The 41,971-nt window shown below is 74.5% G+C and carries 15 protein-coding genes; 1 reads left to right on the plus strand and 14 read right to left on the minus strand.

Annotation, left to right across the window (positions count from 1 at the left end; all coding sequences use genetic code 11):
- Positions 1-395: 395 nt before the first annotated feature.
- Together AC08OJ_RS02460 and AC08OJ_RS02465 are read right to left on the minus strand one after the other, a co-directional pair.
- Positions 396-1,397 carry an iron-siderophore ABC transporter substrate-binding protein gene (locus AC08OJ_RS02460; protein ID WP_476592930.1) on the minus strand — a complete coding sequence of 334 codons (1,002 nt, stop codon included), beginning with the start codon at positions 1,395-1,397 and terminating at the stop codon, positions 396-398.
- A 164-nt stretch (positions 1,398-1,561) separates the two neighbouring features.
- Entirely contained in the window at positions 1,562-3,244 is a 1,683-nt protein-coding gene (locus tag AC08OJ_RS02465; protein WP_476592931.1) for an amino acid adenylation domain-containing protein, read from the minus strand.
- 526 nt (positions 3,245-3,770) lie between these two features.
- Between AC08OJ_RS02465 and AC08OJ_RS02470 the strand changes: the two genes are divergently transcribed.
- Positions 3,771-4,424 (plus strand): MOSC domain-containing protein, encoded by a 654-nt coding sequence (locus AC08OJ_RS02470; RefSeq protein WP_476594958.1) that lies wholly within the window; start codon positions 3,771-3,773, stop codon positions 4,422-4,424.
- Between the two features lie 26 nt (positions 4,425-4,450).
- Here the strand turns inward: AC08OJ_RS02470 and AC08OJ_RS02475 are convergent, their stop codons facing one another.
- The 12 genes from AC08OJ_RS02475 to AC08OJ_RS02530 form a co-directional block, all read right to left on the minus strand.
- Positions 4,451-7,738, minus strand: coding sequence for an amino acid adenylation domain-containing protein (locus AC08OJ_RS02475; protein WP_476594959.1), 3,288 nt, complete (start codon positions 7,736-7,738; stop codon positions 4,451-4,453).
- Positions 7,739-7,753: 15 nt separating this feature from the next.
- Complete coding sequence (locus AC08OJ_RS02480) at positions 7,754-8,005, minus strand: hypothetical protein (RefSeq protein ID WP_476594960.1); 252 nt, start codon at positions 8,003-8,005, stop codon at positions 7,754-7,756.
- Positions 7,915-8,913, minus strand: coding sequence for a YqcI/YcgG family protein (locus AC08OJ_RS02485; protein ID WP_476594961.1), 999 nt, complete (start codon positions 8,911-8,913; stop codon positions 7,915-7,917). The genes AC08OJ_RS02480 and AC08OJ_RS02485 overlap by 91 nt, the downstream gene beginning before the upstream one ends.
- Positions 8,914-9,005: 92 nt before the next feature.
- Complete coding sequence (locus AC08OJ_RS02490; protein ID WP_476594962.1) at positions 9,006-28,436, minus strand: amino acid adenylation domain-containing protein; 19,431 nt, start codon at positions 28,434-28,436, stop codon at positions 9,006-9,008.
- A 107-nt stretch (positions 28,437-28,543) separates the two neighbouring features.
- On the minus strand, positions 28,544-30,220 hold the full coding sequence (locus AC08OJ_RS02495; RefSeq protein ID WP_476594963.1) for a (2,3-dihydroxybenzoyl)adenylate synthase: 1,677 nt from the start codon (positions 30,218-30,220) through the stop codon (positions 28,544-28,546).
- Complete coding sequence (locus AC08OJ_RS02500; protein WP_476594964.1) at positions 30,217-35,313, minus strand: salicylate synthase; 5,097 nt, start codon at positions 35,311-35,313, stop codon at positions 30,217-30,219. Before AC08OJ_RS02500 ends, AC08OJ_RS02495 begins: the two co-directional genes overlap by 4 nt.
- Entirely contained in the window at positions 35,310-35,606 is a 297-nt protein-coding gene (locus AC08OJ_RS02505) for an MbtH family protein (protein ID WP_476591889.1), read from the minus strand. Before AC08OJ_RS02505 ends, AC08OJ_RS02500 begins: the two co-directional genes overlap by 4 nt.
- Before the next feature lie 137 nt (positions 35,607-35,743).
- Positions 35,744-37,456 carry an ABC transporter ATP-binding protein gene (locus AC08OJ_RS02510; protein WP_476594965.1) on the minus strand — a complete coding sequence of 571 codons (1,713 nt, stop codon included), beginning with the start codon at positions 37,454-37,456 and terminating at the stop codon, positions 35,744-35,746.
- Entirely contained in the window at positions 37,449-39,233 is a 1,785-nt protein-coding gene (locus AC08OJ_RS02515; protein WP_476594966.1) for an ABC transporter ATP-binding protein, read from the minus strand. Before AC08OJ_RS02515 ends, AC08OJ_RS02510 begins: the two co-directional genes overlap by 8 nt.
- A gap of 164 nt (positions 39,234-39,397) precedes the next feature.
- Positions 39,398-40,315 (minus strand): ABC transporter ATP-binding protein, encoded by a 918-nt coding sequence (locus tag AC08OJ_RS02520; RefSeq protein ID WP_476594967.1) that lies wholly within the window; start codon positions 40,313-40,315, stop codon positions 39,398-39,400.
- A gap of 64 nt (positions 40,316-40,379) precedes the next feature.
- Entirely contained in the window at positions 40,380-41,474 is a 1,095-nt protein-coding gene (locus AC08OJ_RS02525; RefSeq protein WP_476594968.1) for a FecCD family ABC transporter permease, read from the minus strand.
- The coding region (locus AC08OJ_RS02530; RefSeq protein ID WP_476594969.1) for a FecCD family ABC transporter permease at positions 41,471-41,971 on the minus strand (501 nt) is incomplete at its 5' end. The genes AC08OJ_RS02525 and AC08OJ_RS02530, both read right to left, overlap by 4 nt.

Raw genomic sequence — 41,971 nt, forward strand, 5'->3', positions numbered from 1 at the left:
TGTGCGACAGAGCCAGAACAACGGTGTAACTCCACTGTGATGCTCTGTGCATACGCGCAGGTAGAAGAGGCACCAGATGACCAGCATGACGACAGATCCGGCAGCGGAGACGATCGCGGGCGAACCGGCAGCCGCCGGCGCCCAGGCCGCAGCCCCGGTGCTCGACGAGGACGGACGCGAGTCACCATCTGATCATGCCTGGCCGCCAGCGCAGGGTCGTGCCAGCCGGACGCAACAGAGCCGTCCGGGTTGAGTCCGGGCCTGGTCCGGGTCTGGTGTCGGGTTCGATCCGGGGCCGTCCTATCCGGATTCAGTCCGGGTTCGGTCCGGATGTAGGTCAGTGCGGGGGCTCGCGCGGCGATGGCCGCGCCGCGCGAGCCCCGACTCACCGACGGTCAGCTACTGTCCGCGACCTTGGCCAGGGTCGGCTTGAGCTGCTCGAGCTGCCACGGGATATTGAGGATCGTCGGGTTGTTAACCGCGCCGGCCGTGAAGGCGTCGACCTGCAGGACCCGTCCCGCCTTGACCGCCGGGATGTCGGTGAACAGCTTGTTGCCGTTCATCTCGGTTTTCAGGGCTGGGGTGGCGAAACCGATCAGCACGAAGTCCGCGTCCAATGCGTCGAGCTTCTCCATGCTCAGCGACCGGTCCACTACATTGGCCGTCACACCCGGCGCGAGCTTCATTCCGAGTTCGGTGTAGAGCTGGACGGACACCGTCTTCGGGTCGTCGATGACCGCGAGCCCGCCCGGCTCGTAGTAGAAGGAGTAGCTGAACGTCTTGCCGGCCAGGCCGGGAAGGCTCGACCTGGTGTCCTGGATGATTTTCTCGATGGCGGCGATCGCCTTCCGGGTGTCGGCGTCGCGGCCGACGGCCTTGCCGATGATGGTGCTGTTCTCCTGCCAGGTCGCGATGCCGGCGTCATCCGTGTAGCCGACGGTCGGCGCGATCTTCGAGAGCCGGTCGTAGTAGTCGGCCAGGCCGTAGAAGTTGGTGGCCAGGATCAGGATCAGGTCGGGATGCAGCGCGGCAATCTGCTCGAGGTTCAGGTCCCCGCTGGTGCCCAGAGCGACGCTCTTCGAGAGGTCGATCTTTCCCTGGAGCCAAGGGAAGACGCCGTCGGGCTTGTATTCGTTCTTCGCGTACGCGATCGGCGTGATGCCGAGCGTCGCCAGGATGTCCTCCTCATAGCTGAGCGCGATGATCCGCTTCGGCTGGGACTTGATGACCGTGGTATCGAACTTGTTCTTCAGCGTGACCGGGAAACTGCCCGTCGCCGCGCTCGCCGACGCGGCCGTCTCACCACTGCCGTCGCCGCTACTGCCGCAGCCGGCCGTGACGGCCAACGCGGTAGCGGCCAGGATCGCCGCCAGGAGGAGTTTCAGTCTGTTTCGCACTGCTTTCTCGTTTCCGTGGTCAGGCCGCGCGCCGGGACGGCTCGCGGGTCGCGGGTCGCTTCCCATCCGGCGATGAGGCTGGGTCCGCCGGCATGAGATGCCGTCTCTCCTTGTGGTCACGCGCCGCTGACTAGGCAGACGCAATTTAGGTAAGCCTTACTTAATTAGATGGCGGCGTCCTCGTCTACCCCATCCGCCGACAAATCCGGGCATGGGTCGGTGAGCGCCCGGCGGTCCACCTTCCCGCCGGCGGTGACGGGGAGCGTGTCGACCACGGTCACGACGCTCGGCACCATGTACTGGGGAAGCAGGTCGGCACACCAGGCCAGCACCTCGTCGGCGAGCGTCCCGCCGGCCGGGCCGGCATCGACTCCGGCCCGATCGGCATCGGGGACGACGAAGGCGAGCAGCCGGGGCGCGGCGGCGTCCCGGGACAGGACGACCGCCGCCCGCCGCACCCGGGGGTGCCCGGCCAGCGCAGCCTCGACCTCCTCCAACTCCAGCCGCATCCCGCGGATCTTCACCTGGTTGTCGGCCCGGCCCACGAATTCCAGCCAGCCGGCGCTGTTCCACCGGGCGAGATCCCCGGTGCGGTACATCCGCGCGCCATCACCGGCGAACGGGTTGGCGACAAAGCGCGACGCGGTCAGCGCCCCGTTGTTCACATAACCGCGGCCGAGCAGGAAACCGGCCACGTACAGCTCGCCGACCGCGCCGGAGGGCACCGGGGCCAGCAAGTCGTCGAGGACGTGGAGCTGGGTATGCGGATTCGGTCGGCCGATGGATGCGGCGAGCCGTTCGGCGCTATCCCGGTAGATCACATGAGAGACGCCGATCGTCGTTTCGGCCGGGCCGTATCCGTGGTAGAGCGCAGTGTCGACCTGGGCGCGGAAACGGGCGAAAAGCGCGGGTGTCAGGACCTCGCCTCCGCACCAGACCTGCCGCAGCGAGCTGAGCGCCGACGTCCCTTCCGCCGCCTCCAACAAAACGTCCAGCATCGACGACACCAGATAGACGAAGGTGACCCGCTCCCCCTCGATGAGCTCAAGCAGGTATCCCGGGTCAAGCTCACCGTCCGGCTCCGCCACGACCACCCGGCCGCCACAGACGAGCGGTAGCAGAATCTCGTTGATCGAAATGTCGAACGACAACGGCGCCTTGAACAGGGACGCATCGTGCGCGCCGAAGGCGAACAGATCCGTCACCTGCCACCGCAACCGTTCGGCTATCGCGTCATGCCGGATCATCGCCCCCTTGGGAGTTCCGGTCGACCCGGAGGTAAAGATCACGTAGGCCAGCCCCGCCGGGGGGACCGGCAGGTCGAGCGGCTCGGCCGACTCGCTGCCCCAGGACCAGGCGCCCAGGTCGACCGGCACGGCGGGCACACCGTCCACCAGCCCGCCGGACTCCACCGGCGCAGCCGGACCGGTCACGATCAGCCGGGCTCGCGCGTCGGCCAGCACCCGCCGGCGCCGCTGGTCGGGCCAGGCCGGCTCGACCGGGACAAACGCCCCGCCCGCGACCATGACCGCGAGGACCGCGACGATCATCTCGGCTGATCGGACCAGCCGGATGCCGACGATGTCTTCCGGCCCGAGGCCCTGTGCCCGTAGCGCCCGGGCGAGCTGGAAGACCCGGGCGCCGAGCTCCCGGTAGGTCAACCGCACTCCGGGTGCCACGACGGCGGTCGCGCCCGGTGAGCGCCGCGCCTGGGCGGTGAACAGATGGGCGACGGTCGAGGCCCGCGCGGGCAGGCTGGCGTCATTGCAGCACTCGAGCGTCGTCGGCGGGCCGGCCGGCTCGACCGGCGGTGGCCCGGGTTCCTCAAAGCGCAAGCTCACAACCATTCCATCCGTCGACAGTGAAGCGGGAACCGTCAATGCCAGGCGTCAGCCACCACGCCCCGGAAACCCGACGGGGAAGCGGCCGGCGCGGAGTTCGGTCGGTACAGCGTCAGGCCGCCCACCTTGATGTGATCAACTTTTGACAGTTTAGCAAGTAAGCCTTACCTACTCAAGGTAAAGCTTACTTAATCAAGATCGTGGCCGCCGGACCGGGTCCGGAGACCGCCACCGCCGGGCTCGCCGGCGGCGGACAAGCCTCCGGGACCGGAGCCAGCCGGCGCGGCGCCGGACGCCGGTAGGCCGGCCAACCGGTCCAACGGTCCGGATCACCGCCGTGCTGGTTTCCGGCGCCGAACCGGCGGTTTCCCGCTCGGTACGGAAATCCCGACGGGTGCGATACACTCGTGGGCGTGACGCGCACCGGCGATAGCGATCCAGGCGATAGCGACCCAGAAAATAGCGATTCAGGCGCCCGGGCCGCTAAAAGAGTCCCCGGAATACCTGCCCGGCCACAGGAAAGTGACCCCTGATGGGAAGTGTTCTTGCCGTCAACATCGCCGTCGTCCGAACTGATGCGTGGACCGGAAGGCAGGGTCGGAGCGGGATTGACAAGCGTCCCGCCGAGGGGCCGGTGCACGTCGGCCGGTACGGCCTGCGCGGAGACACCATCTGCGACCTGACGTTTCATGGCGGTGTTGATCGGGCCGTGTACGTGTTCGCTCACGAAGATTTCTCCTGGTGGTCGCGCTCCTTTGATCGTGATATCCCTCCGGGTAGTTTCGGGGAGAACCTGACGTCGTTGGTAATGGATGTCACCGGCGCTCGGATCGGCGAGGTCTGGGCCGTCGGGTCCGCGGTGGTCCAGGTGACCTCGCCCCGCACCCCCTGCCGTGTTTTCGCCGGATTCTGGGACGTCCCGGATCTCATTAAGCGCTTTTCGCGGCGCGGTACGCCCGGCGCGTACCTGCGGGTTCTGGCCGAAGGAGAGGCCGCCGCCGGGGATTCGATCACAGTCCTGCACCGGCCCGGGCACGGGCTAACCGTCGGGCAGGTCTTCCGAGCGCTCACGACCGAGCCCGACGGGCTGCCCGCCCTCGGCGGCATCACGGATCTCCTTCCGGAAGACCTACGGAACAAGGTTCAGCGACGGCTGGCCCGATCAGCTCCCGCCAGCGGCGGGTAACGTCTCGGTCGCCGGGCCGGGCGCGGTCAGAACTTCAGGTACATGTCGTCCGGAATGATCGGCTGGTGGTAGGTGCACGATCCCGAGAGCACCGTCGATCCGTGCAGCCGCGACTTGGGAATGAGAATCTTGTCGCCGTCACTCAACGCGATCTTGTGAGTGACGTTGTTCCAGAAGTGCATGTCACCCGACTCGATCATGACCAGCCGGTGCTCGTCGTGGACGTGCGTCGTCGATGTCTCGTCACACGACTCGACGAACGTGTCGAGGTCGACCGCTATCCCCTCGGTGGTGAGGTAGGCGTCGATGGCCTCGGCCTTCGCCTTGTACTCCTCGATCGAGTCGGCCCAGGCCAGCTGCTCGGCGAGGTCACGGTCCCAGCGGCGGGCGAGCTGGGCGGCGTCCGTGAAACCGGCGTGAAAGGCGGTCAGAGCCGCATCCCCGGACAGCGCGAGCAGCGGGGTGAGCAGCGTGTCGACCAGGTCGTCCAGCGCGGCGGGGGTCAGCGCCGGCGGTGACGAGGCGAAGAATGCCGGCCGCTCGCCGAGGCCGTCCTCGACCGCATCCGCCCAGGCGGCGGCGGCGACCGCGTCGTCGATGCGCTGGTGCACGAACGCGCCGAGCAGCTCGGCATGCCGGTGCGGCGCGCGGGACAGCTGGTGGAGACGGTTGCCCCGGGCCAACGAGGTGTTCAGGTAGAGCTGCCAGTAGGCCCCGGCCGTCGGGGTGAGCCCGGCCACGGCGAGCAGGGCCGTCCAGGCGTCCGAGCCCGCCACCCAGCGCCGGTAGTCGTCGAGAAGCAGTCGCCGAGCGACCGGCTGGGCGAGGTCGTACTCGCCGAGCGACGCGCGGGCGGTCGCCGTGCGTACCGCGGGCAGGAATGCTGAGAGCTGCAACAACGCGAAGGTCGTCGCCTCGCGCCGGTCCCGGGTGCCGCGCAGCACCGTGAACGCGTCCCCCGGGTGGTCCCGGCGTTCCTCCCAGTAACCGCGCAGCTCGCTCAGCAACCCGCCGGCGGACGGGCCGACCGGCGGGGACGGGCGTTGGTGCGCCAGGAACGAGAACAGGTGGCGTTCGAGGACCGGCTGGGCGAGCGCGCCACGCAGCCGGTTCCCCGCGCCGTAGAAGTCCGAGGCGTCACGATCGGCCGCCGCGTTGCGGTTCGGCGGCAGGTACAGCAGGTCCGCGTCGTAGATGTTGCGCAGCATCCGGTGCCCGAGCAGGCCCGAGAGCTTGAGGGTGTCCTCGGGTCCCAGCGCGGTGCCGTAGTCGAGCCAGGCCAGGTCGGCGGGCCGGACCGGGCGCCGGTACGGGTCGTCCTCGGTGGTCAGCTCCTCCCACTCGGCCGGGCGGAAGGCGGGGTTCGACACGAACGAGCGCACGAGGGCGTGCGCGCCCGGTCCGTGCTGGGCGGCCTCCACCCGGCGGGCCAGATCGTCGGGCCCGGCCGGCTCGACGGGTTCCGAGCGGCCGGGTTGCTCCACCGGCGCGCTCGCCGCCGGCACTGGGTCGAGGGAGCGCTCCGGGGTGGTGGGCCCGGCCAGCGTCGTGGTCTGGTCCGAAGTCATCGAGTTCCTCCTCTGGTGGGGATGGTCGTTGGCGGCGGGCGGGCCAGGCGGGCCGGGCGCGGCGAGCGCGCGCCGGTCGATCTTGCCGGCCGCGGTCAGCGGCAGCTCGGCGACGTCGACGAAGGTGTCCGGGACCATGTGCTCGGGCAGCCGTTCGGCCAGGCAGGCGCGCAGGTTCGGTGGGCCGCTCGCCCCCGCGCGCACGCAGTATGCCCGCAGCTCGCCGTCGTCCCCTGCCTGGCCGGGGACAAGGACGACGGCGGCCTGGCGGATCCCAGGCTGGCCGCACAGCACGTTCTCGATCTCCTCCAGCTCCACCCGGAAGCCGCGGATCTTCACCTGGTTGTCGGCCCGGCCGAGAAACTCGATCTCCCCGTCGGCGCGGAACCGGCCCAGGTCTCCGGTGGCGTACATCCGGCTGCCGGGCACTGGGCTGAACGGGTCGGGCACGAACTGGTCCGCGGTGTGGCGCGGGTCGTTGAGGTAGCCCCGGGCCAGCGGCAGCCCGCTGATGAAGAGCTCGCCGACCGCGCCGAGCGGCACCGGGTTGTACTCGGCGTCCAGGACCCGGAGCTGAGTGTTCGGGTTCGGCCGCCGGATCGACACGCGGGCGGTGGCCTGGTCCGGGTCGAACACCCGGCAGGAGACGCCGATCGTCGCCTCGGCGGGCCCGTATCCGTGGTAAAGCCGGGCCCGCCACCGCTCCCGGAAGCGCCGGTAGGCCTCGTCGCGCAGGACCTCGCCCCCGCACCAGACGTGCCGCAACGAACGCCCCGCCTCCACCGCGTCCGGACACTCGAGCATCGCCCCGAGCGTGGACGGCGCGACATAGCAGAACGTCACCGAATGGGCGCGGATGATCTCGAGCAACGCGCCCGGATCCGCCTCGGCCCCAGGCGGCGCGATCACCATGAGCGCCCCGGCGACCAGCGGCAGGAGGATTTCGTTGATCGAGATGTCGATGCTCAACGGCGCTTTGTGCAGGACGACGTCATCACCGGTGAGGCCCAGCAGGTCGACCTGCCAGCGCAGCCGGTTGCAAATCGCCTGATGACGGATCATCACGCCCTTGGGTGTCCCGGTCGACCCGGAGGTGTAGATGACGTAGACGAGGTTCTCCAGGTCCACGGCGGGGTACGGGTGCGGGTTGTCGGCCGAGACCGCCCTGGCGGGCGTGCCGCCACCGGCGGTGACGAGCCGGCCGGCGGGGTCCAGCCGCAGCAGCGGCACGAAGCCGGCGCTGGCCGACAGCTCGGGCGGGGCGCCGGCCGCCCCGGCCACCACCGCCGCGATCCCGGCTTCGTCGGCCACCGCGCTGATGCGCCGGGCCGGCCAGGAGCCGTCCAAGGGGACGAACGCGCCGCCGGCTCGCAGCACACCGAGCAGGGACACCACCTGGGCGGCCGAGCGTAGCAGGCACACACCGACGGTCACCTCCGGGCCGACCCCGACCGCGCGCAACGACGCGGCGACGGCTTCGGCCCGCCGTTCGAGGTCGGCGTAGGTGAGGGTGACGGCCACGCCCGCGCCCGCGTCGGCGCCCGCCAGACCGACAACGGCGGTCGCCTCCGGCGTCCGGCGGATCGCCTCCGCCACAAGAGCGGTGAGCGAGCGCTCGACGAGCGGATCCACCCGCCCGCTGGAGAAGTCGTCCGCGACCGGTCGCCGCTGGTCGAGGTCGGTCCCGCCCCGGCCAACGTCGCCGGATGGACCCGAAGTAGGGATGGAAGACCGTCTCGCGACCATGGTTTTCCCTTCCGTTCAGGCGGAACTCGTGGCAACCGGCCCGCGGCCCGACGCCGGGTCCGGGCCCTCGAGCCCGCCGTACCGGCCGGTGCGCGCCGGCGCGGCGGCGCCGGACGAGCCGCCGCCGCGGCCTGACATCCGTCGCCGCAGGCTGCGTGGCCGCAGATCGGTCCAACTCAGCTCGATGCTGTCCAGGCAGTGCTGCCGGGTTCCCGTGACGGGCGTGTCGAACCAGCCGAGCGCATTGCGTCGCCCGTACGGCCACACCGAGTACTGCTGTTCCTGGTTGACGACCACCTTGAACAGACCCGTCGCGGCCGGGCCGGGCCCGCTTTCCCGACCGCCGCCCCGGGCGCTGTTCCGGGCGCTGTTCCGGGCGTCTCCACGGCGGCTTTCCCGGCGCTTGTTCCGGCCGTCTCCCGGCCGGGAGCGGCGTGGAACGGGCATTTCTCTGCGACCGATGCGTCGTCACGCAGGAAGTACTGCTTCCATTCCCGGTTGTCCGGGTCGCCGTAGGAGCCCAGCAGGGGCGTTGAATCCACCTCGTCCATCCTCCTGAGACGCTCGCGGATTATTTTCCGCGCGGCGGCGCCCCGCGGGCTGGTCGGCTCCAGGCCGGTGAAGACCCAGCGGGGCTGGAACGTGATGGTGAACACCGGGTTACTCCGGCTGCGTAGCCGGTGGTGAGCCGGCGTGTTACAGACGACAAAAATCGGGGTGCCGCGGAAACTGAACTCCCAGCCGGGATCGTCGATGTCGGTCGGGATGTCCGACGGCCAGGGCTCGCCATCGCTGTCGTGCAGGTAGCGCAGCACCGACCAGAATCGCTGTTCGTAGGAGAGGACGTCGTCTGGCTCCGGCCCCGCCGTCCCGCCGCCGGATCCGAAGAAAACCACGAGGGAGGTGTTCCGCGATATCGACTGGTACACCGAAAGATAGGCGGCAAGGATATCCGGCAGTACGGACCAGGTCCGTTCGTCGTGCAGATCGTCGACGAAACCGAACCGCAGCCCGCCACCATGGGCCGCGGCCACCGCGAAAACGCAGGGGAAAGGCTCGGCGTCGGACCGCAGCGTCGCCATGATATCCCGCGCGCAGGCGGCGCCCCAGCCTGGCATCGGGCCGATGGCCAGGTCCAGGATCTCCTCGCGGTATGAATCGGTCGTGCTGGTCATACTCACCCCACGAAGTTTCGGCCTGTCTCGCACTCTGCTTTCTCTCTTTCCTCAGCCGCGGGCCGGTCCCGACCGGCGGTCGCGATGTGGATTTAGTTCCGGCCGGCCGAAGCGGTTGCCGGTGATTTCGCCGCCCCCCGGTGCGCGGCGCGGGCGGCGAGTGCGTCGAGCGCCCGTAGCCACGCGGCCGCGAGGTTGCCTACGACCGCCGCGCCGGGCCCATCCGGCCCCGCCGTCCACCGCGCGCTCAACTCGGGGCCGCCCGGGCCGTCGAGGGCTCGCACGATCAGGCTCAGCGGGAATGGATCGGGCGCCTCGGCGTTCCAGTCGGCGAAAAGCTCCTCGTCCTCGGCGGCGACCGACCAGTCCGCCACCTCGCCCCGGGCCAACCGACCCACGTAGTTCAGGTAGATCGTCGGTAGGGGAGCCGCCGAGAGGACCGGCGCGGTCCGCGGATTGAGGAAGCGCAACATGCTGTAATCGGTTCCGCCGTCGGGGATCTGGGTCATGAGCTCGCGCACCCGCGCCACGGCGGCGTCCACGGCCCACGCACCGAACGCGGCGCCGTCGTCGGCCGGCCACTCGAGCAGGAACGGGTAGATCTCGGCCATCCAGCCGACCGTCCGGGACAAGTCCAGATGGTCGACGATCTGCTCCTGCCGGCCGTGGGCCTGGACGGCCACGACCATCCCCGACGAGCCGGCGGCGCCGGGCCGGATCTGGTCGGCCACGGCCAGGGACAGCGCGGCGAGCAGGAGCTCGTCCACCCCGACCCCGAACGTGGCGGGAACCGTCGACAGCAGCGCGGCCGCCCGCTCCGGCGGCACGCTCACGGTGACCGCTTCCGGCTGGTCCACCCGGGCCGGTCCGGCCGGCTCGGCCGGCTCGGCCGGTCCGGCCACGTCCGCCGTCCAGGCCACCGGCGTGGCCCGGCCGAGCAGGTCCAACCAGAACGGCAGCCGCGCCTCGGTCTCGGTCGCGCGCGCCCGCTCGTCCAGGCGGCGCGCCCATCGGGCGAACGAGACCGGGACGGGCGCGAGCTGGGGCCGCCCGCCCGCCGTCAGCGCGCCCGCCGCGGCCGCGAGATCATCCAGCACGATCGGCCAGGAGACGCCGTCGATCAGCGCATGGTGGATAATCAGCAGCAACCGGCCCGGGCGCTCGCTGCCCGCGTCCAGCCAGACGCAGCGAATGGCCTGCCCGCTGTCCGGATCGAGTTCGGTGTTGGCCGCCGCCGCCAGCCCTGAGATCAGCGCTCGGCCGCCCACGCTGTCGAAGCCGTCGCTCGCGGCGATGCCGGCGGCGTCGATCCGGCGGACCCAGGGACGGACGTCGACGCCGCCGCGCGGCGCGATCGCCAGCGACCAGGCGGGACCACCGTCCGCGCCGGTCGCCACCGCGCCGTCCGGGAAGAGGCCGTCCGGGAACGCGCCGGGTGAGTCCAAGCGGACGAGGCGGGCCCGCAGAACGTCGTGGTGGTCCACGACCGCTGTGATCATCGCGTGGAGCGTGGCCAGGTCCAGCCCGGCCGGGGCGCGCAGCAGCACCGGCGAGGAGAACGACGAGAACGTCGCCCCGCGGCCGCGCGCCGCCTGCAGCGCCGGAGTCGGCGGGACGAGGACGATCCCGGCCGGCTCGGAAGCCGGCTCGGCCGCGCCGACGGCGGGCGCGCGGGCCGTCCCGTTGGCGGCGGACGGTGCCCGCCGCGTGACAGCGGACGGTGCCCGGCGTGTGACAATAGTGGCGAGCGTCTCGGGCGTGCGGTGGCCGAACAGCAGCCGCGGGGTCACGGTGAGGCCGGCGGCCCGGATCCGGTTGACCAGCCGCATGGCGACGATGCTGTCGCCGCCGAGGGCGAAGAAGTCCTCCTCGACGCCGACCCGCTCGGCCCCGAGCACCGCGGCGAAGGCGGCGACCAGGGTCGCCTCGATGTCGTTCCCGGGAGCGCGCCCGGACACCGTCGCGCCCGCGCCGCCGGCGACCGGCGCCGACGGCTCCCGGTCGGCGCTGGCCGGGACCGCGAAGGCCGCCGGCCAGCTGAGCTCCAGCCCGCTCACCGGCGCCGACGGGTCGGCGGCGACGGCGGCGAGAAGCTCCCGCAGCCGCGCGCCGATCCGATCGGCGCTGGACCGGTCGAACAGGTCGTCGCTGTAGGCGACGCCGATGGTCAGGCCGCCGTCGGCTCCGGCCCGTTCGATGAAGTCGAAGGACAGGTCGAACTTGGCGCTGGTCCGCCGCACCGGTTCGGGCCGGGCGCTGACCGCGTCGAGGGCCAGCTCGTCGACGGCGTCGGAGGCCGCCAGGTACACGATCATGACCTGGAACAGCGGATGGCGGGCCAACAGCCGCGGCGGGTTGACCGCGTCCACCACCCGGTCGAACGGCAGGTCGTGGTGGTCGAGGGCGGCGAGGTCGCTCTCGCGGACCCGCCCCAGCAGCTCGCCGAACGACGGGTCACCCGACAGGTCGGTCCGCAGGACCACCGTGTTGAGGAAGAACCCGACCAGGTCGTCGAGGGTGTCGTCGACCCGGCCGGACACCGGGCTGCCGATGGGGATGTCCTCGCCCGCGCCCAGCCGGTGCAGCAGAGTGGCCACGGCCGCCCGCAGCACCATGAACAGGCTGGCGTTGTGGGCCCGCCCGACGGCGCGCAGCGCCGTGACGGCGTCGGCGTCGAGCGAGAGCTCGACGATCCCGCCGGTGTGGCTCGGCTCGGCCGGGCGGGGCCGGTCGCTCGGCAGCGCCAGCTCGGTGGGCAGGCCGGCCAGTGCCTGGCGCCAGAACTCCCGCGATCGGGCGGCGGAACTCGTCGGGTCGGTCTCGTCACCCAGCCGCGCACGCTGCCACAGCGTGTAGTCGACGTACTGGACGGGCAGCGGCGCCCAGTCCGGCGCGCCGCCCGCGGCCCGCGCCCGGTAGGCGACGGACAGGTCGCGGGCCAGCGGCCGGTCGGAGCCCTCGTCGGCCGCGATGTGGTGGACCAGGAACTGCGCGATGTGCAGCTCCGGCGAGCACCGGACGACGGTCACCCGCATCGGTGGCTCGCGCTCGAGGTCGAACGGATAGGCTGCGGCCGCGGCGAGCAGGTCCGCCAGGCCGTCCCCGCCCGGCTCCGGTCCGGGCCGGTCGCCGCCGGCCGGGGCCGCCCACTCGACCACCTCGAACGGGATCTCCGCGCCGGACGGGTCGAGGATCCGCTGCACGGGCTCGCCGTCGGGAGCGGGAAAGACGGTCCGCAGCGCTTCGTGCCGGGCCACCACGTCGTTCACCGCCGCGCGCAGCGCGGGCACGTCCAGCGGCCCGGTCAGCCGCCAGGTGATCGGGATGTTGTACGTCGGGCTGGGCCCCTCCACCTGCCCGATCACCCATAGGCGCCGCTGGGCGTACGACAGCGGCGGGTTCTCCGGGCGCCGCCGCCGGCTGACCGCCGGGCGGGCGGTGCCGGCCGCCTCCATCAGCCGCGCGAGCCGGGCGACCGTCGGGTCCTCGAAGACCGTGCGGGGGGTGATCTCCACGCCGAACGCCGACCGGACCGCCGCGCACAACCGCATGACGAGCAGCGAGTGGCCGCCGAGGGCGAAGAAGTCATCGTCGAGGCCGACCCGGTCGACGCCGAGCACGGCCGCGAACCGCTCGGCCAGCAGTTCCTCGCGCGCGTCGCGGGGCCGGCGGCCGGCGGCCGGCGCCGGGGCGGGCGGCTCGGGCAGCGCCGCCCGGTCCAGCTTGCCGTTGACCGTGCGGGGCAGCCGGTCCAGCGCGACGAACGCCTGCGGGAGCAGGTATGCCGGCAGCACGCGGGCCGCGTGGGCCCGGGCCGACGCGACCGGGTCCGGGCCGCTCCCCGGCCCGGGTACCAGGTAGGCGACGAGCTGGAGCGCGGGCAGGGCGTCCGGGCGGAAGACGACCGCCGCCGTCCCGACGCCGGGCGCCGCCTCCAGCGCCCGTTCGATCTCGCCGGGCTCGACCCGGAACCCGCGCAGTTTGATCTGATCGTCCGCGCGCCCGAGGAAGGCGAGCGAGCCGTCGGGCCGGCGGCGGGCGAGGTCGCCGGTGCGGTACATCCGCGCGCCGGGCGCCCCGAACGGGTCGGCCACGAACCGGCCGGCCGTCAGGCCGGGGCGGCCCAGGTAGCCCCGGGCCAGCCCGGGACCGGACAGGTACAGCTCGCCGGCCACCCCGTCCGGGACCGGCGCCAGAGCGGCGTCCAGCAAGTAGGCCCGGGTGTTGGCGACAGGCGCGGCCCAGCCCGGGTCCGGGCCGGTGCCGGCCGGCGCTGGCACAGCGCCGGCGCTGTGCCAGCCGTAGGCGTCGACCGAGTACTCGGTCGGCCCGTACAGGTCGTGGGCCACCATCCCGGGGATGGAGCACAGCCGCTCCCACAGTGGCGGCGGGGTGGCCTCGCCGCCGACCAGCAGCACGCCCGGCCGGTGGCTCGTCGTGCCGGGGGACCCCGGCCGGAGGAACCCCTGGCTCATCAGCTCCTGGAGGTAGGTCGGGGTCAGGTCGAGAACGTCGATCCGGGCCCGCTCGATGTAGTCGACGAGGGCGGCCGCGTCCCGCGCGGTGAGCTCGTCGACGACATGCACCTCGTGCCCGGCCAGCAGCCACAGCAACGGCTCCCACGAGCCGTCGAAACTGAACGAGGCCGCGTGCAGTACCCGCTGAGCGTCCCGGTCCGGGCCGGCGGCGTGCTCGGCCGGCGCGATGAGGTCGACCACGTGGGAGACGAACAAGTTGACCAGGCCCCGGTGGGTGCCGACGACCGCCTTGGGGACACCCGTGGACCCCGAGGTGTAGATCACGCTGGCCGCGCCGGCCGGGTCCGGCCAGGCAGCGGCTGGACCGGCTGGACTGTAAAGGGCGGGGGCGTCGAGGGCGGGGTCGTCGAGCGATAGGACAGGAGCGGCGACGGCCGGCAGCCGGTCGGCCAAGGCCCGGGTGGTGAGGACGACGCTCGGTGCCGCGTCAGCCAGCAGGAACGCCAGCCGCTCCGCCGGCTGCTCGACGTCGATCGGCAGGTAGCTCGCGCCCGCCGCCAACACACCGAAGATCGCCGGGACCGTCAGCGCGCGGGGCAGCGCGAGCGCCACCACCGCCTCCGGGGGGGTGCCCAGCCGGGAAAGCCAGCCCGCGATCCGGCCGACCTGGGCCGCCAGCTCGGCGAACGTCGTCCGGCTCTCGGCGGTGACCAGCGCGACCCGGTCGGGATGGGCGGCCACGGCCCGGGTGAGCAGGTCCGGCACGGTCGTCCCGGCGCCGCCGGGACCGGCGGCGTCACCGGGGTCACCGGGGTCACCGGGCAGCGCCCGCTCCGGGCCGGCGGCGCAGCGCAGGGCGGCCGCCCGCTCCTCCTCGTCGGCGATCTCCAGCCGGCTGACCGGTCTGTCGGGGTCACGGACGATCTCGGCCAGCAGGCGGAGCAGCCGGTCGGCCAGCCGGGCGCCGCCGGCCGGCTCGATGACATCGGTGGCGAAGTCGACCAGCACGGTGATCTCGTTGCGGACGGCCCGGTCGACGAACGTCACGTCCAGGTCGAACTTGGCCGTCCCGGCCTCGGGGTTGATCCAGGTCACCGGCCCGCCGAGCAGCTCCCGGCCGTCGTCGGCCAGGTGGTGGTAGCCGGCCATCACCTGGAACAGCGGGTTAATCCCCGGTGTCCGGCGCGGGTTGACCGCCGCGACCACGTCCTCGAACGGGAGGTCCTGGTGGTCGAAGGCGGCCAGGTCGGTCCGGCGGGCCCGGCCCAGCAGATCCCGGAAGGTCGGGTCGCCGGTCAGGTCGGACCGGATCACCAGCGTGTTGACGAAGAAGCCGACGAGCGGGTCGAGCGCGGCGTCGGCCCGGCCGGAGACGGGTACGCCGATCGGGATGTCGTCGCCGGAGCCCAGCCGGTGCAACAGGGTCGCGATGGCCGCGTAGGCGAGCATCGACATGCTCGTCCCGGTCGCCGCGCACAGCGCCCGCAGCCCGATCGCGACCGGGCCGCGCAGGACCCGGGCGGCCCGCCCCGACGCGCCGTCGCGTACGGCCGGGCGCGGCCGGTCCAGCGGCAGCGGGATCTCCTCCGGCAGGCCCCGCAGGGCGGCCAGCCAGAAGTCGAGCTGCCGGGCGGCCAGGCTGCCGTCGACGCCCGGATCGCCGAGCAGGTCGCGTTGCCAGAGCGTGTAGTCGGCGTACTGGACCGGCAACGGCGCCCAGTCCGGCGCGCGCCCGGCCCGCCGGGCGGCGTAGGCCGCGTCCAGGTCGAGCAGGAACGGCCGGTCAGACCACTCGTCAGTCGCGATGTGGTGCAGAACGACGACCAGCACGTCGTCGTCCGGGCCGCGCAGCACGGTCAGCCGTAGCGGCGCCTCGGCGGCCAGGTCGAACGGCTGGGCCGCCGCCCGGGTGATCCGGCCGGTCACCTCGTCGGGGCCGCACTCGACGACGTCGATGGCGGGGGTCGCGGCGACCGGGTCGAGGATCCGCTGGTAGGGCTGGCCGTCGACCGCGGCGACGACCGTGCGCAGGGCCTCGTGTCGGCCGAGGAGGTCGGTGACGGCGGCGCGCAGCGCGTCGACGTCGAGGCGGGCGCCGGTCCGGAACGCGAGCGGGTAGTTGTAGGCGTCGCTCCCGCCGGCCAGCGCCTCGACGAGCCACAGGCGACGCTGCGCCGGCGAGAGCGGGATCCGCTCGGGCCGCTCCCCCGCGACCAGCGGCGGGCGCCCGGTCTCGGCCCGGCCCGCTGCCTTCGCCGCCAGCGCCGCCACCGTCGGTGCCTCGAACAGGTCACGGATGGCCAGATCGACCTCGAGCGCGACCCGGGCCCGGCTGACCACCCGGGTCGCGAGCAGGGAGTGGCCGCCCAGGGCGAAGAAGTCGTCCTCCACCCCGACCTCGGGCAGGCCGAGGACGTCGGCGAACAGCTCGGCCAGGGTGCGCTCCAGCGCCGTGGCCGGCGGCCGGCCGGAGCTCGCCGCCGCCACCGGCTCGGCTGGTGGCAGGGCGGCGACGTCGAGCTTGCCGTTGGCGTTGCGGGGGATGGCCGGCAGCGGCACGAACGCCGACGGGACCAGGTAGTCCGGCAGGGCGGCGGCCAGGTCGGAGCGCAGGCGGGCGACAAGCGCGCCGGCGGCGCGGGCGGCTGTCGGGTCGTTCGTGCGCGCCGTGGCCGGGCCGGGCCGGGCAGCCGGGTCGGCCGCCGGCCGGGTGACCGGGAGGGCGGGGCGGCCCGAGCCGCGCACGAAGACGGCGTCGAGCCGGCCGGGGTCGCCGGGTCGCGGCGCGAGGGCCGCCTCGTAGCCCAGGGCATCGGCCAGCGCGTATACGTCGTGGGGGTCGACGGCGGCCGCCTCTCCGGCCTCAGCGCAAAACCCGGCCGCGGCGAGTTCGGCGGCGATCCGGGCGTCCGGGATCGCGGTCAGACGGACCCGCTCCGGCAGGCGGCCCCGGAGCAGCGCGCCGAGTGCCTCCACGCTGTCCACGTCGACGTCCCAGGCCAGAACGTCCCAGGCCGGGGTGAGCGGCTCCACCGCCCGGGCGCCGTCGACCGGGGCGGGTCGGCGCAGCACCACGTCGTAGCGGTGCCGGGTCAGCTCGTCGCGGTGGCGCCCCCGCTTGACCCGGACCGACACCTCGAGATCGGCCTGGGCCGCCAGGTCCAGGAAGAACGCCGGCGAGACCACCAGCTCCTTCTCCAGCAGGAGGCGCCGGTCGACGGCGGCCGCGAGCCGAGCCGGGTCGGGCCCGGGCCGCGGGCCGGGGCGGGCCAGCTCGACCGCGCTGTGGAAGGCGCGCAACCGGCCCAGGTCCCGGACGTCGCCGACGAACAGCGAGCCGCCCGGGGCCAGCAGGTCGAGCGCGCCCCGCAGCACCGAGGCCAGGTAGCCGGCGCTCGGGAAGTACTGGATCACCGAGTTGACGACGACCGTGTCGAAGAAGCCGGTGGGCAGCCCGTCGGTAAGGTGGGCCGCTTGGTGGCGCAGCTCGACCCGCCCGAAGCGGTCCGGGTCGGTGGCCAGCTCGGCCCGCAGCTTCGCGATGACGGGGGCGGCGAAGTCCGTGCCCCAGTACGCCTCGCACTCGGGCGCGAGCGGGCCGAGCAGCAGGCCGGTGCCGACGCCGATCTCCAGCACCCGCCGGGGCGCGAGTGCCCGGATGCGGTCGAGGGTGGCCGCCCGCCACTCCCGCATGTGCTCGAACGGGATCGGCTGCCCGTCGTAGCTGGAATCCCAGCCGGCGAAGTCCTCGACGAGCGCGGCGGTCGGGATCCGCTCGTACTCGTCGCTGTAGATCTGACGCCACTCGCCGACCTGGTCGGCCTCGATCGCGGCCGCCTCGGCGGGCGAGGGCTCGGCCGGCACGACGTAGGCGACGAGGCGCTTCGCGCCCGGCGTCGCCGGGTCGGCCGCCGCGATCACGGCGGACTGGCTGACCGCCTCGTGGCCGTCGAGGGCGGCGGTGACCTCGCCGAGCTCGATCCGGTGGCCGCGGATCTTCACCTGGTCGTCGGTGCGGCCGAGGAAGTCGAGGTTGCCGTCGGGGCGGCGGGCCACCAGATCGCCGGTGCGGTACATCCGCCCGCCCGGCCGGACCGGGTCGGCCACGAAGCGGGCCGCGGTCAGGCCGGGCTGGTCGAGGTAGCCCCGAGCCAGGCCGTCGCCAGCTATGTACAGCTCGCCGGCGACGCCGTCCGGGGCCGGGCGCAGCCAGCGGTCGAGCACGTAGACGGAGGTGTTGCGGATCGGCCGCCCGACGGTCGGCGTCGGGCTGTCGGCCGTCGCGGCCCCGAGGGTGTTGATCGTGTACTCGGTCGGCCCGTACAGGTTGTAGCCGGCCGTCCCGTCGGTGGTCCGCAGCCGGGTCCAGACGGAGTCGGGCACGGCTTCCCCGCCCAGCATGACCAGGGCCGGCCGGTGCCCGTCCGCGGGGTCGCCGCCGGTGGCCGGCCCGGCCTCGCTGGCCGAGCCGGTCCGCTCCAGCAGGCCGGCTTCGAACAGGTGGGCCGCGTAGGTCGGGGTGACGTTGACGACGTCGATCCGGTGGCGGTCGCAGTAGGCGACCAGCCCCTCGGCGTCTCGGCGCAGGTTCTCGTCACAGATGTGCACCTCGTGGCCCTCGACGAGCCAGAGCAGCTCCTCCCACGACATGTCGAAGGCGAAGGAGACGGTGTGCGCGATCCGCAGGCGCCGCCCGCCGGCCGCCGCCACCGTCGGGGTGAAGATCTCGTCCCGGTGGTTGAGCCACATATTCGTCAGCCCGCGGTAGGGCGTGACGACGCCCTTGGGCCGGCCGGTCGAACCGGACGTGTAGATGACGTAGGCCGGGTGGTCGAGCCGATCCGCGCGGTCGCGGGCGAAGGCACCGAGCTCCGCGCCCGTCAGCGGGCCGGCCGGGGTGGCGGCCAACTCGGCGGCGACGGCCCGCTCGTCCAACGCGAGCCAGCTCGGGCCGCCAGACGCGCCGGCGGCGTCCGACGGGCTGGGGGCGTCCGGGCCGCCGGCCAGGTAGCGGCCGGTAGCCCGGGTCGTAACCAGCAGCGCGGCTCGCCCGTCGGCCACCATCTCCATCAGGCGCGCCGGCGGATGGTCCAGCTCGAGCGGCAGGTAGGCGGCGCCGGTGCGCAGGACGGCGAACAGGGCGACAACCATATCGACCGTCCGGCCGAGCCCGAGCGCCACCACCGTCTCCGGGCCGGCGCCGTGCGCGATCAGTAGCCGCGCCAGCCGGTTCACCCGCTCGTCCAGGTCGCGGTAGGTCAGCCGCTGCTCGCCGCGGACCAGCGCGACCGCCTCGCCGGTCCGCGCGGCCCGCGCGGCGAGCAGGTCGGCGACGGTGTCCGTGCCGATCGGCAGCGCCGGGGCCGAGACCTGGTCCAGCCGGGCCCGCTCGGCCGGCAGCAGCGGGTCGAGGGAGCCCACCGGCGCGTCGAGGTGACCGGCCAGCGAGCCGACCATGGCCAGGAGACGGGCGAACAGCGCCTCGGCCCGCTCCGCCGCGACCACGTCCGCCCGGTATTCCAGCCGCGCGGTGATCCGGGCCCCGGGGAACAGCACGAACGTCAGCGGGTAGTGGGTGTGGTCGAGGCTGCTGCCGCCGATGATCCCGTGGCGGGCGCTGGTCGCCTCGTTCGCCACCTCGTCGATGAAGTTCTGCAGGACGTAGAGCGTGTCGAACAGCACCGGGTGGCCGCTGGCCCGCTGGATGTCACCGAGGCCCAGATACTCATGGTCGAGCAGGTCGAGCCGCGCCTCGGCGACCCGCCGCAGCAGGTCGCCGACGGTCTCGCGCGGATCGAGCCGGACCCGGACCGGGACGGTGTTCAGGAACAGCCCGACGACCTCGTCGATGCCGTCGAGCTCGGTCGGGCGGCCGGCGACGGTCGTGCCGAACACGACGTCGTCCGTACCGGTCGTCGCCGCCAGCACCATCGCGAGCGCCGCGTTGAAGATCGTGTTCAGGGTGACGCCGTGGGCGCGGGCGGCGGCCCGCGCGGCGGCCGCCGTCGCCGGCAGCTCGGCCGTGATCCGGGCCGGGGCGACCGGCGGCAAGCCCCGCGCCGCCGGCACCACCAGCGTCGGGCCCGCCAGGTCGGCCAGGGCCGAGCGCCAGGCCCGCTCGGCGGCGGCGGTGTCCCGCTCGCGCAGCCAGAGCAGGTAGTCGCGGTACGAACCGCGCGACGCGGGCGGGGTCGACGCCGGCTCTTCCGCCCACTCAGTCCCCGGCTCGCCGCCCCCGGCGGTGTACAGCTCGAGCAGGCCCTCGACGACGAGCGCGCCCGACCAGCCGTCCCACAGCAGCACCTGGCGGTTGATCACCAGCCGGGACCGCCCCTCGGCCAGGTGGATCAGGATCAGCCGGAACAGTGGCGGCCGCGCCACGTCGAACGGGCGGGCCCGGTCGGCGGCGGCGATCCGCTCGGCCGCCGCCGACCGCTCGGGCTCGGCCAGTCCGGACAGATCGATCTCCTCGACCGGGGCGGGCAGGTCGCGCGCGATGACCTGCGCCGGGCGGGACAGGCCGTCGCTGAGGAAGCCGGCGCGCAGGGTCGGGTTGCGGGCCATGAAGGTCGCGCAGGCCCGGCGCAGCCGGCCGGCGTCGAGCCGATGGTCGAAGTCCAACGAGAACTGGGCGGTGTAGGCGTCGCTGGTCGCGTCGAGCGCCGAGTGGAAGTACAGGCCCTCCTGGAGCGACGAGAGCGGCCAGACGTCCTCGACCGGCGCCGGGAAGGTACGCGCGATCCGGTCCGCCTCGGCCGGCGGGAGCGCGATGAGCTCGACCGGCTGGCCGAGCGCGGCGGGGCCGGAACCGGGACCGAGACCGGGACCGCCGGCCGGCGCCAGCGAGGCCAGCTCCCCCAGCGCGTCGAGGAAGCCGTCGGCGATGCGCGCGGCCTCGTCCGCCGCCAGCACGGTGGTCAGGTAGGTGAGCGTCGCGCGCAGCACCGGCCCGGCGCCGGCCGGGGACGTCTGGGCGGTCTCGACGCTGACCACATCGATGGTCAGCGGATAACCGACGCCCAGGCCGGGGTCGGGCTCGGCGGCCAGCGCGTCGAACTCCTCGGCCGGCCCCCAGTCGGCCCGGCGGTCGGCGCCGAAGCGACCGAGGTAGTTGAACAGCACCTGGGGCTGTCCGGCCCGGGCCAGGGCCGGGCCGGCGAGCGGGTTGGCGTAGCGGAGCAGGCCGAAGCCGATGCCGCGCTCGGGCGTGGCCCGCAGGCGGGCCGTCACCTCGGTCAGCGTCGCGCCGGCGCCGGCCCGGGGCGGCGCGAGCCGGACCGGCGCGATGCTGGTGAACCAGCCGACGGTGCGGGCGAGGTCCAGTCCGGGGGCGATCTCCTCGCGGCCGTGGCGCTCGAGATCGACCAGGAGGTCGCCGTCGCCGTCCGCCGGGGCGGGCCGGATCGCCATGCGCAAGCCGGCCAGCAGGACGTCGGTGACCTCGGCGCCGGTCGCCGCCGGGACGCCGGTGAGCAGGGCGGTCGTGGCCGCCGCCGGCAGCTCGACGACCAGTCGCCCGGTGTCGGCCACAGTGCCGACGGCCGCTGGGCCGAGCGGGGGCCCGGCGGCTTCGGCGACCGGTCCGGGCGGCTCGGGGAAGGGACGCGCGCCCGGGGCGAGCGTCTCCAGCCAGTAGGCCAGCTCGCCGAGGCGGGCCGGGGCGGTCGCGTGTTCGGCGACCACCTGGCTGAAGGCGCGCAGTGAGGTGCCGACCGGCTCGAGCGCCGGCCGCCGGCCAGCCCGGGCCGCCGCGTAGGCCGCCTCGAGGTCGGCCAGCAGGATCCGCCAGGACACGCCGTCCACGACGAGGTGGTGGGCCACCATCACCAGCCGGCCCGGTTCGGTGGGACCGGCGTCGAGCCAGACCGCGCGCAACGTCGTCCCGGTGTCGGGGTCGAGGCGCCCGGCGGCCGAACCGGAGGCAGCGGCGATCATCGCGCGCAGCGCGGCCGGGCCGAGCCCGGCGACATCGATCCGGGTCAGGAGCTCGGGGTCGGTCGGGCCGTCGCCGGCCGGGTCGATCTGGAGCAGCCACACGCTCGGCGCGGGCCGCAGCAGCCGGGCCCGCAGGGCGTCGTGGTGCGCGACCAGCGCGCCGAGCGCGGCCCGTAGGGTCGCCTCGTCGGCGCCGGCCGGCGTCCGGGCCACGAACGCCTGGTTGAACCGCCGGATCTCACCGCCCCAGTCGGCGAGCCGGGCGACGATCGGCGGGGGTGTAAGCACCCCGGTCGCCGCCGCGCCCGGCCCGGCGGCCCCGCTGACCAGCGCCGGCGGGCCGGCCGGGGCGGGCGAGGTCTCCGGGGCGGGCGAGGTCTCGACGGTCTCGCGGGTCTCGCGGGTCTCGACGGTCTCGGCCGTGGCGCGGCCGGCGACGAGCGCCGCCAGCGCGGCCGGCGTCCGTTGGACGAAGACCTCGCGCGGGGTGAGCCCGACGCCTTCGCGGCGGGCCCGGTTGACCAGCTGGATCGCGATGATGCTGTCGCCGCCGAGGGCGAGGAAGTCGTCGTCGGCGCCGACCCGGTCGGCGCCGAGCACGGCGGCGAACACCGCGCACAGCGTCCGCTCCAGGTCGGTGGCGCCCGACCGTCCCGAAGTCGCGGTGGTCAGGCCGGGAGCCGGCAGGGCGGCTCGGTCGAGCTTCCCGTTGCCGGTCAGCGGCAGCGCGTCCAACGCGACGACCGCGGCCGGGACCATGAAGTCGGGCAGCGCGGCGGCGGCCCGGTGCCGCAGCGCCGGCCCGTCGACGCGCCCGCCCGCCCGGGGGACGACGTAGGCGACCAGCCGGCGCCGGCCGGCGCTGTCCTCCCCGGCGACGACCACGGCCCGCTCCACCGCCGGATCGGCGGCCAGGACCGCCTCGATCTCGCCCGGCTCGATCCGGAAACCGCGGATCTTGACCTGGTCGTCGGCCCGGCCCAGATACTCCAGCGAGCCGTCCGGGCCCAGCCGGGCCAGGTCGCCGGTGCGGTACATCCGGTCGCCGTCTTCGCCGTAGGGGTCGGCCACGAACCGGGTGGCGGTCAGGCCGGAGCGGCCCAGGTAGCCCCGCGCGAGCTGGACGCCGCTGACGTAGATCTCCCCCGGGACGCCCGGCGGGACCGGGGCGAGGTGGCGGTCGAGGAGCCGTGCGCGCAGGCCGCGCAGCGGCTCGCCGATCACGCTCCGGCGGTCGGCGGCGGCATCGGCCGCGCCGGCCCGGTCCAGCGGCAGGTACGTGACGTGCACCGTGGTCTCGGTGATCCCGTACATGTTGACCAAAGTCGGTGCGCCGTCCGGGTGGCGCTCGTACCAGGGGGCCAGTCGGCCGAGCTCGAGCGCCTCGCCACCGAAGATCACCAGACGGAGGCTGAGGTCAGACCGTCCGGCCTCCTGCTCGGCCGCCCGCAGCGCGCCGAAGGCCGACGGCGTCTGGTTGAGGACGGTGACGGACTCCCGCCGCAGCAGGTCGAGGAACTGCTCGGGCGAGCGGGAGACGTCGTGGTCGACCACGACGAGCCGGCCGCCGTGCAGCAGCGGCCCCCACAGCTCCCACACCGAGAAGTCGAACGACACCGAGTGGAATAGCGTCCAGACGTCGGAGGCGTCGAAGCGGAAGAGATCCCGGGTGTCGGCGAACAGGCGCACCACGTTGCGGTGCGGGATCAGCGCGCCCTTCGGGCGGCCGGTTGAGCCGGAGGTGTAGATGACGTAGGCGAGGTTGTCCGGGCGCGCCCGCCCCGCCCCGTCCGGCGGGGTGGCCGGCGCTTCGGCCAGCGCCGCCCCGACCAGCGGGTCGTCCAGCGCGATCAGGGGCACGCCCGCCCGGGCCGGCAGCGCCGCGCGGGTCTCGATGGTGGTCACCGCGCAGACCGGCGCGGCGTCGCGCAGCATGAACGCGATCCGGTCGGCCGGGTAGGCCGGATCGACCGGCAGGTACGCGCCGCCGGCCTTGAGGACGGCCAGCAACGTCACGACCAGGTCGGCCGACCTGGGCAGCGCGACCGCCACGACCGACTCCGGGCCGACGCCCCGCCCCGCGAGCAGGCGGGCGAGCCGGTTGGCCCGCGCGTCCAGCTCGGCGTAGGTGAGCTCGGCGTCGCGCCAGCGCAGCGCGACCGCGTCCGGGGTCCGGTGGGCCTGGGCCTCGAACAGCTCGGGCAGGGTGGCGCCGGCGCCCCACCCAGGTGCCGGCGGCGGCGGGAGGAGGGCGGCCCGGCTCCGCTCGGCCGTGGGCAGGGCGGCGACGGCGCCGATCGGCCGGTCGGGATCGGTGGCGATCTCCTCGAGCAGCGCGAGCATCCGGTCGGCCAGGCCGGCGACGGTCGCGTCGTCGAGGACGCCGCGCTGGTAGCCAAAGGTGAGCCGCAACCGGTCGCCGGGGATCACCCGGATGGTCAGCGCGTAGTGGGTGGCGTCGTGGCCGTCGACGGCGGCCAGCCTTGGGCCGCCCGGCGGGATCAGCGTGGCCGCCGCGAACGGGTAGGACTCCAGGACGAGCAGGGTGTCGAAGGCATCCCCCTGGCCGGCCAGCGCCTGGATGTCGGCCAGGCCGAGGTGCTCGTGGGCGAACAGCCGGCCCTGGGCCGCCTGGAGCTCGGCCATCAGCGCGGCGAACGTCCCCCCGGCGGTCACGGTGGCCCGAACCGGGATGGTGGTGACGAACAGGCCGATCATGGCCTCGACCCCGGTCAGCGCCGCCGGCCGGCCGGCGGTCGCCGCCCCGAACACGACGTCGTCGCGGCCGGCTGCCCGGGCCAGCAGGACCGCGTGGGCCGCCCGCAGGACGGTACTCAGCGTCAGTCCCCGCTCGCGCCCGAGCGTGGCCAGGCGGGCGGCCAGCTCGGGGCTGGCCTCGCGGTCGACGGCGGCCGGGCTCGGGGTCGTCTCGCTCGCCGGCGTGGCGCGGTGGCCGCCGCCGGCGGCCAGTAGGGTCGGCCCCTCGAGGCCGGCCAGCTCGGTCCGCCAGGCCGCGCGGGCGGCGTCCCGATCCTGGGCCCGCAGCCAGCACAGGTAGTCCGAGTACGAGCGGACGGCGGGCGGCCGGGGCGGCGGGGCTGCATCGGCATCGGCATCGGCATCGGCGGCCAGCGTGAACAGTTCCCGCAGCACCAGCGGCAGCGACCAGCCGTCCAGGATGACGTGGTGGGCGCAGACCGCCAGCCGGGCGCTGTCCGCTCCGGTGCGGACCCACAGGAACCGGATGAGCGGCGGCGTGGTCAGATCGAAGCGCGCCGCCCGGTCGGCCACGACCAGCCGCTCGGCCTCGGCCAACCGCTCGGCGGCCGGCCAGCTGGAGAGGTCGACGATCGTCCACTCCGGTTCGGCCCGGTCCAGGATGGCCTGGGCCGGGGCGGCGCCGTCGGCCAGGACGGCGGCGCGCAGGAGGTCGTGCCGGGCGACGAGCTCCCGCGACGCCGCGCGCAGGCGTTCAGGGTCGAGGACGTCGGCGTCGCCGCGCAGGTCGAGGACGAACTGGATGACGTAGACGTCCGGCGTGTCGTCCCCGTCGACGAGGCGGTGGAACAGCATCCCCGCCTGCGACGGCGACAGCGGCCAGACCTCGGTCAGGCCGGGCAGCCGCTCCCGCCAGCGGGCCAGGTCCGCCGGGTCGACCGGGGCCAAGCCCACGGGCGCCAAGCCCACGGGCGTCTGGTCTGAAGGCGCCTGCTCTGAAAGCGCCTGGTTCGCGGGGGCCGAGGCGTCCGCCGCTGCGGCCAGGCCGGCGACGGTCGGCGCGGCGAACACGTCGGCCAGCTCGACCGTCACGCCGGCGGCAGCCGCCCGGGTGACCACGGCGAAAGCCAGGATGCTGTCGCCGCCCCGCTGGAAGAACGAGTCGTCGACGCCGACGTCGGGCTGGCCGAGCACGGCCGCGAAGACGTCCCGCAGGACCTCCTCGGTCCGGGTGGCCGGAGCCCGAGCAGGCAGAGCCCGGCCGGACCGGGCCGCCGCCCGGAAATCGGGCGCGGGCAGCGCGCGGCGATCCAGCTTCCCGCCGGGGGTGGTGGGCAACGCGGGCAGCGCTACGAAGGCCGCCGGCACCATGTAGTCGGGCAGCGCCGCCGCCACGTGGGCGCGCAGCGCCGCCGCGAGCGCCCCGCTGCCGGCTTCGTCCGCTGCCGCCCCGGCTGGGATGACGTAGGCGACCAGCGCCCGGCCGGCCGGCCCGTCCTCGCGGACGACCACGGCGCAGCGGGCGACCGCCGGGTGGCGGTCGAGCACCGCCTCGATCTCACCCGGCTCGACCCGGAAGCCGCGGACCTTGACCTGATCGTCCGAGCGGCCGGCCAGGACCAGCTCGCCGCTAGCCGTCCACCGGGCGAGGTCGCCGGTCCGGTACATCCGCTCGCCGGTCCCGAACGGGCTGGCGACGTAACGGGACGCACCCAGCGCCGGCCGAGCCAGGTAGCCGTGGGCGACGCCCGCGCCGGCAAGGTACAGCTCGCCGACGACGCCCGGCGGTACCGGCATGAGAGCGCCGTCCAGCACGTAGGCCCGGGTGTTGCGCAGTGGGCGGCCGACCGTCGGCCGCCCACGGTCGGCGCTTCGCACCGGGCCGGTCGTCGCCCAGACCGTCGTCTCGGTCGGCCCGTACAGATTGGTCAGGCTCTCCGCGCGGGCGGTGAGCTCGCGGGCGAGGTCGGCCGGCAGCGGTTCGCCGCCGCACAGGACCCGCACCCGCGGGTAGGGCCCAGCAGCCGCGTCAAGGATGGATCGCCAGCGCGATGGGGTCGTCTGGGCCAGCGTCACCGCGCCCGCGGTCAGCAGCCGGGCCAGCTCCGAGGGGTCGCGGGCCGCCCCGCCCTCGACGAGATGGATCGAGGCGCCGACGGTCAGCGGGGCGAGCAGTTCGACCGTGCTCGGGTCGAAGCCCAGCGTGGTCGCGGCCAGGACCCGGTCGGCTGGCCCGATACCCACGGTCTCGGCGAACGACGACAGGAAGTTCGCCAGGGACCGGTGGCCGACCAGGACGCCCTTCGGCCGGCCGGTCGAACCCGACGTGTAGATCACGTAGACCGGGCTGTCCGCGTCGACGGCGGGCGGCCACGATCCAGCGGCCGGCACCGCCGCGGCGCCGGCGTCGGGCTCGGCCTCGGCGTCGGGCTCGGCCTCGGCGTCGGGCTCGGCGTCGGCCTCGGGCTCGGGCTCGTCGATCAGGACGAGCCGCGTCCCGGGCGCGACCCGCAGCCGCGCGGCGAGCGCTCTCGTGGTGACCAGCACCGACGGGGCCCCGTCCTCGATCATGAACGCGATCCGGTCCGCCGGGTAGTCGGGGTCGATCGGGAGGTAGGCGGCGCCGGCCCGGGCGGCGCCGGCGAGCGCGACGACCAGGTCGACCGAGCGGGGCAGCGCGATCCCGACAATGGAACCGGGCCGGGCGCCGCGCCTGGCCAGCCGGCGCCCGAAGGCGTCGGCCGCCGCCGCGAGCTCACCGTAGGTCAGGGTCCGCTCGGCGGTGACCAGCGCCGTCCGGTCGGGGCTGGCCGCGGCCCGAGCGGCGAACAGCGCCACCCACGGCTCGGTCGGGCTGGGCCCGGCGGTGTCGTTCCAGTCGACCAGCACCCGGTCACGCTCGGCCGAGCCGAGCAGGTCGATCGGGCCGATCGCCGTGCCGGGCTCGGCCAGCGCCCGGGCCAGCAGCCGCTCCAGCCGCGGGCCCACCGAGCCGGCGAACGCCGCCGACACCGAGCCCGGCTGGTAGGTCGTCTCCAACTCGAGCGGGCCAAAGCCGCCGTCCCCGCCGAACTCGGCCACCACCATCAGCGGAAACTGGGCGGTGCCGTTAGGCAGCGAGCGGCGCTCGCCGCGCAGGTCCCGGCCGTCCTGGTCAGTGCGGTGGAGGGCGGCAGCGGCCGGCGAGCGGACGGCGAACATCGTGCTGAACAGGCTGGACACGCCGTCGGAGCGGTCCGGGTTGAGTTCGCGCGCGACGTCGGCCAGGTCGACGTCGGCGTGCGCGAGGGCGCCCCGGCACACCTCGCGGGTCCGGGCGACCAGCTCGGTGAACGTGTCGGCCGGGCCGACGGTGAGCCGGAGGCAGATGGTGTTGCCGAAGTAGCCGATGACGCCGTCGGTCCCGGCGCCGTCCCGGTTGACGACAGGCGAGCCGACGGTGATGTCGGTGGCGCCGGTGGCCCGGTGGATCAGGGCCGCGTAGGCGGCGAGCAGCACCACGAACGGCGTCGCGCCGTGCCGGGCGGCGAACGCCCGCACCTGGCCGGCCAGCTCGGCCGGGGCGTGATGGACGACCTGCCGGCCCGCGTCGCGCCGACGGCCGGCCGGCGGGTCGGCCGGCTGCGGCTGGCCCGGCTGCGGGTCATCTGGGCTCGGCTCGGGCAGGCGTACCGGATCGGCCAGCGGGAGCAGCCGTTCCCGCCAGTAGGCCCGCCCGGCCGGGCGGGCAGCCGTCTCGGCTGCCGGCCCCGCCGCGTCGATGAACGAGACGGTGGCGGGCGGGCCGTCGCCGTCCCGGCGGTCGTAGGCGGCCAGCAGGTCACCGAAGAAGATGTCCCAGGACACGTCGTCCCAGGCGATGTGGTGGGCGGCCACCGCGAGCAGGTGCCGGAGCGGGCCGTGGCGCAGCACGGTGACCCGCAGCGGCGATTCGGCGGTGAGGTCGAACGGGCGCCGGGCCGCGCGCAGCGCGATCTCCCGTGCGCGCTCCTCCCGCTCCTCGGCGGGCACGGTCGTCAGGTCCACGCTGAGCCACGCCGGTTCGATGTCGTCCCGGAGCACCTGCTCGAGCTGCCCGTCCGGGGTGACCCGGTAGGTCGTGCGGAGGATCTCGTGCCGGCGGGCGACGGAGAGCAGCGCCCGGCGCAGCGCATCGACGTCGAGCGGGCCGGTCAGCTCGAACCCGGCTGAGATCGTGTAAGCGGCGCTGCCCGGGTCGAGCCGCGACAGGAACCACATCCGGCGCTGTCCCGGGCTGGCCGGGTAGCCCCGGCCGGGCTCCCGTCGCGGCCGAGGGCCGGCGCCGCTGGCTGGCTCGCGCGTCAGTCGCTCGGCCGCCAGCCGGCGGCGGAGCAGCTCGCGCTTGCGCTGCGCGGAGTCGGGACTCGCCACGATGCACGTCCTTCCAGTGGTGCGGCTTCCAGCGGTGCGGCTTCCGATACGGCCTAGGGGAGGCGGGCGTGGCTGAGGGCCCGCGCCCGCGCCGTCGCCCGGCGGCGCTAACCGAGACGGCGGCGCAGCTCCCGCTTGTCAATCTTTCCGACGGGGATGAGCGGTAACCTGTCGACGATCGTGAGCAGGTCGGGGAGCATGAAGCGGGCCAGCCCGCGCTCGCGCAGGTACGCCTTGACCGCCTTGAGGGTCAGCGTCGCCCCGGGCCTCGGGACGACCACCGCGCGGACGCTCTCGCCGACCTGCTCGTCCGCCGCTGCGATGACGGCGGCCTGGGCGATCGACGGGTGGGCGAGCAGGTGCTCCTCGAGCTCGGTGGCGGAGACGTTCTCGCCGCCCCGGTTGATGACGTCCTTGAGCCGTCCCTCGACGACCAGGTTGCCGCTGGCCGTCAGCCGGACGAGGTCGCCGGTGCGGTAGAAGCCGTCGGGGCTGAACGCGGTCGCGTTGTGCTCGACGGCCCGGTAGTAGCCGCGCACGGTGTAGGGGCCGCGGGTCCACAGCTCGCCGATCTCGCCGGGCGCCACGTCGGCGCCGTCGCGGTCGACGATCCGGATCTCATCGGCGGGCGCGAGCGGGCGGCCCTGGGTGGTGAAGGCGAGCTCGTCGTCCTCGTCCGGGCGGGTGTAGTTCAGCAGCCCCTCGGCCATGCCGAAGACCTGCTGAACGCGCGGGCCGAGGACCGTCGGGATGCGCCGGGCCAGCTCGGCGTCCAGGCGGGCGCCCCCGACCTGGAGCAGGCGCAGGCTGGCGGTGTCCGGCCCCTCCCATCCGGCGGCGTCGACCCAGATCCGGGCCAGGGCCGGGACGAGGGCGGTCACCGTGACCCGTTCCCGGGCGATGAGCTCGAAGACGATCTCGGGGCTGGGGGATGGCGCCAGGACCACCGTCGCGCCGACGCCGAGCGCTCCCAGGATGCCCGGACAGGCCAGCGGGAAGTTGTGCGCGGCGGGCAGCGCGACCATGTAGACGTCGTCGCTGGTCAGCCCGCACAGCCGGGCGCTGGCCTCCGCGTTGTACGCGTAGTCCCAGTGGGTGCGCGGGATAAGCTTGGGCTTGCCGGTCGTGCCGCCCGAGATGAGCAGCACCGCGACGCCGGCCGGCTCGGGCACCGGTGGTGGCGCGGCCTGCCCGCCGGCCCGAGCGGCGGCCCCGGCCGCCGCTACGGCGTCGAGGCCGGTGAACGGACCGGCCTCACCGGCCACCAGCACATGACCCACCGACGGGACCGTGGCGACGATCTCCTGGGCCAGCGCCCGATGATCGAAACCCTCGTGCGTGTCCGGGATGGCGTAGGCCACGGCGCCGGACAGCCGGGCCAGGTGCTCGATCTCGACCCGGCGGTGCGCGGGCAGCACGAGCACCGGGATCGAGCCCAGCCGGAGCAGCGCGAACAGCAGCGTCACGAACTCGGCGCGGTTGGGCAACTGGACCAGGACGCGGTCGCCGGGGGCGAGGCCGAGCCGGGCGAGGCCGGCGGCCAGGTCATCGGCGGCCCGGTCGAGGTCGGCGTAGGAGAGCCGGACCGGCCGGGCCGGCGGACCGGCCACGACGGCGGTGGCCGAGCCAGACCGGCAGGCCCAGGCCCGGAGACGATCGCCGAGCGGGGCGCCCCGCCAGTAGCCCTCGTCCACGTAGCGGCGAGCGAACTCGTCCGGCCAGCGGACCCAGCCGTCCGCCGCTCCCGGCTCGACTGGCGGACCGGTGACCGGCGGGGCGCTCACCGTTCGGTCCCGGCGGCGGCGGTCGCGCCGGAGGGATCGGCCGGGCCGAGCAGCCGCTCCTCGATCTCGTCGTCGGAGAGGCCGGCGATCTCCCAGGCGATCGCCGCGACGCGGTCGAGCCGCCCGGGCGTGGGCTCGGCCGCGCGCAGGTCCCGCGCGAGCGCGGCGACCGTCGGCGCGCCGAACAGCATTCGGACCGACACGTCGCCGGTGTCGAGCTCGTCGCGCAGCCGGGCCACCACGGCGGTGGCGAGCACGGAGTCGCCACCGAGGGCGAAGAACTCCTCGGTGACCCCGAACTCGTCGAGGCCCAGCGCCTCCCGCCAGACCGAGAGGATTACCCGTTCCAGGTCGGATCCTGGCGGGGCCGCGGCCGGCCGCGTTCCGTCGAGATCGCGTTCGAGGATGGCGCCGACCGCCTTACGGTCGATCTTCCCGTTGGCGCTCAGCGGGAGTTCGGCCACCGCGACGACCCGGTCGGGCACCATGTGCGGCGGCAGGACGGCCCGCAGGCCGGCCCGGACCGCCGCCGGGTCAACCGGGTCGGCAGGGTCAACCGGGCCCTCCCCCGCATCCGGAACGACGACGGCCCCGAGCGCGCTCGGACGCCCGTCCGCGCCGCCGGTCAGCTCCGCGCCGCCGGTCAGCACGGCCACCCCGGCCCGGACGCCGGGCAGCGAGGCGAACGCCGCCTCGATCTCCCCCAGCTCCACCCGGAAGCCTCTGATCTTGATCTGGTGGTCGCGGCGGCCCAGGAACTCGACGGTGCCGTCCGGGAGGTAGCGGGCGAGGTCGCCGGTGCGGTACCAGCGCTCGCCGCCGTGGGTGACGAACCGGTCGGCCGTGCGCTCCGGGTCACCCCGGTAGCCGCGGGCGACGCCGGCCCCGCCGATCCACAGCTCGCCGGCGACGTGGTCGGGGCAGTCGCGGCCCAGGGCGTCGACCACGCGCAGCCGGACGTTGCGCAGCGGGGTGCCGTAGGGCACCGAGCGCCATTCGGGCGGCACCGGCCCACCCCCGACGACCTCGCACACGGTGGAGTGGATGGCGGTCTCGGTCGTGCCGCCGAGCCCGAGGAACCGGCAGCCGGGGACGGCCGCCTCGAGCCGGCCGGGCAGGTCGACGCCGACCCGGTCACCGCCCAGAAGCACCGCGCGCAGGCTGGCGCCCAGCGGCACCCCGGTGGCCAGGACCAGGTCCAGCACGGCCGGCACGCAGTTGAGGATCGTGACGCTGTGGGCCGCGATAAGCTCGGCCCAGCGGGCGGCCTCGCGGCGGGACTCCTCGTCCACGATCACCACCGCGCCGCCGGATGACAGCGGGGCGAAGATGTCGAAAACCGACAGGTCGAAGTCGAGGGCCGAGACGGCCAGCGTCCGGTCGCCCGGGCCGAGGCCGAGCCGGTCGACCAGGTCGTCGATGGTGTTCATCGCGGCCCGGTGGCCGACCTCGACTCCCTTCGGCTGACCGGTCGAGCCCGAGGTGAACAGAACGTAGGCCGGTTCGTCCAGGCGGGCGGGATCGTCGGCCGCGCTCAACGTGAGTGTGCCGGGCGGGGCGGACGGGCCGGCGGCGAGCGCGTCGTCGAGGGTGAGCGGGGACACCCCGGCTGGCCAGTCCGGCCCGGGAGGCGCTGCGGATGACGCCGCGGACGGCGTGGTGATGACCGTGCGGAAGCCGGCGGTGGCGACGATCCGCGCGACCCGGGCCGGCGGCTGGTCCATCCCGACCGGCACGTAGGCCGCCCCGGCCGCCAGCACGCCGAGGACGGCGATGACCTGGTCCGGTCCCTTCGGCAAGCTGACGCCGACCAGGTCCCCCGGCCGCACGCCCCGGGCGGCGAGGGCGCCGGCCACCGCCGTCGCCCGGGCGGCCAGCTCGCCGTAGGACAGCGACCGGCGCACCGGCGACTCGCCGCCGCCGGCCGCTGAGTCCCACAGCAGCGCGAGCGCGTCCGGACGCCGCGCCGCCGCCGCGAAGAACTCCTCGTGGAGCAGGCGGGTGGACGCCGGTCCCTCGACCGCATTGACCCGGCGTCGCACCGTCCGGGTGGACTCGCCGAGGAGGCCGTCGACGGGCTGGTCCCAGGCCGTGCCGTCCGTGGCTGGCGCCGGGCCGGGGCCGGCCGGGCTGGGGTCGGCCAGACCCCGCACGAGCCGTTCGAACGCGGTGAACATCGCGTCGACGACGCCGGGAGCGAACGTGTCCTCACGGACGTCCCAGTTGACCAGCAGGCCCCCGTCAAGCTCGGTGACCTGGGCGTCAAGCAGGACCTGCGGGCCCTGCGAAATGATCCACACCGGCTGGCCGAACTCCCGGCGCACCGAGGCATCGAACAGCTCGCCGAGGCCGAGCGCGCTGGTGAACACGACCGGCGCGAGCACCGGTTCGCCCCGGTGGCGGCCCAGGGCGCGGAGCACCTCGACGCCGGAGTAGTCGGCGTGGGCAGCGTCAGCGTGCAGCCGGGTCTGGATCCGGCGGGCCCGCTCGACGAACGGAATGCGGTCGGTCAGGTCGATCTCCAGCAGAACCGAGCTGGTGAAGTCGCCGACGATCCGGTTGACGTCGGGGTGGAGCTGCTCGCGGTCGAACAGCGGGACGTTGAGGAGGAAGCGCGACTGCGCGCTCCAGCCGCCGAGCACTTCGGCGAACGCGGTCGCGACGGCCATGGCCGGGGTGATGCCGTGCCGGTGGGCCGCCCGACCGAGGGCCTCGCGGGCGGGTGGCGGTAGCTGGAAGTGACGCCGGGAAACCCGGGGCGGTCCGCCAGGCTCGCCGGGGGCGCCGAGGCTCGGTACCAGCGGGAGCTGGGGCGCCCCGGGCACGCCGGACAGGCGGTCGAGCCAGGCGCGCCGGGCCCGCTCGGCCGCCGCGCGCGGGAGAGCGTCGCGTTCCGCCCGGTAGCGGCGGTAGCTGTAAGCCAGCGCGGGCGCGACCTCGTCCGGGCACCCGTACTCCTCGGCCAGGTCGGCCAGCAGCACGCGGTAGCTGACCGCGTCGGCGGCGACCATGTCGACGTCGAGGTGGAAGCGGGTCGTGCCGTCGGGCCGCAGGCTCAGCGCGGTCGAGAAGACCTCCCCCCGTTCGATGTCGAGCATCTGGTGGGATAACTGGTCGCGGACGGCGGCCAGCCGGGTGGCGGCGGCGTCCTCGTCCAGGTCGCGCAGGTCGTGGACGATCAGGCCGCGCCAGCCGGGCGCCGGTTCGACGACCTGGCCGCCGTTGTCGGTGATCCGGGTCCGCAGCGCCTCGTGCCGCTCGATGAGCCGCTCGATCGCGGCGGCCAGCCGGGCCGGATCGAGGGCGTTCCCATCGAACTCGGTGTAGAGGTGCGCGGCGACGCCGCCGTAGGGCTGCCCGTCGCCGCGCCCGATCCAGTAGGCGTGCTGCATGAGCGCCAACGGGAACTCGGCGCCGTCAGCCTCGGCCGGCGCGACGGCCACCGGTGCGGGCGGGGCCGGCTCGCTCGCGGGTTCCTCGCTCCCGGGCTGGAGCATGACGGCGGGTTGCCTTCCGGCCAGCAGCTTGAACCAGCCGTCCAGGGTCGGGGGCTCGGCCAGCTCCGCGAAGTTGACCTTGATGCCGGCCCGCCGCCAGCCCCCGATCGCCCGGATCAGCGCGATCGACTCGAGGCCCCGCTCGAAGAGGTTGTCGTCGTCCCCGAGCTCGGCCGGATCCTCCCCGAGCAGCTCGGCGACGGTGCGCCGGAGCCTTTCGAGATCGCCGAGCGCTTCCAGATCATCGACCGCCGCCGGGACCGGGCGGGCCGGCTGGGCCGGCACGGCCGGCACGAGGAAGCGGCTGACGCTGCGTAGCTTCTCGCGCGTCTCCTCCAGCTCCCGTTCCGGGCGCGACGTCCCGACGACGCCGGCCCCGGCCCGCAGCCAGGTCCGGCCGTCGTGCTGGAACGCCGTCCGCAGGACGAGGGCGGCGTCGAGGGCGCCGTCCGAGGTCGCGCTGATCACGGCGCCGCTATAGAGGCCGCGCGGCGACGGCTCGTAGCGCCGGATCGCCGCGCAGGCGGCGTCCTTCGGCGCGCCGGTCGCCGTGATGGACGGGAAGACGGCGGCCAGCGCGTCCCAACAGTCCCGGCCGGCGGCGAGTCGGCCGCTGACCCGCGAGGCCAGGTGCTGCACGCTGCCCCGCTCGAGGACGGTCATGAACTCGTCCACGACCAGCGTGCCCGGCGCGCACAGCGGCCGGAGCTCGTCCTGGGCCGCCTGGACGGACACGGCGTGCTCGTAGATCTCCTTCGGGTCGCGTAGCAGCGCCTCCCGCCGGGCCCGGTCTCCGTCCCCGCCGTCGAACGCGGCCGTGCCGGCCAGCGGTTGGGTGGAGACCCGGCCGTCGGCGTCGACCTCGACCACGGTCTCCGGGCTGAACCCGATCGCGCGCAGGCCGTCCAGATCGAGCAGGAAGGAACGGGCCGGCGTGTTGCCGCGCCGCCCCCGCTCGTAGGTCGCGACCAGGTCGATCTCGCCGTCGACGGGGACGACCCGAGAGAGGATCACCTTGCGCAGCCGGCCGGCCTGGATGTCCTCGACGGCCCGCGCGACCATCCGCCGGTAGTCGTCGGCGTCGTGGTCGAGATTGGCCAGCGGCCGGGGTTCGCCCGGCTCGTCGGCGGCCGCACCGCCGAGGGTCTCGGCGAGTGCGTCCAGATCAGCCTCCTCGGCCGCGCGCAGCAGCGCGCCGGTCGCCGACAGCCGCGCCTCGCGGGCCGGGATGACCAGGTGGATGAGCGGGTCGGGGATGACCGGCCCGGGCAGCCCGAGCGCCCGGGGACCGAGCTCGAAGCCGGCCCAGCCGCACGCCCGCCAGCCGGCGACCGGGAGCGCCGCCAGGACGCGGGCCAGGGTGCGCAGCGGAGCGCCGTCGACTAACTCGACCCGCCAGTCCCCGCCCGCGCGGTAGCGGATCTCGTCCCAGTACACGACGGCCTCGGCCAGAGCGCCCGAACCGCAGTGCCACTCGCCGTCCCGCTCGTAGACGGTGACCGGCGCCGCGGCATGGCGGGCGAACCGCGCCGCCGCCGCCAGCAGATCACCGGCGAGCGGCACCGTCCGTTCGCGGTAGACCACCGGCGCCGTCATCGGGACGCGCCGGCGCCGACGCCGTCGCCGCTGCCCTGCGTAGCCGGGGCATCCGTCTCCCGGCGGCCGGCGGGCGGGCGGTCGGCGCCCATCCGGGCAATCAGGCTGGCCGGGCGCAGATCCGTCCAGTTGGCCTCGACGTACTCCAGGCAGGACGACCTGCTCGCGGCTCCGTGCACCGTCGTCCACCCGGCCGGCACAGGCGCGAATGTCGGCCACAGCGAGTGCTGGCCCTCGACATTGACCAGGACATAGAAGCTGCCCTTTTCGTCATCGAACGGGTTGGTCGACATGAGGTGCCGTCTCCTTGGATCTCAGTCCGCGACTTAGGTGCTCTTTACTTTAAGTTAAGTTAACCTAAGATAGCCACGTTTGTCTACCCCCGTCAGCCGCCGAAATTCCCTCATTTTTCCGGCATCCGGCGGCAGGATCAGTTCAGGCGGCCGGCCTCGACGCGGACGATCCGCGGCAGGCGTTCGATGGTGGTCGGCCGGTGCGCGATAACGATCAATGTGCGACCCGCGCGGAGCCGCTCGCCGGCGGTCTCCAGGCGGCGCGCGACATCGGGGTCGAGGTCGGCGGTCGCCTCGTCGAGCAGCAGCACCGGTGGGTCGACCAGCGCGGCCCGCAGCAGCCCGACGATCTGTCGCTCGCCGGCGGACAGCCGTTCCCCCCGGGCGCCCAGCCCGGCGTCCAGCCCGCCCGGTCGCCGGTCGACCCACTCGGCCAAGCCGAGCAGGTCGACCGCCCGCTCCATCGCCGCCCGGTCCGGCGCGCCCGGCGTGAGCGCCAGGTTCTCGGCCAGGGTGCCGGTGATGATGTGCACCTGCTGCGGGATGAGGACTATGCGCGCCCGGACCTGCTCCGGCGGGGCGAACCGCAGGTCGACCCCGCCGTAGCGCACCGTCCCCGCGTCCGGTTCGTAGAGCCCGGTGAGCAGCTTGGCCAGCGTCGTCTTGCCGGACCCGGTGACGCCGACCATGCCGGCCCGGTCACCGGCCGGGAAAGTGACCGAGACGTCGCGCAGCACGTCCTTACCGTCGGCGTAGCCGAAGCGGAGGCCGTCTGCGACCAGGTCGCCCTGAACTGGCAGGTCGTACCGCGCCGGCGACGCGGCCCGCGCCGACGGGACGGCGAGGGCGGCCGGCTCGGCCGGCGGCAGCGCCTCGAGCAGGTCCGTCAGGCGGGCCAGGCCCACCCGGGCCAGCTGGGCCTGGCCGGCCAGCCCGGACAGGGTGAGCATGCTCTCGAACAGGTTGCGGGTCGCGATCACGAACACGACGACCGTGCCGACGCTCAGGTGCCCCGCCCGGACCAGCCAGACGCTCAGCAGCAGCAGCGCGGCTGTGGCCAGGCCCTCGATCATCCCGAACAGCTCCAGGCGGTTCTGGACGGCGATGGTCCGGTCGGCCCCGACCAGCAGCTCGTCGTTGTCCGCCCGGAAGCGCCGCACCCACTCCTCGGGCCGCCCAGGCGCGACCAGCGCCTCGTGCGCGTTGAGCGACTCGGCGAAAGTCGCGGTCATCGTGGCGTCCGCCGCGGCCTGCCGGCCGAACGTCTCGGGCGCGGCCCGGTTGAACCAGACCATCACGGCGACCGCCATCGGCACGAACAGCGCGACGAACAGCAGCGCGAGCAGCCATGAGTAGATCAGCAGCAACACCGTGGTCAGGGCAACGGTGAGGGCGACCCCGAGCAGGTTGGGCAGCTGGTCACGCAGGAACAGGGTCAGGTCGGCGATCTCGCCGGTCGACCGGCGCAGCAGGTCGCCGGTGCGGTGAGCCTCGATGAACCGCAAGGGCGCGCGGGCGAGGCGTTCAACGACGAGATCGCGCAGCCCGCGGATCGCCCGCTCCCCGGCCGACGAGAGCAGGATCTCCGACCAGCGCAGCAGGAGCATCCGGGCCAGGACGAGCCCGACCATCAGTGCCACCGCCCACCACAGGCGGCCCTGATCGCCGGCGGTCACCGCGTCGACCCCCCAGCCGATCGCCGGGGCGATGCCGACCACCGCCGCCGTGCTGGCCACGCTGGCCAGCAGCGCGACGGCCAGGATCGCCCGGTGCGGGCGCAGGTAGGGCCAGAAGCGCCGGAAGACGCCTGCGGTGGGCGCCTCCTCGGCCAGCACACGGACCTCAGCCATCCCCGCCTCCCACCCGGACGATCTCCTCGCCGCTCGCATCGCCGCTCGCATCGCCGCTCGCATCGCCGGCCGCATCGCCGGCCGGCGCGGTCTCGGCCGCCTGCCGCGCGCCCCCGATCGGCCCGGCGCCCGCCGCCGGCACGCCGTCCGGCCCGAGCCGGAGCACGCGGTCGGCGGCGGCCAGGACGGAGGGACGGTGGGAGATCACCACGAGGGCGGCCTGCGGCGACCACACGCGCAGCCCCCGCAGGATCGTCGCCTCGGTCACGGCGTCGACAGCCGCGGTCACGTCGTCGAGGATGAGCACGTCCGGCCGGCCGATCAGCCCGCGGGCCAGGGCCAGCCGCTGGGCCTGGCCGCCGGAGACGGTCGCCCCGCGTTCTCCGAGCTCGGTGTCGTAGCCGTCGGGCAGGCTCAGCACGAAGTCGTCGACGGCGGCGACCGCGCAGGCCGCCCGCAGCTCGTCCAGCTCGACCTCGCGGCCGACCCGGAGGTTGTCCGCCACCGTGCCGGCCAGGATCAGGGGCCGTTGGGGAACCAGGCCGATCCGGCGGGCCAGCTCGAGACGGGAGACCCGCCGCAGGTCGACGCCGCCCAGGCTGACCGAGCCGGTCGCCGGGTCCTCCAGTCGGCAGAGCAAGCGGGCGAGCGTGGTCTTGCCGCCGCCGGTCGGTCCGGTCACGGTGACGAACTCGCCCGGACCGACGCGCAGGTCGACCGGTCCGAGCACCCGCCGGCCGTCGCGCCGGGCGGTCAGCCCGGCGGCGAGCAGGGCCCCGCCTGGCGGCGGGGTCTCGGCGTCGGCCGGGTCGTCGTCAGTGACAGGGGTCTCGAGGATCTCGGCGATGCGCCCGGCCGCGACCCGGGCCTGGCCCCGGGCCGAGAGCAGGTCGACCGCGACCGTGACCGCCAGCGTCAGGGTGGTCATCCAGGAGGTGAAGGCGACCAGGCCGCCGACGGTGAGGCCGCCGCGCAGCGCCACCGTCCCCCCGATGGCCAGGCCGGCCGCGATCGCCAGCCGGGGGACGGCCGGCGGGACGGCGGTCCAGGACGCCGAGATGCGCGCGGCGGTCATGGTGTGGTCGGTGAGGACCGCGCTGCGGTCGTGGTGGCGACGGGCAAGAGCCGCCTCACCGCCGAGGCCGCGCACCGCGGCGCTGGCCGAGAGCAGGTCCTCCACCGCGTCGGCGCGGGCGGCGAACGCCTCGGAGAGCTTCTCGTTCGCCGCGTCGAAGCGGCCGGGGAAGTAGGCGTTGGCCAACACGGCCAGCGGGATCGTCACCACCCCGACGATCAGCAGTGGCCAGTCGAGCAAAGCGAAGGCGGGCAGGACCACCACGATGGTCACGACGATCCGGACCCAGATGGCGAGGCTCTGTACCCACAGCCGGATCAGGTCGACGTCGCGGGTGACCCGGGTGGCCAGGTCACCGTGCCCGTAGCGGGCCATGGCGGGGCGGTCGAAGGCGGCCACCCGTTCGACCAGCGCGGCCCGCAGCGCGTGCGCGACGCGGTTCGCGGCCCGGCCCGACCACCACAGGCCGCCAGCGCCGCCGAGCATGAACACCACGGCGACGACCGCCGTCGGGACGGCCCAGGTCAGCGTGCCGTGGACCGATCGCGGGGTGATGCCCTGGTCGAGCGCGCGCTGAATGCACCAGGGGAGAGCGAGCATCGCCGTCTGCTGGACCACCGTGGCCGCGCCGCCGAGGGCGAGTTGCCCCCGCCGCGCCGACAGCTGCGTCCTGAGCAGTCGCTTACCCGTCGCGCCGTCCAACCCAGCACCGTCCTGACCGGTTCGTGCCCGCGTCGTCCGACGACCGTCCGGCGCACCGGCGTCCGGCACCGGCGTCCGATGTCGGGCCGGCGGGATCGGGAGCCCGTGCCCGCCTGGTCGAAGACAGCGGGCAGCGGCTACCTGCCCGATAAAGTCAGGTATAGCTAACCTAAGTAACCCAGCCCCGTCAACCCATCTGGACGGACCGGCTCGGCTCCGTGAGCGGGTCGGCCGTTCCGCCGGACGTGGGCGCCGGGACGGCCACCGCCGGGCTCTGGGCCAGGCGCACCGCCGGGCCGGCGCCACGGCCGCAGCGGGATCACCAGCGGCGTCCCCGACTCCGGATCGGTGATAATCCGGCAGGCCAGGCCGAAGACGTCCGCGACGAGCGCGGCGGTGACGATCTCGGCCGGCGGCCCCTGGGCGACGATCCGCCCGTCCCGCATCGCCACCAGGTGGTCGGCGTACCGGCTGGCCTGGTTGAGGTCGTGCAGCACCGCCACTAGCGTGTGGTCGCCGCCGGCGAGCAGCTCGGCGCACAGGTCCAGCACTTCGACCTGATGGGCGATGTCGAGGAACGTCGTCGGCTCGTCCAACAGCAGGATCGGCGTCCGCTGGGCCAGGACCATCGCCAGCCACACCCGCTGGCGCTGGCCGCCGGACAGCTCGTCGACCAGGCGGTCGGCCAGGTCGGCGACGGCGGTCCGGGCCATCATCTCGGCCACGACCCGCTCGTCCTCCCGCGACCACTGGCGCAGCAGCCGCTGGTGCGGGTAGCGGCCGCGGGCGACCAGGTCGGCCACGGTGATGCCGGCCGGCGCGGTCGCGGACTGGGCCAGCAGGCCGAGCCGGCGCGCGACCTCCTTCGTCGAGTACGACGAGATCAGCGCGCCGTCGAGGTGCACCGCGCCCGCCTTCGGCCGCAGCAGGCGGACCAGCGCGCGCAGCAGCGTCGACTTGCCGCAGGCGTTCGGTCCGACGATGACGGTGAACGCCCCGTCCGGGATGTCGATCCCCAGCTCGCGGGCCACCACCCGCTGGTCGTAGGCCAAGGTGAGGCCGCGCGCGCTCAGCCGCGTCATGGGGCGTCCTCCGTCATCGGCTCGGTCCCGTCCGCCGGTGGGCGCCGCGCGCCCCGATGCGGCGTCACGCCCGCCGCCGTTGCCGGATCAGCAGGGCGGCAAGGTAGACCCCGCCGATGGCGCCGGTCGCCACCCCGACCGGGAGCTGGGTCGGGGCGAACAGGCGCTGGGCGGCCAGGTCACCGACCGTCACCAGTGCCGCCCCCGCCAGCGCGGTCGAGACCAGCGGCGGCGCGGAGGCCGCCGTGAGCCAGCGGGCCAGCGGCGGCGCGCTCAGCGCCACGAAGCCAACCGGCCCGGCGGCGGCCGTCGCGACCGCGGCCAACACCGCCGCGACCGCGATCAGCGTGAGGCGGCAGCGTTCGACGCCCACCCCGAGCGCCTTGGCGGTGTCCGTCCCCAGCTCCAGGTAGGTCAGCCGGCGGCCGTGGTAGAGGCCGATCGGCGTCAGGATGACCAGGGCCAGGGCCAGCGGCCGGACCTGGGCCCAGCCGCGGCTGTCCAGGCTGCCGATCAGCCAGATCTGCGCGGCGACCGCGTCGGCCAGCACCGCCCGGGTGATCAGATAGGAGTTGACCGCGTTGAGCAGCGCCGCGACCGCGATGCCGATCAGGACCAGTCGCGGCCCGGCCAGCCCGCGCCGGTAGGACAGCGTGTAGACCGCCGCGCCGGTCGCGGCCCCGCCGACCAACGCGCCCAGCGACGCCCCGGCGGCGTCCCCGCGCAGGACCAGCAGGACGATGATCGCCCCGGTGGCCGAGCCGGTGGTGAAGCCGAGGATGTCCGGGCTGCCCAGCACGTTGCCCGAGACGCTCTGGAAGATCGATCCGGACAGGGCCAGCGCGGCGCCGACCAGCAGCCCGGTCAGCAGGCGCGGTAGCCGCAGGGTGTTGACCACGAAGTCCGTGCCGCCGTCGCCGTGCCCGAGCAGGGCGCGGGCGACGTCACCCACCGGGATCGGGTAGTCCCCGGTGGTGAGCATGGCGACGCCGACAGCCACGATCACCAGGGTGAAGCCGGCGCTCACCGCGACGGCGCGGGGAAAGATCCGGACGGACACCGCGTCGGCGCCGAACCGGGCCACCCGGGGACGCCGAGGCGGCGGGAGGGCGCCGGCGGCGGGACGGTCGACCGGGCCGGCCGGCGCGATGCCGGTCACGCCCGGCCCAGCCGCGCGCGGCGGCACAACGCGATGAACACCGGAGCTCCGGCAAAGGCCGTGATGATCCCCACCTGCAGCTCACCTGGAGCGATGATCACCCGTCCGACCAGGTCCGATCCGACCAGCAGGATCGGGGCCAGCATGGCGGAGTAGGGCAGGACCCAGCGGTTGTCCGGTCCGGCGATCACGCGGGCGGCGTGCGGCACGGCCAGGCCGACGAAGCTGATCGGCCCGGCGGCGGCGGTCGCCCCGCCGCAGAGCAGGACGACCGCGAGCGCGCCCAGCATCCGGGCCCGGTGAAGGCGGACACCCAGGCCGCGGGCGGCCTCGTCACCCAGCGCGAGCGCGTTCAACGGGCGGGTAAGGGGGAGGGCGAGCAGGAGTCCCGCCGCCATGAACGGCGCCGTCGCCTGCAGCCCGGTCGATCCCAGCGCGGCCAGCGAGCCGACGTCCCAGTGCCGGAACTGGTCGAACGTCTTGGTGTCGATCAGCAG

The organism is Frankia sp. CgKIO3, assembly GCF_977946435.1.

Coding starts and splice junctions, on each gene's coding strand:
- AC08OJ_RS02465 (WP_476592931.1), bottom strand. CDS start 3,244: ATGGTTGTGAGCTTGCGCTTTGAGGAACCCGGGCCACCGCCGGTCGAG.
- AC08OJ_RS02470 (WP_476594958.1), top strand. CDS start 3,771: ATGGGAAGTGTTCTTGCCGTCAACATCGCCGTCGTCCGAACTGATGCG.
- AC08OJ_RS02475 (WP_476594959.1), bottom strand. CDS start 7,738: ATGGTCGCGAGACGGTCTTCCATCCCTACTTCGGGTCCATCCGGCGAC.
- AC08OJ_RS02485 (WP_476594961.1), bottom strand. CDS start 8,913: ATGACCAGCACGACCGATTCATACCGCGAGGAGATCCTGGACCTGGCC.
- AC08OJ_RS02500 (WP_476594964.1), bottom strand. CDS start 35,313: ATGACGGCGCCGGTGGTCTACCGCGAACGGACGGTGCCGCTCGCCGGT.
- AC08OJ_RS02505 (WP_476591889.1), bottom strand. CDS start 35,606: ATGTCGACCAACCCGTTCGATGACGAAAAGGGCAGCTTCTATGTCCTG.
- AC08OJ_RS02510 (WP_476594965.1), bottom strand. CDS start 37,456: ATGGCTGAGGTCCGTGTGCTGGCCGAGGAGGCGCCCACCGCAGGCGTC.
- AC08OJ_RS02520 (WP_476594967.1), bottom strand. CDS start 40,315: ATGACGCGGCTGAGCGCGCGCGGCCTCACCTTGGCCTACGACCAGCGG.